Raw genomic sequence first — 55,993 nt, 5'->3', positions numbered from 1 at the left:
ACCAGGAGCGCGAAGCCGACGCCGAGCGCGACGCGGGTCGGGGTGTCGGCGTCGGCGACGAGGAACATCACCACACCGGAGAGCACGCCGGCCAGCGGCAGGCTCAGCCGAGACGCCACCGCCGCGTCGGCGCGCAGCAGCCGCAGCGTCGCGTCGTCCAGCTCACCGTCGCCCTGGGCGGCTGCGCGCAGGCCACCGCGGTGGGTGCCGAGCAGGCCGAGCTGGCCGATCGCGGCGCTGACGGTGACGACGACGACGAACAGGCCGTAGCTCTCCTTGCCGAACCATCGTCCGGCCACCGCGTTGGCCGCGGCGTAGCCGACCACCGCCAGGCCGTAGGACACCACGAACCACGCCAGCGCCCGGACCAGGGACGTCCCCCGGGGCCGTCCGGGAACGGCCTCCATCGCCTCCTCGGTCATCGCACCCCCGCCGTGGCGGGTGTGGGCTCCGCGGCCGCCGTCTCCTCGGCCCGGGAGCTGCGGCGGTAGGCCAGCAGTCCGACCACGATCGCGATGGTCATCCAGCTGACCGGCGGCACCAGCCCACCCCCTGCGGTCACGAAGCGGACCAGCGGCAGCGCCAGCATCGCCGTGGTCGGCACCATCCAGACCGGCTCGCGGTGCAGCCTCATCGTCTGCGACAGGAACCAGTAGCCGACGACCACCAGCACGACGGCGGCGGCGCCGGCGGCCACCACCCCGGCGCGCAGCCAGGTGTCGATGACGAAGTTGTGGGAGCTGGCCGAGGCGGTCTGCACGCCACCGGAGAACGCGGCGTGGGTCAGGTTGGCGAACGCGTCGGAGAGCAGCTGGTCGCGCTTGTCATAGGACGAGGTGTCCTGGGTGAAGCGCACCCACAGCACCTGGGCGAGCCCCAGCGCGAGCAGCGCCGAGACGACCGCGACCCCGCCCGCCAGGATGAGCGCGAAGTTGCGGCTCACCCGACCGGCCTGGAGCGCGCGCACCTGGAGCAGCAGCGGCCAGATCACCGCGGCGATCATCACCGAGCGGCTCATCGACAGCACGATCAGGCCGGCGCCCAGCACCAGCGAGCCGCGGTAGAGCCAGCGCTGGACGGCCGTGGCCGGCGGGCGGAGATGGACCGCGACGGAGGCGAGCGTCATGGCCAGCAGCAGCGCTCCGAACACCTCGTGCCGGATGTTGCCGCGCACCGTGCTCTCGTCGAACCCGAACCCGACGAACGCCGACTTGAACAGCTCCTTCTGCAGGATCTCGGGGTCTCCCGCGGCCAGGGTCTTGCCGAAGACCACCGCGGGGTTCACCCCGTTGACGATCATGGAGTAGCTCAGGGCCGAGACCAGCACCACCGCGGAAGCCAGGCCCGACCAGCGCAACAGCCGCGCCGCGCGGTCCAGGTCGCGCGAGAAGGTCGCATGCACGCCGGCGGCCACGGCCACGAACGAGAAGAGGAAGGCCCCCTGCTGGGCCACGGGTCGAAGCCCCAGCCCGTGATAGAGCGTGGTCGCGGTCCAGATCGCCACGATCATCGCGTTGGCCACGATGAAGGGGGCGCCGATCTTCACCACCCGGCGGAGGTCGTCCTCGGTGACCAGCAGGGCCATCCCGATCCCGACCAGCAGGATCACGACGATGTGCAGTCGCAGGCCGGCACCGACCACGAACCACTGCAGCGGCAGCAGCGTGACGCCGCCGAACAGCAGCATCCTGCGCATGCTCACCCCCGACCCGACCTGACGTTGACTGTCCCGAGACCGACCTCGCCGACCCTGCCCCGAGCCCGACGCCCCGGCATCTCGGCACAGCCGCGGCGGCGGGCCGGACTGCGCGAGATCGGACGACTTGGCAAGTTCTCAGCGGCGGCCCCGTAGCATTGGGCCCGCGGTGGCCAATTCTTGCACGCACCGGGCCGCCATCACCGCGTCCGCCGAAAAGGAACCATGGACTCCGACGTCACCAACCTCGCCGACCACGCCGCCATCCTGCGGCGTCGGTGGCGCATCCTCACCGCCGCCCTGGTCATCGGGGTCGCCGTGGGTGCGCTCGTGAGCCTCAACCAGCCGACCCGCTACACCGCCGTCTCCCGCCTGCTGCTGGAGCCGACCCACGACACCACCGGCAGCCAGATCATGAGTCCCGACGAGGTGGCGACGCAGGCCGACGTGGTCGCCTCGAGTGCCGTGGCCCGCCAGGTCGTCAAGTCGCTCGCGCTCGACACCAAGGTCAAGGAGCTCCTGAAGACGGTCACCGTCCAGGAGATCGACCAGACCCGCGTCGTCGAGATCGAGGCCGTCCGGCCGACCGCCCAGGAGGCGGCCGATGTCGCCAACGCCTTCGCGGAGTCCTACATCCAGCTCGGCGACGAGAGCGCCAGCCAGGCCGCGGTCAACACGACCAAGGCCTACTCCGACGAGCTGGCTCGCGTCGAGGAGGCCCTGCGCACCGCCCGCGCCGAGCTGGCCAACCCGAAGGCCGACACCGACAGCGCCGCGCTCCGGGCCCAGGTCCGCAGCCTGCTGACCCGCCAGGGCGAGCTCAACACCTCGCTCGCGGTGGCCGGTACGACGGCCGCCCCCTCGCCCGGCCTGGTGCTGCGCGAGGCCGATGTCCCTGCTCAGGCGTCCCAGCCGCGGCTCTACCGCAACCTGGTGCTCGGCGCCTTCCTCGGTCTGCTGCTGGGCCTCGTGGCCGCCTACGCCCGCGACCGCGTGGACGATCGGATCCGCGACGAGTCACGGCTGCGCCGCACGGTCGGGTCGGTGCCGATCGTCGGCCGCATCCCGGTCGACACCCGCTCCAACCGGACCCGTCCGGCGGCGCTCGCCGCGACCCGGTCGCCGGTCAGCGAGGCGTTCCGCACGCTCAACACCAACATCCGCTTCCTGGTCGACGCGAAGCCGACGACCGTCCCCCACCGCAAGGCCAAGGGCACCGTGCTCCTGGTCACCTCCTCCGAGCCCGAGGAGGCCAAGACCACCGTCAGCTGCAACCTGGCCGTGGCCGCCGCGCGCGTCGGGCTCAAGGTGCTGCTGATCGACGCGGACCTCCGTCACCCCCGGGTGAGCGAGAAGTTCGGTCTGGAGACCCCGCGCGGGCTGGCCCACGTCCTGGCCGGGCAGTCGACCATCGACCAGGTCATCATCGAGACGGGCGTCGACAACCTGCAGCTCATGGGCGGCGGGGTGATCCCGCCCAACCCGGCCGAGCTGCTCGCCTCCTCGCGGGCGCACGACCTGTGGCGCACGATCCGCTCCCGGGCCGACCTGATCATCATCGACGCGGCGCCGGTGCTGCGGGTGGCCGACCCGCTCGAGATCGCGCCCTACGCCGACGACGTGCTGCTCGCCACCCGCCACCGCGTGTCCCGGGTGCACCAGGTGGAGGCCACCCTGGAGCGCCTCACGCAGGTCGGTGCCGACGTGGCCGGCGTGGTCTGGTCGGGCATCCCCGGCAAGACCGAGTCCTACAGCTACGGGGCGCCCGCCGCCGACCCCGACGACGACTCCGAGGCGGGTGTGTCCGAGGCGGACGCTCCCGGAGACGACGACGGGCCCCAGAGCAGCGACGCGATCCGCTCGGTGTCGTAGACCAGCTGGTCCAGCAGCCGGCGCATCCCCCGGGTCCGGCGTACCCCCGCAGGGTCGGGAGTGTCGTCGTCGCCGGGGTCGACCAGCGGCCGCAGCCGGTGCAGCGAGCGCACCACCGCGTCGACCCGGGCCTGCCCGGACGCGTCGGCGCCGCCCGCGGTGGCGGGCGGGCGCGACCGCGGCACGGCAGCGCTCTCCCAGGCCGGTGAGGACGACAGCCGCACCAGCTCGCGCAGCGTGAACAGCCGGTCGACGACGCTCGGCTCGAGCGAGGCGAGGTCGCGCTTGAGGGCGGCCTCGAAGGTGACCAGAAGCGCGACCGCGTCGGGCTCGTCGAGGGTCAGCGAGGTGGCCTCGTGGTCGGCCATCTCGAGCCCCCAGGGACGCACCAGGTCGTCGAGCCGGGCGATCGGGCGGTGCCCCGCGTCGACGTAGAGGCCCGCGTCGCGGATCGGGACCTCGACCCCGCGTCGGGCCGCCTCGCGCCGGAGCAGGAAGGCGGCGGCGGGGCTGCGACCGCGGTTGGCCCGGCAGACCACGAGGATCTCGCGGGGGCGGGGCGCAGCAGCCGGCAGCGGCTCGCCCTGCTCGGCGAGGCTCTCGTCGGCCTGTTCCTCGGTCTGCTCCGCGATCACCAGCCCCAGTCCTCCCCGAGCAGGTTCTGCAGCCGCTCGTTGTGGGTCCGGTAGTAGTCGCGCAGCCGGTCCTTGGTCTCCGGCAGCAGCGGCGGCTTGTTCTCGCGTGCGTTGCGGGCGGTCAGGTCGACCGCATGATGGTCCAGACCCAGGTGATCCTCGACGCGGCGGAAGGACCCCTCGGGGTCGCGGTGCAGCGCGTCGAGGGGCAGCACCAGCAGCTGCTCGCGCGGGAAGTGCGCGAAGTAGCGCTCCAGCTGCTCGGCGTAGCGTCCGCGGGCGAGGTAGGAGTGGTGGTCGTGGTCGAAGTCGTAGTGGCCGGGGACGCGCAGCCAGTCGTCGGTCGCCCGGGCCAGCCGCTGCTCCTCGGCGTCGAGGGCGTCCTCGAAGGTGGGCAGCGTCTCGTTGCCGGTCGCGACGCGGTCCCAGAAGTTGGAGTAGGCGCGGCTCACCGGCTCGCGCAGGATGGCGACCAGCCGCGCCTGTGGCACCTGGTCGTGGATCCGCTCCGGAGCGGCCGGATGGAACAGGTAGTAGGGCGAGGCCTCACCGGTGCGGGCCGCGCCGAAGCGGCGCTCGTGGACCCTTCTTGCCGGCTTGCTCGGGAAGTGCGAGAGGTACCACGAAAGCCCGCGGTCGAAGTTGATGTCGAAGTAGTGGGGGCTCTTGTGCCGCTGCATCCGCGGGAAGAGCGGCATCACCTGGGGATGCTCCACCAGCCAGTTGACCACCGAGGTGGTGCCGCCCTTCTTGGCGCCGATCACCAGGTAGTCGGGCAGGTCGCGGACCCGCGAGGTCGCCTGGCCGTAGACCCGGAACGCCGACCGGCCGGCCTGCTTCAGGCTCTCCGGCGTGCGCGGCGCCACGCGCTGCATCCAGCCCGACCGGGCCATGCCGCCGATCGGTCGGTCCTTGGCGGCCTGTCGGACCTGGTCGAGGTCCGTGTCGCCGTCACCGGCGGTCATGCCGCCTCCCCCAGGGCAGGCATCAGCCCACGCTCCACTCCAGCATCCATCTGACTGCAGACCCCCCACTGGTCTGAACTAGAATCAGTCCTGCACGATCCAGGATGCCATCGAGGGTAGCGCTCCGGGGCCAGCGCTCTATACCACCCGCCTGGATCATTGATCATCCGAGCGAATCCGAGTATTCACCTTGTTGGTGGGGGGAAACACAGTCATGAGCACGGTTGGTCCTGACATCGCGCTCGTCGGTTCAGCGCGCTCCGGAACCTCGTTCCTGGCAGCGGCGCTGTCCGAGCATCCCCAGGTGGATGCCGGGGCCGTCAAGGAGCCCAACTACTTCAGCCGGGAGCTCGAGCGCGGCGAGGGCTGGTACGACGACCTGTTCGGCCCCCGCACGGCCGGTCGCCGCCGCCTGGACGCCTCGATGTCCTACACGTTCCGGCACTTCCCCGAGGCTCTCACCCGACTCGCCGAGGCCTCGCCGGACGCCCTGGTCGTCTATGTGGTGCGGCACCCCTTCGACCGGCTGGTCTCCCACTTCCAGCTGCACCGCGACTACTTCCACAACGACGCGTCCGCCACCCTCGGCGAGGCACTGGCCGGCCCCAGCGGCCACATCTACCTCGGCGCGGGCGACTACGACCACTGGCTGACCGCGATCGACGCGCTGTTCCCCCGCGAGCGGGTGCTGGTGATCCCGTTCCCGGCGGTCACCCGCGACGACAGCGGGCTCCGGGCGGTCGCGATGCTCGCCGGGCTCGACGAATCGCCGCTCGCCGCCGCCCGCTCGAAGGCGGCGGCCCACCAGAACAACGTCGTGTCCTTCCGCCACCCCGCCTTCCAGTGGCTGCGCCGCACCGTCCGGCAGCGCGGGTGGTACCCCCGGGTCCGCCGGATGGTCGGCGGCGCCAACCTGCGCCGGCTGCGCGGGGTGATGACCCAGGCGACCCCCAAGGACTCGGTGGCCGAGGCGCTGGCCACCTGCTCCCCGGAGCAGCTGGCCGAGCTGGAGGCCTGCTACGAGCGAGCCCGGGTCGCCGTCACCGCTCGGCTGCGCGAGCAGGACGAGCGTCGTGGCACCGACTGGGCGACCCTGTGGGAGGCGGAGGCACCGCCGCTGGAGGTCCCCGAGGACGGTCCCCGACCGACGCCCGCGGGGGACACCGGATGAGCCCGGGACCCGACCGCGCAGAAGCGACCGCCGAGACCTCGGCGAGCGCCTCGCTGCTGCGCCGGCTGAGGCCGCTGTGGAAGGACGAGGCCGACCTGAGCGTCTCTCGTCGCCCCGGCGGACCCGGCGGGGCCGGCGACTTCCTCGTGCTGCCCCGGCTGGCCAACCCGATCCTGCTGGTGCCCGCGCAGCGTTCCCCCGCCGCCGACTCGATCCGCGCCTCGGCGCCGGGCGTCCGCGGCCGCGCCCTCGCCACGGCGTACCGCACCGGCGTGCTGCGCCGGCTGCCCTTCGCCCGGGTGCACGTGCCCGTCGACACCCCCTCACCGGTGCTGGCCGAGCTCGAGGAGATGGTGCCCGGCACCCGCCACCTGGTGATCCGGCTCGGCCGCGACCGGCCCGGCCGCGCGGTGGTCGTCGCCTGCCTGGGCGTCCAGGGCGACGCGCTCGGGATCGGCAAGCTGGGCGTCGGCCCCGGCGTGCCGTCGGTCGTGGCAGAGCACCGCAACCTGGTGCGCGTCCACGACCTGCCGCTGACCCTGGTGGAGGCACCCGAGGCCCTCGGCTTCGCCCGTGCGGGTGACTGCGCGCTGCTCGCGATGACCGCCCTCGACGGCGCCGAGGCGTCCCTGGACCCCGACGACCCGCTGCTGCACGCCGCCATGACCGAGCTGGCCCGCAGCGGCGGCACCGCGGAGACCCGTCTCGCCGACGCGGCCCAGGTGCACGCCCTGCGCGAGCTGCTCGCCTCGCTGCCCGCTGACGAGTCGTCGGCCTGGATCGGACCCGAGCTGGAGCGGATGCTGGCCCGGCTCGGCGACACCGTGGTCGAGGTCGGCCTCTGGCACGGCGACTGGGTGGCCTGGAACCACCGTCGCTCGGGCACCGGCCTCGCGTTGTGGGACTGGGAGCACCTCGCCGACGGCGTCCCGGTCGGCATGGACTACCTCCACTACGCCGCCCAGCACCTGCGTCGCCTGCAGGGCACCGAGCCCGCGCAGGAGCAGCGATGGCTCGAGCTGGTGCGCAGCGGCCTCGCACGGCGGTGGGGCGGGTCCCCGGCCCAGATCGAGGCGACCCTGTTGCTCTACCTGCTGACCGTCAACGCCCGCTACGCCGACGAGCGTGCCGAGGCTCCCGACGCCCCCGCCCGCCAGGGCTGGACCCGATCACTCGTGCAGGAGCTGAACCACGGATGAGTAGTGCCCCCGACCGGCTCACGATCCTGCACGTGAGCGAGGTCCACTGGGGTGGCGTCATCACCCTCCTGGACCACTTCACCCGGCAGCAGGTCGCGGCCGGGCACCAGGTCCACGTGCTGGCGCCCGAGCCGGTGGGCGACGCCCTGGCCGACGGGGTGGACTTCCATCGGTGGGCGGTCCGTCGGGGCCGGCCCCACGGCTACCCGCGGGCGGTCTCCCAGCTGCGTCGCCTGGTGGCCGAGCTGCGTCCCGACGTCATCCACCTGCACTCGTTCTTCGCGGGGCTGTTGGGCCGGCTGCCCGGGGCACTCGGCCCGGAGCCGCCGCCCGTCGTCTACCAGCCGCACGCGTGGTCGGACCACCTGTTCCGGCAGGAGCCGCTCAACGCGCTGGTACGCCGGCTGGAGCGCCGTGGCGCGCGGCGTACCGACGTGCTGGTCACCAACTGCCGCGACGAGATCGACCGCGGTGCCGGCTTCGGTGTCCGGCTGCCGTCGTTCCCGCTGGGTGTGACGGTCGACGGCGACCGCTTCCGCCCGCCCACCGCCGAGGAGCGGGCCGCCGCGCGCGCCGAGCTGGGGCTGAACGACGAGCGGATGCTGCTGGTGCTGGGCCGGCTGGCCTGGCAGAAGGGCCAGGACCTGCTGCTGCCGGTGTGGGAGCGACGGCACCCCGAGGGCGCCGTACTCGCGCTCGTGGGGCCCGGGGAGACCGAGGAGCTGGCACCCCTGGCGCCCACCCAGTGGGGTCACAGCGTGCGGGCTCCCGGAGGCGTGGCCGACGTGCTGCCCTGGCTGTGGGCCAGTGACCTGCTGGTGCTGAGCTCTCGCTACGAGACGGTAGGTCTGGTGGTCGCCGAGGCGATGGCGACCGGCCTCCCGGTGGTCGCGACCGAGGTCGACGGGGTGCGCGAGGTCGTCGAGGACCCGCCCGGCGACGCCGCCGGCGCGGTCGTCGGCGCCGAGGACGTCGAGGCCCTGCTCGACGCCGCTGTGACCCGGCTGAACGACCCCGCCCTGGTCGAGGGGGAGCGCGCGGCAGCGCTGTCCCGGGCCCGTACCCTGTTCGCACCGCCGGTCGTCGCCGCCCGGCTCGAGGAGGCCTACCGCGCCGCCCGCGACCTCCGGGCCCACCCACACTCGACGGCGCAGCCCACGACGACGGAGGAGAACCCGTGACGACCATCCCCACCTTCCTGGTCGTGGGCGCGGCCCGGTGCGGCACCACCGGGCTGGTCGAGGGGCTGCGCTCACACCCCCGGGTCTTCGTGACCGACCCGAAGGAGCCGCACTACTTCGCCCTGCACCGGATCGGGGCGCACTTCACCGCCCCGGGCGACGAGCACACCATCAACAAGGTGGCCGTCACCGACCGCGACGCCTACCTCGCGCTCTACCCCCAGGAGCACGACTTCCTGGCGCTGGGTGACGGATCGGTCTCGACGATCTACTACCACCAGGAGTCCATCCCCGAGATCAAGGCGATCAACCCCGACATGCGACTGGTGGTGATGCTGCGCGAGCCGGTCGAGCGGGCCTACTCCAGCCATCAGTACATGACGGCGCGCGGGCTGGAGCCGGTCGCCGACTTCCTGGAGGCCGTCGGCCTCGAGGAGCAGCGCATCGCCGACGGCTGGCACCACATCTGGCACTACACCGCCCAGAGCCGCTACGCCGACCAGGTGGGGGCCTTCCTGGACGCCTTCCCGGCCGAGCAGGTGGGCGTGTTCTTCTACGACGACCTCAACCGCGACTACGAGGGCACCGTGAGCCGCATCCTGCGCTTCCTGGATGTCCCTCCTGCGCCCGGCGAGGGCGAGGGGGTGCCGCGGGTCAACGTGTCGGGACAGCCCCGCTTCGCGCTCGCCCATCGCGCGATCGCCTGGGCCACCGGGCATGCCCGGCTCCGACAGTGGGTCAAGGACCACACCAGCTATCGGCTGCGCGAGCGGGTGCGCCGCAGCATCCTGCGCCAGGACACCGTCAGCGCGCAGGCCCGAGCCGCGCTGACCCCGCTGTTCGCCGACGACCTGCGCCGACTCGCGGAGATGCTGGAGGGCCGGCTGGAGACCGAGGCTCCGGCCTGGCTGACCGAGGCCGGCAGGGGGGCCGCCCGATGAGGGTCCTCCAGCTGCACAACCACCACGCGGCACTCGGCGGAGCGATGGAGGTGCTCGCCCACGAGGGCGAGCTGCTTCGCGGCGCCGGCCATGACGTCACCGAGTACACCCTCCCCGCGGCGGAGACACTCGGGCTGCCCGCCTGGCGCGCCGGAGCGAAGGCCGTGTGGAACCTCGAGGCGCAGCGCGAGGTGAGCCGGCGGATCGCCAGGTTCAAGCCCGACGTGGTGCACGTGCACACGCCCTTCCCGTTGATGTCGCCCTCGGTGTTCCAGGCCGCTCACCGGGCCGGCGTACCGGCCGTGACGACGCTGCACAGCTATCGCTACTCCTGCGTGGTCGGCACCTGCGTGCGCGACGACCGCATCTGCGAGGACTGCGTCGGCTCCAAGCTCAAGCTCGCGGGCATCCGGCACCAGTGCTACCACGACAGCACCGGCGCCACGGCGGCGCTGACCCTCGGGCTGGCCGTGCACCGGGCGGTCGGGACCTTCCACCACGCGGTGACCCGCTATCTCACGCTGACCGACTTCTCGCGCCGGCTGCTGATCCGAGACGGCTTCCCGGCCGAGAAGATCGTGGTGAAGCCCAACTCCGTCCCCGACCCGGGACCCGAACTCGTCCGCGTGCAGGGACGAAGCCCGAGTCCCGACGAGGGGAGCACGGCGAGCCAGGACCACCCCGAGCGCACCGTGCTGTTCGTGGGGCGGCTGATCGACCTCAAGGGCGTGCGGACCCTGCTCGACGCGTGGCAGCGCACGCCGGCCGGCATGCGCCTGGTGATCGCCGGCGACGGCGACCTGCGACCGTTGGTCGAGGAGCGGGCTGCCGCCGACCCGTCGATCACGTTCCTGGGATGGGTCGGCGAGGACGAGGTGACCCGGCTGATGCGCGACGCCGAGGTCGTGGTGGTCCCGTCGCAGTGGTACGAAGGGCTGCCGCTGGTGATCCTGCGCAGCCTGTCGGTGGGCACACCGCTGATCGTGTCGGACCTCGAGAACTTCGCCGAGGACGTCGTCGCCGACGGTGTCGGCCTCACCTTCCGGATGGGTGACGCGGCGGACCTGGCCGATCGGCTGGCCCGGGTGGTCCGCGAGGAGTCGCTGATGAACGGCCTGCGCGAGGCGGCCCGAGCGAGCTACGACGCTCGCTACTCGCCGTCGGCTGACCTGAAGAGACTAGTCACGATCTATACCGAGATAGCCCGTTAGGACTATCCTGGATGGCCACCTAGACAGCCAACGGCCAATTCGCCACCACCCCCACGGTTCCTCAGTAGTTTCCGGGAGTACCCGCCCCACCTGAGGAGACGCGAGCCCCCATGACGATCTCTCGGACCCTCTTCGCGCACGATGAGCCGACCTTCGGCCGCCGCCGCTTCATGCTGGGAACGGCCGCCGTCGCCGGCGTCGCCGCCTCGGGGCTGGCGCTGCCGTCGGGCGCCGTGGCCGGAGGTCTGTCGACGGTCCGGCCGGCGATGGCCGACACCCTGCTCGACTCGTTCGGCGTCGTGATCCACCCGTCGTGGAAGGAGACCGAGTACGCCGACCACGACGCGATCCTGGCGTGGCTGCTCAAGCTCCGGATCCGGCACGTGCGCACCCGGCTCACTCCCCAGAAGCCGGTGCTGGCGTTCTTCAAGAAGCTCGGTGCCAACGGGATCAAGGTCAACGCCGTCTGCGGCGCCCTGGGCGACCCCCAGACGATGGACAGCCTGATGAAGGCGGTCGCCGACAACTTCCCGGAGCCGACCGCCGTGTTCTCGGCGTTCGAGGGGATCAACGAGCCCAACAACGACGGCGTGCCGTGGATCGACGAGACCCGGGCCAAGACCCAGGCGCTCTACGAGGCCCGCCAGAAGTACGGCCTCACCGCGATCCCGATCATCGCCCCGGCCCTGGCCCGGGTCAGCGGCGGCGGCGTGGAGGGCAACGACACTTTCACCCAGGCCCAGAACCTCGGCGACATGAGCGAGTGGCTCGACGGCGGCACGATGCACGTCTACCCGCGCGCCCTCCCGCCGAGCAACGGCATCGACTACTTCACCAGCTGCGCCCGGCAGGTCGCGGGCAGCAAGCCGATCACCGTCACCGAGGGCGGCTACTTCACGGCCAAGAACTACTCCGGCGGCGCCCGCCGGGTGTCCAGCGGCGTCGCGGCGGCCTACGGCCCCCAGAAGCTGCTGGAGCACCTGCGGGCCGGCAACACCCGCTACTTCCGCTACGAGCTCCTGGAGAAGCCCACGGGCCGCTCCTGGGACCGGCTGGCGACCTTCGGCATGCTTCGCACCGACTCCTCGACGTGGCGCCCGAAGCCGGAGTTCGACTCCACCCGGCGGCTGCTCGCGAGGTTCCGCGACCCGGGTCCGGCCTTCACGCCCGCGCCGCTGACCTTCGGCCTCTCGGGGGGGCCGAGCTCGCTGCGCTCGATGGTGTTCGCCAAGCGCGACGGCACCCACCTGGTGGCGCTCTGGCTCGACAAGCCGATCTGGGACCCGGACCGCGAGCGGTTGACGGTCAGTGGCATCGCGGACCGTCTGGCCACCGTGACGCTCGACCTGGGCAGCGCCCGGGACGGCGTGGTGAGCCACGTCGTCACCGGCTCGAAGCGCAAGGTCTTCGGTCGCACGACGTCGGTGAACGTGCCGCTGACCGCCGGCGTCACCGTCGTCCGACTGCGCCCCTGAGCGACGGCCGGCACGAGCGGCCTCCGAACGCGCCGCGGTGCCGGGGTCGGGCCCGCCGCGGACCCGACCCCGACACCGGGACGATCAGGGCAGCGGTGCGAAGCGGATGCCGCGGTGGTACTTGCCGCCCCACCGGGCACCATCGGTGGCGAACCAGACGCCGGTCGCGGTGGGCAGGATCTGGTAGCCACCACGCTGCTGCGGCATGTTCGGGTTCCACGCCAGCGCCATGCCCGTGGTCGGGTCGACGGCTCCGCCGCCCATCCGGTCGACGGCGCCGGGACCCTTGGAGTCCTGGCCGTAGGGGTTGTCGAGCCAGCGGCTGTGACCCTGGACGTAGACCGCCGCGCCGGTGACGGCCACGGACTTCAGCGAGTCACCACCGGTGTAGTTGATCCAGGTCGGCCGGAAGGGGTCGAGGTCGGCGGTCTCGAAGCGGGACACCGAGTCGCAGATCATGTTGCCGCGGTAGCCGGACTGGTACATGTAGCCGAACGAGGCGAGCGCGAACCAGCTGCTGTCGGGTGAGAACGCGACGTCCTGGACGTAGGCCTGGGCGTTGCGTCGGTTGGACGTGCACTTCAGGGCCAGCGAGTCGTAGTTCCACGACGTGAGGCTGCTGCCGTTGTCGTCGAGGTCCATCATGAACACCCGCGGGTGGTCGGCGCCGTTGACGGTGAGGAAGTTGCCCACCGCCACCAGGTGCTGCCCGTCGGGGCTGATGTCGAACTTGAAGACCGCCGGGTTGTCGCTGTTGGCCAGCCGGCCGCCGACCACCGGGCGGAGGTACTGGGTCGGCTTGCCGGTCACCGGGTTGAGCGAGATCAGCTTGGGGGTCACGGTGCCGGAGACGATCAGCTGGTCGCCGCGCATCTCCATGTCGGAGATCCGCTTGCCGGTGAAGGTCGGGTTGAAGTTGGGGTCGAGCTGGCCGGTGGCCAGGTCGAGCTTGGCCAGCGCCGCCCGGGGCGTGCCGTTGACGTTCTTGAACTCACCCCCGATGTAGACCGAGGTGCCGTCGGAGAGCACCGACCAGACATCCCCGTCGACGACGGGCTTGAAGTTGGGGTCGATGGCGCCGGTGGTGGCGTCGAAGGCGAAGACGTTGCTGCGGTTGTAGGGCAGCGTGCGCTTGGAGTTCTCCACCTGGGTGAACCGGCCGCCGACGACCATCTCGCTGCCGGCCTCGGCGATCGCGAAGGCGATCGGCTTGGGCTGACCGGAGACGTTGACCAGGTGGGGCGTGAAGGTTGCGGCCACCTCGCTCACGACGGTGGGGTGGACATAGTCGGCCTGGGCCGGGACGGTGGTCCCGGCCAGGGCGACGGCGGCCGCGCTGGCGGCCAGAAGGGTGCGGCGGATCATTTCAGTTGCTCCTTGATGTGCGGCGGAGTGCGAGGTGGTTGGACGGTCAGTAGGCGCCGCGCGAGCGGACGACGGCGTCGACGGTGCGGACCCCGATGCCGAGGTCGTCGACGAGCCGCCAGTTGTCGGCGTAGCGCAAGTCGAGCTCGACCGACTCCTCCCACGAGAGGTTGGAGCGGCCACTCACCTGCCACAGTCCGGTCATGCCGGGACGGACGGCGAGGCGGCGACGCTCGAGGTCGGAGTACTGCTCGACCTCCTGGGGAAGAGCCGGGCGCGGCCCGACCAGCGACATCTCCCCGCGAACCACGTTGACCAGCTGGGGCAGCTCGTCGAGGGAGGTCTTGCGCAGCAGTCGACCGACGCGGGTGATGCGCGGGTCGTTGCGGATCTTGAACAGCACGCCGTTGCCCTCGTCGAGCCTCTGCAGCTCGGCCAGCCGGCGCTCCGCGTCGGTGTGCATGGTGCGCAGCTTGAAGATCGTGAACGGCTTGCCGTCCTGGCCGACGCGGGTCTGGGTGAACCACGCCTTGCCGGAGGAGTCGAGCCGGACCAGCACCGTGAGCACCGCGAGAAGCGGTGCCGCCACGACGAGGAGCAGACCACCGAGCACCCGGTCGGCCGCGGCCTTGATCGAGCGCACGAACAGCGACGGGCGGCTGCTGCGGATGTGGAGCAGCGTGCCACCGGCGAGCGTGGAGGCGTCGATGCGGTGCGGCGCGACCCGGTCGACCACGCCCATCACCGCGAGCGAGGCGGAGGTGCCCTCGAGCGCCCAGGACAGGCGCCGCACGCTCTCGGCATCGGGCGCCCCGACCATGGCGACGACGTCGGACTCCCACCGGGTCACCCAGTGGGCGACGTCGTCGGAGCCGAGGACCACGTCCACGCCGAAGGAGTCGGACAGCGACAGCGCGTCGCGGCGTCCGCCGTCGACCAGCACCGCGCCGACGACCTTGGCGCGCCGGTCTCCGGCCCAGCGGGCGGCGGCCAGGGCGGCCGACTCCGGGTTGCCGACGACGACCAGGCGCAGCTGACCCTCGACCGCGCGGCGCACCACGGTGCCCAGGAGCGCGGTGCCGGCCACGACGGCCACGATCACCAGCGCCTCGGTCAGCCGGGCGGGCTGCAGCACGTGGGCGGCCACGCCGATGGTGACCAGCAGCATCGGCAGTGCAGCGTCGCGCACGATGCGCCCCAGGTGGGGCAGGCCGGGCCGGATGGTCTCCAGGCCCATGTGGTAGTTGGTCACCATCGCGACCACCACCAGCGGCAACGCGAACAGCAGCGGTGACTGCATCACCAGCGCTGCGGTGCTGCCGAACAGGGCCGCAGACACGGCCTCGGCGGGCAAGAACCACCGCCGCATCCGATGCCGCGTGCTGACCGGCACGACCGACGGCACGGGAGGAGCGAGGACGCCCTCCACCACCGTCTGGTGTGCCGCACGCGGCGCGGGTACGACGAGGTCAGGCGCCGACCTCAACTGACTCATTTCCCCCCGGCCCCCTCAGGCTTGGTGTTGTGATCACCGTGAGGAGGGGCACCAAGGCGTCACCACTGGTGACACCTTCATTCCCCATGCGATCTCGGGGAGGTAGAGCCTGATCTCTGACCGCTGATACCTCTCAGCGGGGGTGTGGCGGCGCCAACGAGGGAATCGTTCTTCCCAACTCCGTCCGAGCACGGAACCGGTCTGTGGTGAATCCCCCGAGGAAATGCGCCGCCAAGAGATCTTGACCTCCTCGGGACCCGTTTGAGACCCCACGACTCAAACGTGGGACCAGTCTCTCCCGGGGCCTAGCACGAGTCAACTCGGCAAGATGGGGGATTGCGGAAAGCCTGCGATTTCATGTAGGTGGTCCAGACCATGGTGCGACGGCGGGCAAAGAGTGCTGCACAAAACTGCAGCCGGAACCGGCGCTCGACCGGGCCCCGACCGCCGGCGCCGCGGCCGCTCAGGAGTTGAAGCGCTGCTGGGTCTGCGCCAGGCCGTCGGTCACCAGGGACTCCACCGCGTCCGCGGCAGCGAAGACCTGGAACGGGACCTCCTTGCGCTCGGCCGCGGAGTAGTTCGACAGCACGAAGTCGGAGACCTCCTGGCGTCCGGGCGGACGGCCGATGCCGATCCGCACCCGGTGGAAGTCGCCGGTGCCCAGGGAGGACCGCAACGAGCGCAGCCCGTTGTGACCGTTGTCGCCGCCACCGAGCTTGACGCGCTGGCTGCCGAACGGCAGGTCGAGCTCGTCGTGGACCGCGACGATGTGGTCCGGGGGGACCTTGTAGAACGTCGCGAGCGCCTTCACCGGACCGCCCGACTCGTTCATGTAGCAGCGAGCCCGGACCAGCACCACCCGCGGGGCGTCGGTGCCGGGCGCCCCCAACCGGCCCTCGACCACGTCGGCGCGACCGGACTTGTGGGCGCGCAGCGGCGAGCCCATCCGCTCGGCCAGCTCGTCGACGACGAGGTAGCCGACGTTGTGCCGGTGGCCGGCGTACGACGGCCCGGGGTTGCCCAGCCCGACGACCAGCCAGACCTCCGCAGCCTCGTGGGTGGCCATCTGTGTTGCCGACTCGGTGTCGTGGCCCCGGCCCAGCACCCTGGCGACCAGGGTGCCGAGCCGGGCCAAGATCACTCCGCGTCGCCCTCGGCGTCGGCCGGGGCCTCGTCGGAGGACTCCTCGGCCACGTCGGCCGGACCCTCACCGGCCTCGCCCTCGACGTCGAGGTCGGCCTCGAGCTGCTCCTCGGTCGGGGCGTTGGTGACGTTGACGACCAGCGTCTCCGGGTCGGTGAGCAGCGTGGTGCCCTCGGGCAGCCGCAGGTCGGAGGCGTGGATCTGGGTGCCGACCTCGGCGCCCTCGATGTCGACCTCGATCGACTCGGGGATGTGGGTGGCCTCGGCCTCGACCTGCACCGTGGCCTGCTCGGTGACGACCAGCGTCTCGCGAGCGGCCTCGCCCACCAGGTGGACGGGCACGTCGACGGTGACCTTCTCGCCGCGGCGGACCGAGACGAAGTCGATGTGCTCCAGCACCCGGCGGATCGGGTCGACCTGGACCTGCTTGGTCAGCGCCAGCTGCTCCTCCCCGTCGACCTCGAGCTCGAGCAGCGCGTTGGCGCCGCCGTGCTTGAGCGCCATCATCGTGTCGTGGCCCGGCAGGGTCAGGTGCAGCGGGTCGTTGCCGTGTCCGTAGACGACGGCGGGGACCTTGTCGGCCCGGCGGATGCGCCGCGCGGCGCCCTTGCCGAACTCGGTGCGGAGCTCGGCCTTGATCTTCTCGGCAGCCATGAGGTGTCTTCTCTCCCAGTCGTGACGTGCGTGGTCGGGGGCTCCCGACAGGTCGTGGGTGTCGCCGGCGAGAAGGAGAACGCCGCGCGATCGAGTCAGCGCGGCGTGAGCCGGCCCAGTCGATCACGGAGCGCCGCTGGGCGGCCTCCCTCGCCGAGGCAACCGCACCAGTGTACGGCGGGGTGCGCGGCCACCACCAATCGGCATCCCGTGGTCGCCGACTCCGGGGCGGCGGGCGACCAGTGACCGCCCGGGTCCGGCGTCAGGCGTGGCCGCCGAACATGCTGGTCACCGACCCGTCCTCGAACACCTCGCGGATCGCCCGGGCCAGCAGCGGGGCGATCGAGAGCGTCGTCAGGTTGTCGAACAGCTTGTCGTCGGTCAACGGCAGGGTGTTGGTGACCACGACCTCGGCGATGGAGCCGTTCTTGAGCCGGTCGACCGCGTCGCCCGACAGGATCGGGTGGGTCGCGGCCACCACGACGCCGGCGGCGCCGTCGGCCATCAGCGCCTCCGCCGCCTTCACGATGGTGCCGCCGGTGTCGATCATGTCGTCGACCAGCACGCAGGTGCGGCCCTGGACCTCGCCGACCACGCGGTTGGCCACCGTCTCGTTGGGACGGTCGGTGCGCCGGGTCTTGTGGATGAACGCCAGGGGTGCGCCGCCGAGGCTGGCCGACCAGCGCTCCGCCACCTTGATCCGGCCGGCGTCCGGGGAGACGACGGCCAGCGACTGGTCGGCGTACTTGTCACGGACGTAGTCGGCGAGGATGGGCAGCGCCATCAGGTGGTCGACGGGGCCGTCGAAGAAGCCCTGGATCTGGTCGGCGTGGAGGTCGACGCAGATCAGCCGGTCGGCGCCGGCGGACTTGAACAGGTCGGCCATCAGCCGGGCCGAGATCGGCTCGCGGCCGCGGTGCTTCTTGTCCTGCCGGGCGTAGCCGTAGAACGGCGCCACCACGGTGATCCGCTTGGCCGAGGCGCGCTTGAGCGCGTCGACCATGATCAGGTGCTCCATGATCCACTCGTTGATCGGCGCGGTGTGGCTCTGCAGCACGAACGCGTCGCTGCCGCGCACCGACTCCTCGTAGCGGACGTAGGTCTCGGAGTTGGCGAACTGGTAGGCCGAGGTCGGCACCAGCCCGGTGCCGAGCATGCCGACGACCTCCTCGGCGAGCTCGGGGTGGGCCCGGCCACTGAAGACCATGAGCTTCTTCTTGGTGGTCTTCTTCATCCCGCTCACGACGCCCGCTCCCTGCTCGCCCAACGTGGCCTTCGCCGATTCTCGCGCATCGGTGGTTGCGCCCGGACCTCGGGCCCGACGCCGGCTCAGGGCCCCGGGGCGTCGTCGGTGTCCTCGGCGTCCTGGGCCGACGCGGCCGCCGCGGCCTCCGCCTGCGGGGTGCCCGCGCGGCGCCGCGCCGCCCACCCCTCGATGTTGCGCTGCGGTCCGGTCGACACCGCCAGCGCGCCGGGCGGCACGTTGCGGCGTACGACGGTGCCGGCGCCGGTCGCCGCGCCGTCGCCGATCTCGACCGGGGCCACGAAGGTGTTGTTGGACGCCGTCCTGGCGTGTCGGCCGACCGTGGTGCGGTGCTTCTGAACGCCGTCGTAGTTGGCGAAGATCGTGCCCGCGCCGATGTTGGTGCCCTCGCCGATCTCGGCGTCGCCGACGTAGGAGAGATGCGGCACCTTGGCGCCGTCGCCGATGACGGCGTTCTTGGTCTCCACGAAGGCGCCGATCTTGCCGCCCGCGCCGAGCTGGGTGCCGGGCCGGAGGTAGGACCATGGTCCGACCGTGGCGCCACCGCCGATCACGGCCAGCTCGCCGTGGGTGCGGACCACCCGGGCGCCGGCGCCGATCTCGCAGTCCTTGAGCGTGCAGTCGGGTCCGATGACGGCGTCCTCGGCGACCACCGTCGCCCCGAGCAGCTGGGTGCCGGGCAGGATCGTGACGTCTTCGGCGAGCACCACGTCGGCGTCGATCCAGGTGGTCGCCGGGTCCATCACGGTGACGCCGTCGCGCATCCACCGGGTCACGATCCGCCGGTTGAGCTCGGCGCCGAGGGCGGCCAGCTGGGCGCGGTCGTTGGCTCCCTCGGTCTGCTTGACGTCGTCGATCACGTGGGCACCGACGGTCAGACCGTCCTCGCGCGCCAGCCCGACGACGTCGGTGAGGTAGTACTCGCCCTTGGCGTTGTCGTTGGTGAGCCGGCCCAGGGCCTGGCCGAGGAACTCGCCGTCGAAGGCGAGGATCCCGCTGTTGATCTCGTGGATCTCGCGCTGGGCCGGGGTCGCGTCCTTCTCCTCGACGATCCCCTCGACGTCGCCGTCGTCGTTGCGGAGTATCCGGCCGTAGCCGAACGGGTCGTCGACGACGCCGGTCAGGATGCTGACGGCCCGCTCCGCGGCCTCGTGCTCGTGGGCGAACCGGAGCAGGGTGTCGCCGTCGAGCAGCGGGGTGTCGCCGGCCGCCACGAGCACCGTGCCGGACACCGGGCCGGTGGCCTCGAGCGCCACGCGCACCGCTCCCCCGGTGCCGTCGAGGTTCTCCTGCACCGCCAGCAGGCAGTCGGGCACCAGCTGCTGGACGTGCGCGGTGACCTCCTCGCGCTGGTGGCCGACCACGGCGACGATGCGCGTGGGCTGGGTCGCCTGCACCGCCGCCAGCACGTGGCCGACCATGCTGCGGCCGCCGACCTCGTGGAGGACCTTCATCCGCTTGGACTTCATCCGGGTGCCGCCACCGGCGGCGAGGACGACGACGGTCAGGTCGTGCGGCATGGGTGCCTCTCTCTCCAGGGCGCGCCTTCCGGCCCCGCGTGCGGGACACCACGGAAGCCTAGACTCCCTCCGCCCGAGCGGCACCGCGGGCGCGGCCCGCCGGCACCGTCAGGCGAGTGCCTCCTTGACCGCCTGCTCCAGACCGGTGGCCGACCGGCCCAGCAGCGACTCGAGGTCGTCGACGGGCACCAGCAGCTCGCCCTCCGCGATGCCTCGGTCGACGTCGGCGAAGATCGCGTCCAGGGGAGCCGGCAGGCCCGCTCCCGCGAGCACCTGCTGGAGCTCGGCCACGGGCAGGTCGGTGTAGCCGATCTGCTGCCCGGTCACCGCCGAGATCGCGGCCGCGACCTCCGGCAGCGTCACCGCCGGCCCGCCGAGCTCGTAGCGGCGACCCTGGCGGCTCTCGTCGAGGAGCACGGCCGCCGCGGCCTCGGCGTACTCACGTCGCGGAGCGACGGAGACCCGGCCGCTGCCGGCCGCGCCCACCATGCCGTGGGCGAGGTAGGTCTCGACCTGGGCGGTGTAGTTCTCGACGTACCACGCGTTGCGCAGGACGGTCGTGGTCAGCGGCGCGGCGGCCAGCAGCTCCTCGGTCGCGGCGTGGTCGGCCATCAGCAGGAGGCGCGACGTCGACGCGTAGGGGCCCGAGGTGTAGGCCAGGTGGCGGACGCCGGCCGCGACCGCGGCGTCGATGACGGTGCCGTGCTGGGTCACCCGCTGCGGGTCCATGCCCGAGACGAGGAGCACCTGCTCGGCCCCGGCCACCGCGCCGGCGACGGCGTCGGGGTCGTCCAGGTCGACCCGCTGCACGCGTACGCCGCGCTCGGCGAGGTCGTCCAGCCGCTCGACGGCCCGGCCGGTGGCGGTGATGGCGGCGGGGTCGACGCCGCGATCGAGCAGGCTCTCGACGACGTGACGGCCGAGGTGGCCGGTGGCTCCGATGACGGTGATGGACATGGTGGTTCCTCTCCTCGCGGGGTGTGGTCATCGGTCGGAACAGTGGGCGCGCGTCGCTACTTCCCATTCGGAAGTAGTGACCTTGAAGTGCTGTAGTTACCTCTGAGATAGTGAGCCGGTGGCCACCACCCAGCCCCTCGCTCCCGCGCCGTCGCCGTTCGTCGCCGACTGCCCCACCCGTCAGGTGCTCGACCGGATCGGCGACCGCTGGACGATGCTGGTGCTGCTGCTGCTCGACCGGCGTACCCATCGGTTCGGCGAGCTGGCCCGCGAGATCGACGGCATCAGCCCGAAGGTGCTCACCCAGGCCCTGCGCGCGCTCGAGCGCGACGGGCTGGTCGTCCGCGAGGTGTTCGCCGAGGTGCCGCCGCGCACGGAGTACTCCCTCACCGACCTGGGCCGGACCCTGGTCGGCGCGGTCAGTGCCGTCGCCGACTGGGCGACCGCGCACATCGACGAGATCCAGCTGCACCGGGCCGCCTTCGACGCCCGCTGACGGCGCCCGCGCCGCACTCGCTCGAGCTCCCCGGGTAGGAGTCGAACCTACGTCGCTAGTCCTGATTCAAAGTCAGGCGGGCCCTGCCGGCAGACCAACCGGGGATCGACCACCCAGCCTAGGGCCCGCCCCGACGACATGCGCCTGATGGTCGCGCGACATGCGGCCTATGGTCGCACCACGTGCACACGATGGTCGGGCGAGGGCCGCGCGTGGAGCAGCCTCGGTGCCAGGAAGCCGACCCACTCACCTCGCGGCACCATTTCGCGCATCTCGCGGCACCATTTCGCGCATCTCGCGGCGCCATTTCGCGCATCTCGCGGCACCATTTCGCGCATCTCGCGGGGGTGGGGGCGGGCGGGGCTAGGCTCCCGGGAATGGACCTGCCCGTGATGCCGCCGGTGCTGCCGATGCTGGCCAAGTCGGTGAAGGGGATCCCCGACCCGGCGAAGTACTCCACCGGTGACGTGCCGGGGCTCAGCTTCGAGCCGAAGTGGGACGGGTTCCGGTGCCTGGTCTTCAAGGACGGCGACGAGGTGGAGCTCGCCTCGCGCAACACCAAGCCGCTGACCCGCTACTTCCCCGAGGTGGTGACGGCGGCGCGCGAGCAGCTGCCGGATCGCTGCGTGCTCGACGGCGAGCTCTTCGTGGCGGTCGGCGACCGGCTGGAGTTCGAGGTGCTCCAGAACCGCATCCACCCCGCCGCCTCGCGGATCAACCTGCTGGCGGAGGAGACGCCGGCCTCCTTCGTGGCCTTCGACCTGCTCGCCCTCGGCGACCACTCCCACGCCGACGCGCCCTTCGCCGACCGGCGCGCCGCGCTCGAGGAGGCGCTGGGTGGGCTCGGCGGGCCGTGCTACCTCACGCGGACGACGACCGACCCCGACGAGGCGCGCGAGTGGTTCGCCCGGTTCGAGGGCGCCGGGCTCGACGGGGTGGTCGCCAAGCCCCTCGGGGCGCCGTACCTTCCCAACTCCCGGGCGATGCTCAAGATCAAGCACGAGCGCACCGCCGACGTGGTGCTCGTGGGCTACCGCGAGCACAAGACCTCGACGCCCGAGCAGCCGCTGATCGGCAGCCTGCTGCTGGGGCTCTACACCGACCAGGGGCTGCAGCACGTCGGCGTGTCGGCGTCGTTCACCGCCGCCCGCCGGGCCGAGCTCCACGCCGAGCTCCAGCCGCTCGTGTGCGAGCTCTCCGAGCACCCGTGGGCCGCGTGGGAGCAGTGGGCGATCGCCAACCCCGACCGGGTGCCCGGCACCCAGAGTCGCTGGAGCCAGGGCAAGGACCTCAGCTTCACGCCGCTGCGCCCCGAGCGGGTGCTCGAGGTGGCCTACGACCACATGGAGGGCCACCGGTTCCGGCACACCGCGCAGTTCCGGCGCTGGCGGCCCGACCGCGACCCCGAGTCGTGCGGATACGACCAGCTCGACGAGCCGGTGAGCTACGACCTGGCCGAGGTCCTCGGCACGGCCTGAGCGGCCGGGCGCGACCGGCGTGACTAGGCTGGTGGCGGCGGGTGAGGTCCACCCGACCGCGACAGCCCAGGGAGCGGCCATGAGCGACACCTACGACGTCGTGCTCCTCATCGAGCAGGAGCTCACCGAAGCCGATGCCGCCCAGGTGCGGTCGCTGCACGAGGCGATCGAGGACCCCGTGGTCTACCACGTGCTCCTGCCTCTCGAGGACGCCGCGGCCCGGATCGAGGCGGCGATGGGCAGCCTGGCCGCCGGCGAGGTGATGGCCTCCCCTGCGATGGTGATGAGCGACGTCGACCTCGACGCCGTACGCCGGGACTGCGAGGAGCGCTCCGACGACGAGCTGGCGCACACCCTGTCCGCGCTGGCGGCCGCGGGCGCCACGGCCACCGGTCAGGTGGTCAGCGACCCGCCGATCGACGCGCTGGCCGCCAAGGTGACCGAGGTCGACGGTCGCGAGGCGATCATCCTGACCCGGCCGCACGTGGTCGCGGAGTTCTTCCACGTGGACTGGACCTCACGGGCGCGGCGCAGCATCGGCGTGCCGGTGCTCCACCTGCTCGAGCACGAGACCTTCGACGAGCAGGCCGGTGCCGGGGAGGGCGTGACCGGGGTCTGAGCCCGGCGCCTCCGTCAGCTGTTGGCGTCGAAGAGCGCCAGCCGGGCGGGGGTGGGGTTGCCACCCCACGACGTGACGTGGCCGCCGGCGGCCAGCGTGCCCGACTTCGGCAGGTAGTCGAGGACCCGGACACCCCAGACGGAGTTGCCCGAAGGGTTCCAGCCCTTCATGGTCCCGTTGTTGATGCCGATCGCCGCGGCGCGCTTGCGGTCCAGCCAGGTGCCCTGATGGCAGTTGCCGGTGCGGCCGGAGTTGCGATCGCTGCAGATCCGGTTGAAGTGGCCGCCGACGTAGAGCGTGTTGCCGACCAGCTCGACGGCCTGGGAGTCGCCGTCGGTCCAGTGGCTCCACACGGTGTGGCCGGTGGTGGCGTTCATGGCGAAGACGTGCCCACCGGGGCCGGCCTCGGCGGCGTAGATCCGGTTGTCGCGCACCACGATGTCGAAGACCTCGTAGTTGAGGTCGAACGGCTTGAAGCCGGTGACCAGCTTGCCCTTGTCCTTGGTGACCAGGGTGAGCCGGTGCCGCTGCGAGTTGTTGCCCACCTTGCGGAAGCGACCGGCGATGTAGATGCCGCGCTTGGTGCTGTGGACCTCGTCGACGCCGCCGTTGACCGTCTTGGGCGCCCAGGAGGTGAGCTTGTAGGGAGCGGTGGAGCTGAGCGCGGCGGAGTTCCACCGCTTCTTGCCGACCGCCTTGCTGAAGTTGCCGCCCAGGTAGATCCGGCCGTGACCCAGGTCGATCGTCCGCACCCGGCCGTTGGTGCCACGCTTGAAGGAGGCGCTCAGCGTGCCCGCGCCCTTCAGGGACACCCGGGCCAGGTTGTGCCGGGTCTGGCCGCGCACGGTGCCGAACGCGCCGCCGACGTAGACGCCCTTGCTGGTGGGCCGGAGCGCATAGACCGGGCCGTCGACGTTGGGGTCCCAGGGCAGCACCTCGCCGGAGACCGCGTCGAACGCCGCTGCGCCGTGCCGCACGAAGGTGGCGCCGTGCCAGTCGGTCACCTGGTTGAACTCCCCGCCGACATAGACGGTGTTGCCCCAGTGAGCCACCGCCCACACCGTGTTGTCGAAGCCCGGCGACGTGGCCGACGGCGTGCTCGACACGGCGGCCTGCGCGCTGGCGGGCAGGGCGGCCAGCATGACGGCGGCGATGATGGCCGCGAAGAAACCTCGGAAGGACACGTCGCTCCCCATGTGCGTTGCTGTCTAGACCAGCTGCCGACATCGACTTCCCGAGCGGTGCGACGTCGACGTGCTGACTAGGCGGCGTGAATGCGTTCCAGCGGCACACGGTACGCGTGCTTGACACAAACTCCCAATTTGTCACCTCACCAGGTCGGTGACACGCGGGCAGGTGGACCAGACCAGCCGGCCCTGGGTGGCGGAGCTCACGGCTCAGTCGGTCGGCCCTTCGGCCGCCAGCTCCACCACGACGTCGAGGTGGCCCGCGTGTCGGGCGTACTCCGCCAGCACGTGGAAGCAGATCCACTCCAGCGTGGGCGGATCGTCGCCGAAACGCCCGCCGGGAGCGGCCGGCGTGTGGATCGGATGGGCCAGCAGGATCTCACGCGTACGCCGACCGGTCGCCGCCAGCCGCTCCGCGAGCTGCTCGGCGCTGGTGCCCTCGGGCACCTGCCATCGTGCTCCGGGGCGAGTGTCGCCGTCGACGTCGGACGTCCACGGCTCCTCGACGGTCCAGTCCCCCCAGGGTTGCCCGATGCGCTCGCCCAGGAAGCCCCACACGAACCATCGCTGCTCCATGTGGAGCACGTGGGACAGCAGCTCGAGCGGTGTCCACCCGGACGCGAGCCGGGAGGTGCTCTGCTCCTCCGGGCTGAGCGCGAGCACGGCGCCGGCGAGGTCGGCGCGCAGCCAGTCGAGGTAGTCGGCGAAGCGGCGGGCGCCGTACTCCCCGGTCGCCGGAGGCTCGACGATCGGCTCGGCGGCCCGCTGCTCCTCGCTCACCTGCCCTCGATCCGGTTGCCCTGCTCGTCCCAGTGGGCCGCGACCTTCTTGCTGGGCTGCACCCGAGGCGGCTCCCCCGGCATCTTGGGATAGTCGGGCGGGTAGTTGAGCTCGACGGCGCCCTGTTCGTCCCAGAGCGCCAGCAGGGGCTCCAGCGAGTGGTGGACGTCGTCGATCTCCGCCCATGGGTCGCCGCCGACGACCCGCTCGGGGACCGTGAACAGGTTGAGCGTGCCGGGGTCCGTGGTCTCGGCGAGCTCGCTCCAGGTGAGCGGGGTGGACACGGGCGCGCCGGGGATCGGGCGCAGGGAGTAGGCCGAGGCGATGGTGCGGTCGCGGCAGTTCTGGTTGAAGTCGACGAAGATCCGCTCCCCGCGCTCCTCCTTCCACCAGGCCGTGGTGACCTGGTCGTCGCGGCGCTCCAGCTCGCGGCCGAACGCGATCGCGGCATGCCGCACGTCGACGAACTCCCAGCGCGGCTCGATCCGGACGAAGACGTGCACCCCCCGGTTGCCGGAGGTCTTGGCGAAGCCCCTCATGCCGAGGTCGGCGAGCAGCTCGCGGGCCACCCCCGCCACCCGGACCGCGTCGCCGAACGTCGTACCGGGCTGCGGGTCGAGATCGATGCGCAGCTCGTCGGGCCTGTCGACGTCGTCGCGACGCACCGGCCACGGGTGGAAGGTGAGCGTGCCCATGTGGGCGCACCAGACCGGGACGGCCGGCTCCGTCGGGCACACCTCGTGGGCCGTGCGACCGGAGGGGAAGGTGATCTCGACGGTCTCGAGGTAGTCAGGAGCGCCCTTGGGCACGCGCTTCTGGTAGAACGCGTCGGCGTTCTTGTCCATCGGACCGGTCGCCAGCCGCATCCCCTCGCGCACCCCGCTCGGCCAGCGCTCCATCGCCGTCGGCCGGTTGCGCAGGGCCCGCATCAGGCCGTCGGCGACCGCAGCGAAGTACTCCGCCACCTGAAGCTTGGTGACCTCCGGGGTGTGATCGGTCGCCTCGTAGATCACCCGGTCGGGGCTGCTGACCCGGACCGCGCGATCTCCCGCGATCACCTCGGCGGCGGGGGTCGGCATGTCGGCCAGGCTAGCGGGCGGCGTCGGCCTTACGGGTCGGTGACGGTCGCCGCCGGGGCTGGGGTGGCGGCCGTGCCGCGGCTACGGTTGCGACCATGGCCTACCCGATGGAGAAGTCCGACGAGCAGTGGCGTGCCGAGCTCACGCCCGAGGAGTACGCCGTGCTGCGCCAGGCCGGCACCGAGCGGGCATTCACCGGTGAGTACACCGACACCGAGACCCCAGGGGTCTACGTGTGTCGCGCCTGCCAGGCCGAGCTGTTCGAGTCGGACACGAAGTTCCACTCCGGCTGCGGCTGGCCGAGCTTCTACCAGCCGAAGACCGACACCATCGAGTACCTCGAGGACACGTCCCACGGGATGAAGCGGGTCGAGGTGCGGTGCGCCAACTGCGGCTCACACCTCGGGCACGTCTTCCCCGACGGCTACGGCACGCCCACCGGCGACCGTTACTGCATCAACTCGATCAGCCTGCGGCTCAAGGAGGAGTGACCCGGCGCTCATCCGGTGTCGGCGCGGGGTGCGCCCACCCCGCGATTGTGCGGAAAGTGCAGCCGGGCGGCGGAGATTGTTGACGTTTGTGCCGAAACGTCAACACCTCACGGCAGCCGCGCCACCAGGTCGGCCGGCGACACCCGGGGCCCGGTGAAGAACGGGATCTCCTCGCGCACGTGCAGCCGCGCCTCGGAGGCGCGCAGGTCGCGCATCAGGTCGACGATCCGGTGCAGCTCGTCGGCCTCGAACGCCAGGATCCACTCGTAGTCGCCGAGCGCGAAGGACGACACCGTGTTGGCCCGCACGTCGGCATAGCCGCGCGCCATCTGACCGTGCTCGGCGAGCATCCGGCGACGGTCGGCCTCGTCCATGACGTACCAGTCGTAGGACCGCACGAAGGGGTAGACGCAGACGTAGCCGCGCGCCTCCTCGTCGGCGAGGAACGCCGGCACGTGGGAGCGGTTGAACTCGGCCGGCCGGTGCAGGGCGAGCTGGCTCCACACCGGGTCGAGGCGGCGACCGATCGCCGTACGCCGCAGCTGCTGGTAGGCCGACTGCAGCTGCTCGGCGGTCGCGGCGTGCCACCAGACCATCAGGTCGGCGTCGGCTCGGATCCCGGACAGCTCGTAGAGGCCGCGCACCACGACGCCGTCGGCGGCGAGCTTGTCGAGGAGCTCGCCCAGCTCGGCCGCCTCCCCGTCACGGGCGGAGTCGGCCTCGGCATAGGGCGTGGCCAACCGGAACACCGACCACATGGTGTAGCGGATCGTCTCGTTGATCTCGCGCAGCCGGGCCGCGTTGGTCTGGTTGTCCTTCTCCTCGCTCATGCGCCCATTGTGCCGCGCGCGCTGCAACGCTCAGCGCTCACCCAGGCCCGCGAGCGCGCGCTCGGCCGACCCGATGACGGCCGGGATGCCGACGCCGTCGTACGCCGCCCCGCAGACCGCGAGACCCGGGACCGACGCCACGGACTCCCGGACCCGGGCGATGCGGTCGAGATGTCCGAGGGCGTACTGCGGCAGGCCGCCGCCCCAGCGTTGCACGTGGACGTCGACCGGCGTCGCACGCAGGCCGACCGCTTCGGCGAGCTCGGCCAGCGAGACCCGGACCAGCTCCTCGTCGGGCACCTGCAGGGTGGCCTCCTCGCGGTGTCTGCCGAGGGAGGTGCGCAGGAAGAGCAGGTCGGCACCGCTCGGCCCCCGGCCCACCCCCGCGGCCCGGGTCCAGGCCCACTTCGCGAAGGAGAACGTGGACGCCTTGATCGCCCGCCCCTCCGAGGGCGGCACCAGGAACCCCGAGCCGGGGAGCTCATCCACCTGCGCCGCGCTGAACGCGAACGTCACGACCGCCACCGACGCGGACTCGACCGCCGCCAGCTCCCGAGCGGCCTCGGGCGCCAGGTCGGCCAGCAGCCGCGCGGTCGGTGCGGCCGGCGTCGCCAGGACCACCTGGTCGGCAGTCACGGTCTCGGGGTCGGCCGCCGAGCCGACGGTGAGACGGAAACGGCCGTCCGCACGGGCCAGCTCGCGAACCACCGCGCCGGTGCGCACCTCGAACCCGCCGGCGGCCACGACGGCGTCGGGGAGCAACCCCATGCCACCGGGGATGCCGGCGAAGACCGGGGCGTCGTAGGTCGTCGGGATCGAGGCCGCGTGCTCGAGCACCGAGCCCCGGGTGGCGTAGTCGACCAGCTGCGGCAGGGCGGCGCGCGCCGAGATCAGGTCGGCATGGCCGGCGTAGACGCCGCCGAGCAGCGGCTCGACGAGCAGATCGACCACGGCGCGTCCGAAGCGCTCCTCGACCAGCTCCCCCACCGAGACGTCGCCCTCGACGACCGACGCCGGCAGGTCCGGCTCGGCGCGGATCCGGGCCACGTCGTCGGCCCTGAGCGGCCCGAAGCCGCCGAGAGCGTCGGGGTCGAGCGGCACTCCCATCAGGGTGCGCGGCAGGCGGTGCAGGCCCCCGGCGGCCCAGACGTTGCTCTCGGCGACGGCCGGGTGCACGACCTCGAGCCCGACGGCCCGGGCCAGGTCGACCCCCTCCGGGCGTCGGTTGAGCATCGCCTCGGCGCCGACGTCGACCGGTACGCCGGCCACCTCCGCCAGCCGCAGCTTGCCCCCGACCCGGTCGATGGCCTCGAGGAGCAGCACCTCGCGGGACCCGTCGCGCGCTGCGGCGTACGCCGTGGCGAGGCCGGCGATGCCACCACCGACGACCACCAGCCGTGGCCGCCCGGAGACCTGCCCGGGCTCCGGTCCAGACGTCACTCCCCCAGCCTGCCAGCCACCGGGAACCGAACCGACCCCGCCCTCGTCGGACCCCCATGAGCACCGAGCCCGCGACCTCCGTGACCACCGACCGCCCGCCGGTCGCCGACCCCACCGTCCCCGGGGCCTCCGCCGGGCCCCGCCGCCGCCTCTCGTGGCGTCTCGTGGCCGGCGCAGTCGCCGCGATGGCGGTGCTGGCCGTCGCCTCGTGCGCCGCGGGGAGCAACGACAGCGCCAGCAGCGGCGACGCCGGTGGCAGCACGGCGGAGGCCGCGATGCCCGCAGATGAGCCCGCCGACGGCCTGGACTTCAGCGCCGCCTCGGAGGCGGACGCCAACAGCGCCGGCGGCTCCGCCCGCGACCTCGCCGCGACGTCGGACGTCAAGCAGGCGAACGCACCGACCGCGGTCACCCAGCGCGCGGTGATCTCGACCGGCAACGTCGCCCTGCACGCCGACGACGTCGCCGAGCTGCGCTTCGATGTCCGCCAGGTGGTCGACGAGCACCAGGGTCAGATCACCGACGAGCAGACCGAGAGCGACAGCGACGGCCTGGTCTCCCGGTCGCGACTCGTGGTGCGGGTGCCGGCGAAGGAGTTCGACGACACGATGAACGCGCTCGAGGACGTCGGCGACGTCGACTCCTCGAAGCGCACCTCGGAGGACGTCACCATCCAGGTCATCGACACCGACGTCCGGGTCCGCGCCCAGGAGGCCAGCCTGCGGCGGATCGAGGCCCTGCTCGCCCGGGCCCAGAACCTCCGCGACATCGTCGCCATCGAGTCCCAGCTCACCCGACGGCAGGCCGACCTCGACTCGCTCAAGCAGCAGCAGGCCTGGCTCGCCGACCAGACGTCCATGAGCACGATCACCGTCCAGCTGCGGCACACCCCGAAGGCAGCGGCCAAGCCGAAGGCCGAGGAGCACGGCTTCCTCGCCGGTTTGGCCGCCGGCTGGGACGGCCTCAAGAGCGCCACCACGGGCACCCTCACGGTGGTCGGGGCGTTGCTGCCCTTCGCGATCGTGCTGCTGGTGCTCGGCCTGCCGCTGTGGGCGGTCGGCCGCCGCCTGCAGCGCCGGCGGCAGCCGGGCGGCGCGGTCGACGGCGAGCCGGCGATCTGAGCCACGGCTCCCGGGCGGAGGGGCCGTGCTGCCGGTGCCCTAGGGTCGGACGGTGACCACGCTTCCGGAGAACGCCCGGCTCGCCGTCCTGATCGACGCCGACAACACCTCGCCCAAGCGGGCCGACGCCATCCTCGACGAGGTCACCCGGCTCGGGACGGCGACGGTTCGGCGGGCCTACGCCGACTGGACCAACGAGCGGTCCGGCGGCTGGCGCCGCCAGCTCAACCGGCACGCGATCCAGCCGATCCAGCAGTTCGCCTACACCACCGGCAAGAACTCCACCGACTTCGCGCTGGTGATCGACGCGATGGACCTGCTCTACGCCGGCAACCTGGACGGCTTCGTGATCGTGTCCAGCGACAGCGACTTCACCAGGCTCGCGACCAGGCTCCGCGAGTCGGGCACGCAGGTGGTCGGGATGGGCGAGCGCAAGACGCCGGCGGCGTTCGTCACCGCCTGCGACCGCTACATCTACCTCGACCTGCTGCGCGAGCCGAAGGACGAGCCCGAGGAGGCGACCGCCGAGGAGGCCACCACGAAGCCGCCGCCGCTGCGCCGCATCCTGACCGCGGCGATCGACGACACCAGCCAGGACGACTCCTGGTCCTCGCTGAGCGCGGTCGGCAACCAGCTGCAGAAGAGCCACCCCTCGTTCGACGTCCGCGACTACGACCACACCAAGCTGAGCAACCTGGTCAAGGCGCAGAGCTACGTCGAGGTGGGCGAGTCGGGGTCGGGGACCCTGAGGGTGCGCCTCAAGCAGGCCGGCCAACAGGCTGCCAAGAAGAAGTCGCCGGCCCGCAAGCGCACCACCAAGGCGGCCGCCGCGCCGGTCGACGACACCCCGCCGGCGCAGAGCCCGGCCGAGCCGGCCGAGCCGGCCAAGCCGAAGGTCACCCAGCGGACCCGTAGCTCTGCACGAACTCGGTGAGCCTGGCCAGCTGGTCGGGGTCGGTCGACGGGATCACTCCGTGCCCGAGGTTGAAGATGTGCCCGCGGGCCGCGCGGCCGGCCTCGATCACCTGAGCAGCGCGCGCGGTCATCACCTCGGTGGGCGCGAAGACCAGCGTCGGGTCGAGGTTGCCCTGCACCGCCCGGTCACCGACCAGAGGCACCGCCCGGTCCAGCGGCGTCCGCCAGTCGACGCCGACCACGTCGGCGCCTGCCTCGGCCATGTCGGTGAGCAGGTTGGCGGTGCCGACCCCGAAGTGGATCCGCGGCACGCCCAGGGCCCCCGCCCGCTCCAGGACGGCCGCGGAGTGGGGCAGGACCTGCGCGCGGTAGTCCTCCGGGGTGAGCGCCCCCGCCCAGGAGTCGAACAGCTGGACGGCGGAGGCGCCGGCCGCGACCTGCACCTCCAGGTAGGTCGCGGCGGTCCGCGCGATCTTGGCGAGCAGCGCGGCGAACACGTCGGGCGCGCCGAACATCATCGCCTTGGTGGCGGCGTGCTCCTTCGACGGCCCGCCCTCGACGAGATACGAGGCCACCGTGAAGGGCGCTCCGGCGAACCCGATCAGCGGCGTCGCGCCGAGCTCGCCGACCAGCGCCCGGACCGCCTCGGCGATGAACGGCACCTGGCCGGGGTCGAGCTCGGGCAGCGCCTCGACGTCGGCCATCGTGCGCACCGGCGAGGCGACGACGGGACCGATGCCCGGCTTGATGTCCAGGTCGACGCCGGCGGCCTTGAGCGGCAGCACGATGTCGGAGAAGAAGATCGCCGCGTCGACGCCGTACCTGCGAACCGGTTGCAGGGTGATCTCCACGACCAGCTCGGGATCCATGCACGACTCGAGCATGCCCACGCCGGCGCGGACCCGGCGGTACTCCGGCAGCGAGCGGCCGGCCTGCCGCATGAACCAGACCGGCGTGTGGTCGGGTCGCTCGCCGCGTGCGGCCCGCAGAAACGCGCTCTCCCGGAGCGGGTCCCTCGCCGCTGCGTCGCCTGGTTGCTCGGGCATGGCGCGATCCTCGCAGGTCAGGCGGCGTGTTGGCACATCGCCGACGTGACCGGAGACCGTACTGTGGGCGTCATGGTGGTCGGGCAGGAGTCGCACGGCGCCGCGGCGGAGCCCGCCTCGTTCCGGGAGGCCGTCGCCGGCCTTCACGAGGCCGTGCTGCGCCCGGAGGTCTTCTGTGAGGAGATGCCCGCACCGCAGCGGATCGCCCCCTACGCCGCTGCGCTGAGCGCCGATGTGACCGTGGAGGGCGCCGAGGTCGGCACCGGTCGGCTGATCCTGCTGCATGACCCGGCCGGCAACGACGCCTGGCAGGGCACCTTCCGATGCGTCGCCTACGTGCGGGCCGACCTCGACCCCGACCTGATCACCGACCCGATGCTGGCCGAGGTCGGCTGGACCTGGCTGACCGAGGCACTCGAGGCCCACGGTGCGCGGCACGCCGCCGCCTCGGGCACGGTGACCCGGGTGGCCACCGAGAGCTTCGGCTCGATGGCCGACGAGGGTGCCACCGCCCAGATCGAGATCCGTGCCTCCTGGACCCCCGCCGACGGCGCGGGGGAGACCTACGACGTGGTGCCCGAGGTCGGCGCCCACGCCGAGGCGTGGGGTGAGCTGCTGTGCACCGCGGCGGGGCTGCCCCCGGTGCCCGAGGGGATCACCGCGATGCCGAGCCGCCGTGGGCAGCGCGGCACACGCTGATGACCGACGACCCAGCCACGACCGACGAGGAGCAGCAGGAGCCGCCGGCACCCCTGCTCGAGCTGCGCGACGGGCTGCCCGACGTCGTGGAGACGCCGTCGGCACTGCAGGCCGTGGCCGACCGTCTCGGCGCCGCGACCGGGCCGGTGGCCATCGACGCCGAGCGGGCCTCGGGCTACCGCTACACCAACCGCGCCTACCTGATCCAGCTGCGCCGCGAAGGGGCCGGCACGCTGCTGGTCGACCCGGTCGCGGTCGGCGACCTCGCCCCGCTGGCGGAGGCGCTCGACGGCACCGAGTGGATCCTGCACGCCGCCACCCAGGACCTTCCCTGTCTGGCCGACGTGGGCCTGCACCCGGCCAGCCTCTTCGACACCGAGCTCGCTGGGCGTCTGCTCGGCTTCCCTCGCGTGGGGCTGGCCACCCTGGTCGAGGAGGTGCTCGGCTTCCGGCTGCGCAAGGAGCACTCGGCCGTCGACTGGTCGACGCGACCGCTGCCCACTCCCTGGCTGGAGTACGCCGCGCTCGATGTCGAGGTGTTGATCGAGCTGCGGGCCGCCATGGTCGACCAGCTGGCCGCCGCGGACAAGCAGCAGTGGGCAGCCGAGGAGTTCGAGAACCTGCTCGGCTTCGAACCCGCCGTGCGGGCCGAGCCGTGGCGGCGTACCTCCGGAGCCCATCGGGTCCGCGGGCGGCGCGGCCAGGCCGTCGTACGCTCGCTGTGGGAGACGCGCGACCGGATCGCGCGGGAGCGCGACGTCGCGCCGGGCCGGCTGATCCCCGACTCCGCGATCGTGGCCGCGGCGCAGGCGCAACCCACCAGCCCGCAGACCTTGCTCGGCACCTCGGGCTTCCACGGGCGCGGCGCCCGGCGCTACGCCAAGCAGTGGGTCGCCGCGATCGACGAGGCGCGACGACTTCCCGAGAAGGCGCTGCCCGGCCGGGCCCCGCGACCCGACGGCCCGCCGCAGCCGCGCTCCTGGGCCGACAAGGACCCCGTCGCCGCCCGCCGACTGACCCTCGCCCGCGAGGCCGTGACGCAGCTGGCCGAGCGGCGGCGCCTGCCCGTCGAGAACCTGCTCACCCCCGATCACCTGCGGCGGGTGCTCTGGGCCCCGCCGGGCTCCCGCGACCCTCGGGTGCTGGCCGACCGAGTGGCCGACCAGCTGCGCGGCTACGGCGCCCGGCCATGGCAGATCGAGCTCACCACCGAGGCGCTGGCGGGCGCGATCATCGATGCCGACGCACAGCCCGAGCCGGTGCCCGATGCCGGTGACGCGACGCCCTAGGAACCGGAGGCCGACGGGCTGTCCGAGGGAGTGCCGGACGGGCTGTCGGAGGGCGACTCCTCGGGCGGGCTCAGCACGGTCTGGGAGTCCAGGTCGATCTGCTCGGTGAGGCGGTTCATCGTCTCCTCGTCGAGCACCGGCACGGTCACCAGCTGGCGCAGGCTGTCGGCCACCGCGTTCTCGAGGTCGCTCCAGGAGTCGAGCAACGGTGGGATCTCGATCCGCCGGACGCTGGTGCGGAACACCGCGGCGTTGGCGGGCTCGCGCCCGGGCTGGAGGAAGTCGTCGGAGGAGGCGACCTTGACGTTGGCGGGCACGGTGTAGCCCTGGCGCACCACCTGGGCGACGGACTCGTCGGACAGCACGGAGACCAGGAAGTTGGCGGCGGCCGAGACCTCTTCGGTGTCGGCCGACATGCACAGCCCGGTGACGTCGCCGACGGTGGCGGTGCGCTTGATCGACGGCATCGGCATCACGTCGAAGTGCAGGCCGGGCGCCGCGCGCAACCGGGGCACCAGGCTGCGGTAGCCCGCGATCATCCCGAGCTTGCCCTCCTCGAAGAGGGTCGTCGCGTCGGTGCCGGCGAGCTGCTTGGCGGTCGGGGTGACCTGGGCGTCGCGGAGCAGCGGCAGCGTGGTCTCCAGTGCGGAGCGGGTGCTGTCGTCGGAGAAGGCGAGCGAGGTGGGGTCGGCCTTGTCGTCGAACACCTTGCCGCCGCCGGCGTAGATGAAGGGCGAGAGGCCGGCCAGCGTCGAGTCGATGTAGACGCCGCGGGTGTCGCGGCGTGGCCGGGTCGCGAACTCGGCGGCCGCCGTGAACTGGTCGAAGTTCCAGCCGGTGGGCAGCTCGCCCTCCGGCGGCTCCGGGGCGTCCAGGCCGCGCTCGACCATCGTCGGGAAGTCGATCAGGTCGGTGTTGTAGTAGATGACCATCGGGGACACGGCGTACGGGATGCAGGTGAGTGAGTTGTCGACCGCGAAGGCCTCGAGGGCGTCACGGGAGTAGGTGTCGCCGAAGGACACGCCACGCTCGTCGAGCAGTTCGTCGACCGGTCGCAACAGCTTGCCGGCAGTCATCGGCGCGAGGTCGCGCTGGCTGAGCAGGAAGACGTCGGGTGGCCCACCGGCGCGGTAGGCGCGCGCGGCCGCCTCGCTCGAGGAGTAGGACACGACGTCGACGGAGACGTCGTTGGCGGAGGCGTACTGGTCGGCCACCTCGGTGAACGCCGCCACCTCCGCCTCGGGCCCGAAGACGCCGAAGGTCAGCTCGGGCTTCTTGGTCGGCGTCGCGCTGGGGCTGGGCTTGGGCGGCTCCGGGTCGCCGGAGCAGGCGGCCAGACCCGTCAGGAGCGCACCGGCCAGCATCGCCGCCAATGCCCTCCCGAGGCAGCAACGCCGACGCGCCACCAGACTCCCTCTCTCCCAGCTCGACGGTCCCCCCACCGGAGCCCGGCCCTCGCCGCAGCCTAGCGACACCAGCAAGGCGGTGCGCCACCGGATAAGCCGGGTCAGCCCAGGTCGTGGAACCGACGGGCCGCGGCGACGACCTGGCGGAACAGCCGCTCGTCCAGCGCCGCCCCCTCGCGCCGGACGCCACGCGGGTTCAGGAGCAGCAGCCGGTCCAGGCGCACCTCGCTCGGGCGGCGGGCCCGGTCCCAGGCTCCCGTCCCGACGTCCATCCAGTAGCGGCCGTAGCGCGCCTCGTCGGCGGCGTCGTGGTCGTGGTCCTTGCTGGTGAGCATCAGCCCGGCGAACTGGCGGCCCTGACGCCCCAGCAGCAGCACCGGACGGTCCTTGCCCTGCGTCGGATCGTCCTCGAACGGCACCCAGGCCCAGACGACCTCACCCGGGTCGGGACGACCGTCGCGGCGCGGCGCGTAGGCAACGGTGGGCCGAGTGGCCGGGCGGCGACGCAGCCGCAGCCGGTCGAGGAGCCGCACGGTGGCCTCCCGGGGCTGCTGGCGGGTCGAGGTCGAGGAGTACGCCGGACCGGGAGCGCCTCACGGCGCGTGGCCGCTCGCGGCGGCTGATTTTGGGACCCGGGGCTGCCGCGGCCCGGCGTACTCCGACTGTCGAGTCTAGGGGGTCACCCCAGGCCGTGGGTCAATTCGACGTGCCCGGCGCTCTCGAGCTGCTCGGCGAGGGCCAGCACCCGCCCCACGTCGTGGCCGGGACCGGTGGGCTCGGGGCCGTCGGGGGCCAGCACGGCGCGACCCGTCGCGACCACGCGCGCGAAGGCGGCCGCGCGGAACAGCACGTCGGCGAAGTCGCCGGTGACGATGCCGCGCAGCACCTGGTCGATCATCGCCCGCAGCTCGTCGGGGCCGGGTGGGTCGGCGACGCCGGCCACCACGCGGGCGACCGGTGCACCGGAGCGGCCGGCCTCGAACTGGGCGGCCACGCCGGCCGGGTCGGCGTACACCCAGGAGCGCAGCAGGTAGAGCCGCCACAGGCACCCGGCCACGGTGTCGACGGGCGCGCCGGCCCACAGCTCGGCCAGGGTCTCCAGCCCCTCGGTCTCGGCCAGGTGCACCAGCCGCTCGGCCACCGCGGCGTCGGCGGAGTCGTGTGCGCCGCGCACCAGCAGCCGGGCGGCCAGCTCGGCCCGCTCCCGCACCGCGGCCGGGTCGGACCCCTCGTCGGTGACGGCCTCGAAGAACCCGTCGCCCGGCGTCATCGGCCGGTGGTGCTGTCGTCCGCTCACCCGGTCAGCCTAGGTGCCCCGTCCGCACCACATGCCGGAAATGGTCACGCGACATGCGCGATCCGGCGGCGCGACATGCGGGATCCGTCGGCGCGACATGCGGGATCCGGCGGCGCGAGATGGCAACACAAGCCGCCGAGAGAAGAGCACGGGTCGCTCGGCGGCACGAGCCCGACGAGGGGGACGCTCAGCGGACCATTTCCGGCATCTCGGGGGACCATCTCCCGCATCTCGGGGGACCATTTCCCGCATCTCGGGGGACCATTCCCGGCATCTCGGGGGACCATTTCCGGCATCTCGCGGTCAGGGGGAGAGGGCCTTGCGGATCCGCTGGTCGCTGACCGAGCCGTCGGTGCCGAGCTGCTGGGCCCAGAGGGAGACGCGGTACTCCTCCAGCAGCCAGCGGACCCGGCGCAGGTGCTCGGGCGGCGGCTGCCCCTCGGGGAGGGCGGCGACCTGGTGGTCGAAGGCGGCCTGCAGGTCGGCCACCCGGGCGCTCAGGTCGCGGTCGCGGGGCACGTCGTCAGCGAGCCGGGAACGACGCTGCTCGAGCGCGGCGAGGTAGCGGCGGTAGTGGCGCAGCCGCGCCACCCCGACCTCGCCGACGAAGCCGGGATGCACCAGCCGCGCGAGCTGGGCGGCCATCTCGGTGCGCGCGGGGAGCTCGGCCAGCTCGGCGCGGCCGGTGAGCAGCCGGTCGAGCGCACGCCAGCGGGTGAGCACCTCGCCGACCTCCGCCACGGCGAGCGCGAGGCGGTCCGCCCGGTCCGACCGGGCCTCGGCGAGCAGCGACTCGAACGCCGCCTCGGTCCGGACGACGGGGCGCGCGTCGACCAGGTCGAGGACCAGGCCGGCCTCCACGTCGGCGACCAACCCCGCCGCCCCGTCGTACGGCGGCCCGGACAGCGCCAACCGGCCGGCGTTGTCGAGCCCGTCGAGGACCGCGCGCAGCGGGGCGGGCCCGAGTCGGCAGAGCACCAGCCGGCGCACTCCCGCGCGGTGCTGCGCGGCCGCCTCCTTGGCCCCACCGAGCACCGCGAATCCGACTCCGTCGCCCTCGTCGACCAGCGCCGGGAAGGCCACGACCTGGTGCCCGGCCCGGGTCTGCACCAGCTCCTCGGTGACCTCACCGAACGTCCAGGACGTCTGCCCGGTGGCGGTCAGGCCGGCGTCGCCCGCGACCTCGGCCAGCGCGTCGGCGAACTGCGGCCGCAGCGGCTCCTTGAGCTGCTCGAGGTCCTTGCCGCGCGCGGCCTCCCCACCGGACTCGTCGACGACCCGGAAGGTCGGCCGCAGGTGCTCGGGGACCTTGGCCCAGTCCCAGGCCTCACGCGGGACCACCAAGCCCGTCGTCGAGCGCAGGTGCCGCTCGAGGGCCTCCAGGAGCGGCTCCTCCCCCGCGGGCACCTCCGCGAGGAAGGACCGCGCGGTGTTGGGCGCCGGCACGAAGTGGACCCGCAGCTGCTTGGGCAGCGACCGGATCAGCCCGGTGACCAGCTCCTCGCGAAGCCCCGGAACCAGCCACGAGAAGTCCTCGTCGGAGACCCGGTTGAGAGTGCCGACGGGCACGTCGATGGTGAGCCCGTCGTCCGCCGCCCCGGGCTCGAAGTGGTAGCTGATCGGGAAGGTCAGCCCACCGTCGTCCCACTGCGTCGGGAAGTCGGCCTCGCGCACCGGCTCGGCAGTGTCGTGGGTGAGCATCTCGAGGTCGAAGGTCAGCAGGTCGGGCTGCCGGCGTCGCGCCTGCTTCCACCACTGGTCGAAGTGGGCCCCACTCACGACCTCCTCGCCGACCCGGGCGTCGTAGAAGTCGAACAGGGTGTGCTCGTCGACCACGATGCCGCGTCGGCGCGCGCGGTGCTCGAGCTCCTCCGCCTCCTCCAGCAACCGGCGGTTCTCGGCGTAGAAGCGGTGCTGGGTGCGCCACTCCCCCTGGACCAGCGCGTGCCGGATGAACAGCTCGCGCGACACCTCGCGGTCGACCCTGCCGTAGGTCACCAGCCGGTCGGCCACCAGAGGTACGCCGAAGAGGGTGACCCGCTCGTAGGCCATCACGGCCGCGCGCTTGGCCGACCAGTGCGGCTCGGAGTAGGTCCGCTTCACCAGGTGGGCGCCGAGCCGCTCGGCCCACTCGGGTTGGATCGCCGCGTTCTGCCGGGCCCACAGCCGCGAGGTCTCCACCAGCTCCCCTGCCATCAGGAACGCCGGGTTCTTCCCGCGCAGCGCGCTGCCGGGGAAGATCGCGAAGCGGGTGCCGCGGGCGCCGAGGTACTCCCGCGGGCCGCGCGGACCCTGACGGCCCGGACCCGACGACTCGCGCTCCTGGAGCGCCCCGACGTGCGACAGCAGCCCGGAGAGCAGCGCCTGGTGGATGCCGTCGGCGTCCGGGGTGTCGGCCGGCCTGCCGACCTGGACTCTCATCTCCTTGCAGACCTGGCGCAGCTGGGACTCGAAGTCCTGCCACTCCCGGACCCGGAGGTAGTTGAGGTACTCCCGGCGGCACATCCGCCGGAACGCGCTGGACGACAGCTCCCGTTGCTGGGTGCGGAGGTAGCGCCACAGGTTGAGCCAGGTCAGGAAGTCGGAGGTGTCGTCCTTGAACCGCGCGTGCTGCTGGTCGGCCTGCGCCTGCTGCTCGGCCGGCCGCTCGCGCGGGTCCTGCAGCGACAGCGCCGCCGCGATCACGACCACCTCGCGCACGCAGCCCAGCCGCTCCGCCTCGAGGATCATCCGGCCCAGCCGAGGGTCGATCGGCAGCCGAGCCAGCCGTCGGCCCAGCTGGGTCAGCCGCGGCCCGCGGTCCCCCTCGCGGGCGGGAGCCAGCGCCCCGAGCTCCTCGAGCAGCTGCACACCGGCGGTCACGTGCCTGCGGTCCGGTGGCTCGACGAACGGGAAGCGGGCCAGGTCGCCGAGCCGCAGCGAGGCCATCTGCAGGATCACCGAGGCCAGGTTGGTGCGCAGGATCTCGGGGTCGGTGAACTCGGGCCGACCGTCGAAGTCCTCCTCGGAGTAGAGCCGGATCGCCACGCCGGGCGCCACCCGGCCGCACCGACCCGAACGCTGGCTGGCCGACGCCTGGCTGACCGGCTCGATCGGCAGCCGCTGCACCTTGGTGCGCGCGGAGTAGCGGCTGATCCGGGCCACCCCGGTGTCGACGACGTAGCGGATGCCCGGCACGGTCAGCGACGTCTCCGCGACGTTGGTGGCCAGCACGACACGGCGTCCGCCGTGCGGCTCGAAGACCCGGTGCTGCTCGGCGGCGGAGAGCCGGGAGTAGAGCGGCACCACCTCGAGCGGCTGCCGCGACGGCGTACCTCCCGCCAGGTCGGCCAGCGCGTCGGCGGTGTCGCGGATCTCCCGCTCGCCGGGGAGGAACACGAGTACGTCGCCCGGGGCCTCGCGGCCCAGCTCGGCGACCGCGTCCAGGACCGCCTCGGTCTGGTCACGGACCACGGCCTCGCCCTCGTCGTCGTGCTCGGGCCGCTCGACCAGCGGGCGGTAGCGCACCTCGACGGGGTAGGTACGCCCCGAGACCTCGACCACCGGCGCCGGCCTCCCGGCCCGGTCGGCGAAGTGGGCAGCGAACCGGTCGGGGTCGATCGTCGCCGAGGTGATGACGACCTTGAGGTCGGGGCGTCGCGGCAGCAGCCGCTTGAGATAGCCCAGCAGGAAGTCGATGTTGAGGCTGCGCTCGTGGGCCTCGTCGATGATGATCGTGTCGTAGCGCCGCAGGTCGCGGTCGCGCTGCAGCTCGGCGAGCAGGATGCCGTCGGTCATCACCTTGACCCGGGTGGTCGGCGAGGTCTTGTCGGTGAACCGCACCTGGTAGCCGACCAGGTCGTCCGCACCGCCGAGGCGCCCGCTGCCCAGCCCGTCGCCACCGAGCTCCTCCGCGATCCGCTCGGCCACCGACCGAGCGGCGATCCGCCGCGGCTGGGTGTGCCCGATCAGGCCGGCGGTCCCGCGGCCGAGCTCCAGACAGATCTTCGGCAGCTGGGTGGTCTTGCCCGACCCGGTCTCACCGGCGACCACCACGACCTGGTGGTCGCGGATCGCCGCGGCGAGGTCGTCGCGCCGCTGGCTGACCGGGAGCTCCGCCGGATAGCTGATCGTGCCCGGCGGGATCGGCTCGTGGGTCACCCGCGGTGCCCGGGGCTCACGCCGCTCTCGATCCTCCCGGCGGGGTCTCCTCCTGCGGTCGGCCATGGCGCCGCCCATGGTGTCACCCGGGCGGGCCGGACCGCGAGGTGGTTACGGCAGGTAGGTGCGTGGGTCGAGCGCGGGCGCCGACGCGACCGGCTCCGAGGTCCCGGCCGCGCCTCCGGTCGCCGGCCACTCGATGCTGCCATCGGGGTTGCGGAGGACCTGTCGCTCGACCGTGATCTTGAACTTCTTCACGTCGTAGCGAGAGCCCTGCGCGAGTCCCGTGACCCAGGAGAGGTAGGGCCGTCCCGAGGCCTTGCGCACGACCTCCGGTCCGTAGACCGGCTGGCCGCGGTGCCAACCCAGGGACGCGGAGAGCTGCTCGCTGCCATAGACCCGGCCGCGCTTGTCGAGGTTCGTCAGGATCATGTACGCCGACCTGGCGCCCTTGGCCTTGCCGCCGTACAGCCACACGGTGAGGTAGTGGTAGTCGTCGTGCACCGCCCGCGGCAGCCAGATCGCGTGCTGCCCCAGCACCACGTCGGCGTGGTTGGCGCTGCTGGCGCAGCGCGACCGGGAGTAGTAGCCCTGGGAGCCCCGCCAACCGTGCGAGGACGGGGTCCTCAGGGAGGAGCAGCGGCCGACGGACCGGCCGACGATCGTCTTCGTCGGAAGCCTGGTGACCGTCTTGTCACCGAACCGGAGCTTGGCCCGGGACAGCACCACGGTCATGTCCGCCGTCGCGACGGACCCCGCGGGGTCCGTCGCCGTCGCGCTGACGACGTAGCGTCCCGCCGGCGCCTGCCCGGCTCCGGGGAGACCCCCGCCCCAGGTGAGGGTTCTCGACGCGCCAGCCGTGAGGAAGACACTCGCCACCATGAACACCTCGCTGCCGGACGCCTCCCGGACGGTGACCTGGACCCTGGCGCGCCCGGTCGAGGTGACCCGGTAGCGCAGCGAGTCCTGGAAGTTGTCGTGGTAGGGGAAGAACTTGCGGATCTTGGTCGAGACCGAGACGGTCGGTGGGCTGAGCACCACGACGTCGATGATCCCCGAGGTGCCGGTGGCCGGGCCGGTGCCGGGCACGTCGTCACTGGCCACGACCTCGAGACCATAGGTCCCCTCACCCAGCTCGGTCGGGGTGTCGAACGTCAGCGACACCACCCCGTCCACATCGGGGGTGACGTCAGCACTCCCGGAGCGGACGACCGGATCGGTCTCCAGCGTGCCGGACCGCACCGTCCAGTCCAGGTGCACCGGCTCACCCCCCGGGTCGGGGTCGATCGTGAAGGAGGCCGTCGGCGACGCGCCCACCGCCACCGGACCGATCGCCGCGGTGGGCGTCACCGTCAGCACCGCCTCCGCCGACGCCGGAGAGACCAGCGACATCGCCAGCGGCAGCGTCAACAACGCCACCAGGACAGCACGAACAGCAGCAGAGACACGCAGCACGAGAACCCCGTCAGATCGCCAGCAGGTCCCGGCACCCTACGTCACCGGGGCGGGATCTCGGGTGACGACGCGAGATCAGCCGGTGGGGCCGCGTCCGTTGCCACCGGTCGGGTCCTGACCCTGCTCGGGCGTCTGACCCTGTCCCCAGCCGCGACCACCAGGGCCACCCGGAGGCCCGACCTGGCCCCGGGGACCGAACTGGCCGCCGAACTGGCCGCCGGGACCGCCGTGCCAACCCGGACCGCCCTGCCGCCAGTCGCCCCGGTCGTGGTGGACCACCCGGCCGAGCGCGAAGCCGCCCAGCCCGCCGACCAGCAGGGCGCCGACCGCGACCGCCGCCACGCCCTTGGCGCCCAGCACCCGCTCCCGCCACGGGGTCGCCGGCGGCCCGGCGTACGACGGCGCCGCGGGCGCGACCGGCTGCTCGACCGTCGCGTCGGCGGTCTGGCCGGCGGTCTGGTCGGTCGGCTGGTCGGTCGGCTGGTCGGTCGGCTGGTCGACGGAGTCTCCGGTGGGTGTCGAGCCCTCCGGCTCGGACTGCTGGTCGCTCATAGCACCAGGATGCGCCTCGTCGCTGTGTTGAGGCTGTGAAACCGCCGGGAAACTCACCCACCGACACCACAGAGCACTCACAGACAACGCACAGGTCCAGACGAGAGGGTGAGCCCATGGAGATGACCCGGGCAGACGGCACCCCCCTGCGCGTCCTCGTCGTCGACGACGAGGAGAACATCGCCGAGCTGATCGGCATGGCGCTGCGCTACGAGGGCTGGGAGGTGCACCAGGCCCACACCGGGACCAAGGCGGTCTCCGCCGCCCGGGAGTTCAAGCCCGACGCCGTCGTGCTCGACATGATGCTGCCCGACTTCGACGGCATGGAGGTGCTGCGCCGGATGCGCGCCTTCGACCCCGGCGTCCCCGTCGTGTTCCTCACCGCCCGCGACTCGGTCGAGGACCGCGTCGCGGGACTCACCGCGGGCGGCGACGACTACGTCACCAAGCCGTTCTCGCTCGAGGAGCTGGTGGCGCGGCTGCGCGCGCTGGTGCGCCGCGCCGGCGCCCAGGCCGTCGTCCACGAGCACGTGCTGACGGTCGGCGACCTGACCCTCGACGAGGACTCCCATGAGGTGTTCCGTGGCGGCGACGAGGTCTCCCTCACCGCCACGGAGTTCGAGCTGCTGCGCTTCCTGATGCGCAACCCGCGACGGGTGCTGAGCAAGGCGCAGATCCTCGACCGCGTGTGGAACTACGACTTCGGTGGCCAGGCCAACGTCGTGGAGCTCTACATCTCCTACCTCCGGAAGAAGATCGACGCCGGCCACGAGCCGATGATCCACACGATGCGGGGCGCGGGCTATGTCCTCAAGCCCGCCAACGGTGACGCCGAGGACGGCGAGTGAGGTCACTCACCGGTCGCCTGGTCGCCACCGCCGTCGCGTTGGTGGCCCTGGTCAGCCTGATGGTCGTCGGGCTGACGACCTACGCCATGAGCAGCTATCTCTCCGCCCGACTCGACGAACGGGTGCTGCTGACCCGGCCCGGCCCTCCGCCCGCGGGCGACTTCCACGGCGCCGACCACGACCACGACGACGACCGGGCCGGCGCGCCCGGCACCCTGACCGCGGCCCTGCCGGCCACCGGCACGACCGGCGGCTACGGCACCATCAACGACGCCGACCAGGACCACTCGACGTCCGACCTCACCACCGCCGACCTGGCCGCGCTCGACGACGTCCCCTCCGACCAGGCCGTCCACGTCGTCGACCTGCCCGACGCCGGCGAGTACCACGTCGTGGTCCGGCCGGCCCAGGCCACGACCGGCGCCGACGCCCGGATCGTCATCGGGCTGCCCAGCAGCGACGTCACCCGGGTGCTCTCGAGCCTGCTGACCCGCGGGCTGGCCCTGGCCGCGGCCGGCGTACTCCTGGCCGGCGCCGCCGGCTTCGCCCTCGTACGCCGGCAGCTCAGGCCGCTGCGCGAGGTGGCCGCGACCGCCCACGAGGTGGCCGACCTGCCGCTGGCCACCGGCGACATCAACCTGACCACCCGGGTGCCGGCGCACCTCACCGACGAGCGCACCGAGGTCGGGCAGGTCGGCTCGGCGCTCAACATGATGCTCGCCCACGTCGAGTCCTCCCTCGAGGCACGGCACCGCAGCGAGCAGCAGGTGCGCCAGTTCGTCGCCGACGCCTCCCACGAGCTGCGGACGCCGCTGTCCACGATCACCGGCTACACCGAGCTGGCCCGCAAGCGCCCCGAGGACACCGGCATCCGGGAGACCGCCCTGTCGAAGATCGAGGCCGAGTCGGATCGGATGACCAGCCTGGTCGAGGACCTCTTGCTGCTGGCCCGGCTCGACGCGGGCCGCCCCCTCGAGCGCGAGCAGGTCGACGTGTCACGCATCCTGGTCGAGGCGGTCTCCGACGCCCGCGTGCTCGCCGGCGACCACCAGTGGCGGCTCGAGCTGCCCGACCAGGCCCTCGAGATCCAGGGCGACGAGCTGCGGCTGCACCAGGTCGCCACCAACCTGCTCACCAACGCGCGGCGCTACACCCCCGCCGGCACCACGGTGACCGTCCGGGCCCGACGCGGCGAGATCTCCGTGCACGACGACGGGCCGGGCTTCCCCCCTGACCTGGTGGCGTCGGCGTTCGAGCGGTTCGCGCGCGGCGACGTCTCGCGCACCCGCGCCGGCGAGGGTGGAGTGGGCCTCGGCCTCTCCCTCGTCAAGGCGATCGCGGTCGCGCACGGCGGCTCGGTCCGGCTCGAGAGCACCCCCGGCGACACCACCATCACCGTCGCGCTGCCCGGCCTCATCGAAGCCACAGCAGGCTGACAGGTTCACCCCACCGGCGCGACAGATCCGCGAGCCACGGTGGGATCGTGACCCAGACGACGCTCCCCGACTCCTCGGCGCCGACCACTGCTCCGACGCCCCCGCCCTCCTCCCCCGGCCGCGGCGCTCCGACCGCCGCACCCGCCAGGCCGAGTCGGCCACCGTCGGTCCAGCCGACGGGCTCGCCGGACCGGGCACGGTGGGAGCGCCCGGCCCTCGGCGGCCTGCTCGTCGCCACCGCGGTGCTCTACCTGTGGGGGCTCGGCGAGTCCGGCTGGGCCAACTCGTTCTACTCCGCGGCCGTGCAGGCGGGCTCGGAGTCGTGGAAGGCGTTCTTCTTCGGCTCCTCCGACGCGGCGAGCTCGATCACCGTCGACAAGACCCCGCTGTCGCTGTGGCCGATGGCGCTGTCGGTGCGGGTCTTCGGGCTGTCCTCGTGGAGCATCCTGGTCCCCCAGGCGATCTTCGGCGTCGCCTCGGTATGGCTGTTGCACCGCACCGTCCGGCGCACGACGGGCTCGGCGGCGGCCGGGCTGATCGCGGGCGCCGTGCTGGCGCTGACCCCCGTGGCGGTGCTGATGTTCCGCTTCAACAACCCCGACGCGCTGCTCACCCTGCTGCTGATCGGGTCGGCGGCGGCCACCCTGCGCGCCGTCGACGAGACCCGCCGCACCGACGGGCACGCGCTGCGCTGGGTCACCCTGGGTGGCGCGCTGGTCGGCCTGGCCTTCCTCGCCAAGATGCTCCAGGCCTTCCTGGTGCTCCCGGCACTCGCGCTGGTCTACCTGCTCTTCGCGGCGGTGCCGCTCGGCAGGCGGATCGGTCACCTGCTCGCGGCGTTCGGTGCGATGATCGCGGCCGCCGGGTGGTGGGTCGCCATCGTGTCGCTGTGGCCGGCCGACTCCCGGCCCTACATCGGCGGCTCGCAGGACAACTCGATCCTCGAGCTGACCCTCGGCTACAACGGCTTCGGTCGGCTCACCGGCGACGAGACCGGCTCGGTCGGCGGTGGTGGCGGGTGGGGTGCGACCGGGATCACCCGGCTGTTCAACGCCGAGATCGGCGGTCAGATCGCCTGGCTGCTGCCGGCGGCCCTGATCCTCGGCCTCGCGGCGCTCGTGGTCGCGCGGCGACAGCGGCCGGTGCTGGCCGGGCTGACCGTCTGGCTCGGCTGGCTGCTCGTCACCGGGCTCACGTTCAGCCTGATGGCCGGCATCTTCCACGCCTACTACACCGTCGCCCTCGCCCCGGCCATCGCCGCGCTCGTCGGGATCGGCGCCGTGGTGCTCTGGCGCCGGCGCGACTCGCTGCTCGCCAGCAGCGTGCTCGCCCTCGCGATGGCCGCGACCACGGTGACCTCCTTCATCCTGCTCGACCGGGCGACCGACTGGCACCCCTGGCTCAAGTACGCCGTCGCGACGGTCGGACTCGCCTCCGCGCTGATGCTGCTCGGCGTCCGTCATCTGCCGGCCCGGGTCGGCGCCGTCGTGGCAGCCGCCGCGCTGATGGCCGGGCTGGCCGGCCCGGCGGCGTACTCCCTGTCCACTGCGGCCACCCCGCACACCGGCTCGATCCCCAGCGCCGGCCCGACCGTCGCCGGGAGCTTCGGTCCCGGCGGCGGAGGCCCCGGCGGGGGTGGCTTCGGAGGCCCCGGCGGGACGCCCCCGGGCGGGACCACCGGCGGGACCACCGGCGGGACCACCGGCGGGACCACCGGCGGGACCACCGGCGGGACCACGACGACGCCCCCGACGACCGGCGGCACGACGGGAGGCACCACGTCCCGTGGCGGCAGCGGCGCGGGTGGGCTGCTCACCGGCAGCACGCCGGGTGCCGAGATCACCGCGATGCTGGAGGCCGACGCCGACTCCTACACCTGGGTCGCGGCCGCGGTGGGCTCCAACAGCGCCTCGGGCTACCAGCTGGCCACCGAGGAGCCGGTGATGGCCATCGGCGGGTTCAACGGCAGCGACCCGAGCCCCACGCTCGAGCAGTTCCAGGCGTGGGTGGCCGCCGGCGAGATCCACTACTTCATCGGTGGCGGCAACGGCGGCGGTCCCGGTGGCGGGTTCGGGCCCGGCGGCAACACGTCGTCGGAGATCTCCACCTGGGTGCAGGAGAACTTCACCGCCCAGACCGTCGACGGCATCACCGTCTACGACCTGAGCACGGGGGCGAGCGGATGAGCGCCGCCCTCCCGCTGCCCGCGCCGACCGCGGTCGAGGTGGTGGTCCCGGTCTACAACGAGGAGGCCGCGCTGCCCCGGGCGATCGAGGAGCTGACCCGGCAGCTCGCCGCACTGCCCTGGACCTGGCTGGTGACGATCGCCGACAACGCCTCGACCGACGCCACCCCGCTGGTGGCGAGGCGGCTCGCCCACGAGCACGAGCACGTCCGGGTGGTCACCCTGCCCGAGAAGGGCCGCGGCCGGGCACTGAAGCAGGTGTGGTCGGCATCCGAGGCCGAGGTGCTCGCCTACCTCGACGTCGACCTGTCCACCGACCTCAACGCGCTGCTGCCGTTGGTGGCACCCCTGCTGTCCGGTCACTCCGACCTCGCGATCGGCAGCCGGCTGACGCGCGGTGCCCGGGTCTCCCGCGGTCCCACGCGGGAGCTCATCTCCCGTTGCTACAACACCCTCCTGAAGGGCACCCTTCGAGCGCGCTTCAGCGACGCCCAGTGTGGCTTCAAGGCGATCCGCCGCGACGTCGCCCGGGCGCTTCTCCCGCTGGTCCAGGACGACTCGTGGTTCTTCGACACCGAGCTGCTGGTGCTCGCGGAGCGCTCCGGGCTGCGCATCCACGAGGTGCCGGTGGACTGGGACGACGACCCCGACTCACGGGTCGACCTCACCCGCACCATCCTCGACGACCTCGCCGGGATCCGCCGGCTCGGCTGGGCACTGCTGACCGGGCGGCTGCCTCTGGACGACGTGCGCGAGCAGCTCGGGCGCGGCCGACGCGAGGGGCGCACCGGCAGCCAGGTCGTCTTCTTCGCGGCCATCGGGCTGGCCAGCACCGCGGCGTACGCCCTGCTGTTCCTGCTGTTCCGTCAGCTCTGGCCGGCCCAGCTCGCCAACGTGATGGCGCTGCTGCTCACCGCGGTCGCCAACACCGCCGCCAACCGTCGGCTGACCTTCGACGTCCGCGGCGCGGGCGCCGTGAGACACCACCTGCAGGGACTGTTCGTGTTCGGTCTCGGTCTGGCCCTGACCAGTGGCGCCCTGGTCGTGCTGCATGCGGTGGCCAGTGCTCCGCACCCCGTGGTCGAGGTGACGGTGCTGACCGCCGCCAACCTGCTGGTCACCGTGCTCCGGTTCAGTGCGATGAAGTGGTGGATCTTCCGGCCCTCCCCGGCCTCCGCGGGCTGAGTCGGCACCCGGCTCACCCCGCTGAGGCGTCGCAGACGGGGACGTGAGGCGTCGCAGACGGGGCCCCGTCAGTAGGGTCGCCTCATGCGGACCCTGGACGGCAAGGTGGTGGTGGTCACCGGGGCGGCCTCGGGGATCGGTCGGGCGCTGGCGGTGGCCGCGGCGCGGCGGGGCTCGTTGCTCGCGATCTCCGACGTCGACGAGGTCGGGCTCGCGGAGACCGCGCGGCTGGCAGCGGCCGCGGGCGCCCGGGAGGTCCGCGCCGACCGGCTCGACGTGCGCGACCGGGCGGCGTACACCGACTATGCCGAGGCCGTCGCCGCCCATTTCGGCCGCGTCGAGGTCCTCGTCAACAACGCGGGCGTGGCGCTCTCCGGGGACCTGCTGGACCTGGAGTACGACGACCTCGAGTGGATCGTCGCCACAAACTTCTGGGGCGTGGTGCACGGCACCAAGGAGTTCCTGCCGCACCTCATCGCCAGTGGCGAGGGGCATCTGGTGACGATGTCGTCGATCTTCGGCCTGATGTCGATGCCGGGGCAGAGCGCCTACAACGCCACGAAGTACGCCGTCCGCGGCCTGTCCGAGGCGCTGCGCGCAGAGCTGCTCGCCGCCGGGCATCCCGTCGGTGTCACCGTGGTGCACCCCGGCGGGATCAAGACGGCCATCGCCCGCAACGCCCGGAGCGCGGCCGGCGTCGACCACGACGAGGCGGCCCGGGCCTTCGACGAGGATCTGGCGCGGATGGAGCCGGAGCGGGCCGCCGAGATCATCCTGCGCGGCGTGCTCGCCGGCAAGGCGCGGGTGCTGGTCGGCGCCGACGCCCACCTGCTGCACCACGCGGCCAAGCTGCTCGGCTCGCGCTACCAGGACGTCCTGGCCCGTCGGGCCCGCCGGTTGCGGGCGCGGGGGTCCGGTGTCGGGACCTCGAGATAGCCCGGCCCCCGGGCTCGACCCGGGTGCGGCGGTACGGATCGTGACGACCAAGTGGGGCCGGCGGCCTCACTGGGAGTTCGACGGGCTCTTCCTCGGCGGCGACGGTCACGGTCACTGGGTGGGGTTCCGCGAGGGCACGCGCTTCTCCCGACCGGGCGCGACGTTCGTCGCCGAGCACGACCACGTGACGCTGGTGCCGGAGCACGGGAGCTTCCTCGCAACGTTCTTCCCGGACCAGCCGTCCCGCCACGGATTCCGCGTCTACGTCGACGTCACCGACCGACCGCGCTGGGAGGGTACGACGCTGCACGCGGTCGACCTCGACCTGGACGTCGTGCGCCTGGACGACGGCACGGTCTGCGTCGACGACGAGGACGAGTTCGCCGAGCACCGGGTGGACCTCGGCTATCCGCCCGAGGTCGTCGCCGGAGCGGAGGCGACCTGCGCGGCCGTGCTGGCCGGCGTACGCCGCGGCGCGGCGCCCTTCGACGCCACCACCCCGGCCTCCTGGCTGGCCGTCCTCCGCTCCCTCTGACTCTCGATAGTCCGGCGCGAAAAGCACCCCGCCCGAGCCCTGACAGGTGCTATTCGCGCCGGACTATCGCTCAGGGGGCGTCATCTCGAGGCGGACGCCGAGCAGCCGGACGGGCCGGACGCGGTCGGGGACCAGCTCGGGGACCAGCTCGGACACCCGGGCGAGCAGCGAGACGGCCGCGTCGGCGAGGACGTCGGGGTCGCGCGAGGGCTCCGGCAGGGTGAGACTGCGCGACCGCGTGACGAACGGTCGCAGCCGCACCTTGATCGCGACGCGGGCCGCCGGCCGGCCCTCACGGTCGATGTCGGCGAGCGCGGCGACGGCCAGCCGACGCACGGCGGCCTCGACCTCGGCACGCGACTCCAGGTCGATCTGGAAGGTCTCCTCGCGACCATGCGCCCGCGGCACCCACGGGGTGGGGTCGACGGTGTCGTCGCCGACCCCACGACCGAGACGGCGGTACCACGGCCCCATCGTCGGGCCCAGCTCCGCCGCCAGCACCCGGGCGTCAGCGGCGGCCAGCTCGGAGACCGTCGAGACGCCGAGCGCCTCCAGCTTGCGCGCCGTCTTGGCTCCGACGCCCCACAGAGCGGTCGTCGGCCGCTCCCCCATCACCTCGAACCAGGTCTCGCCGGTGAGCACGAAGATCCCGCGCGGCTTGCCGAAGTCGGTCGCGATCTTGGCGCGGAGCTTGTTGTCGCCGACACCGACCGAGCAGTGCAGCCCCGTCTCCGCCAGCACCGCGGCCCGCAGTTCCTCGGCGAAGCCGACCGGGTCGAGGGCCGCCTGATCGACGCCGGGCGCGGGGCCCACGAACGCCTCGTCCCAGCCCAGCACCTCGACGAGCACCGGCACCCCGCCCCACGCGAGGTCGCGCAGCGTCGCCATCACCCGCACCGACGCCGCGTCGTACGCCGGCTTGTCGACGGCCAGGAACACCGCGTCCGGACACCGTTTGAGGGCGGTGCGCAGCGGCATGCCCGAGCGGACGCCGTGCTCGCGGGCGGCGTACGACGCGGTCGAGACCACCCCGCGCTCGGTGGGGTCACCGCGACCCCCGACGACGACGGGCAGCCCCTCGAGCTCGGGCCGGCGCAGCATCTCGACCGCCGCGATGAACTGGTCCAGGTCGACGTGCAGGACCCAGCGCCGCGAGGCACCGCCACGGGGTGCGGGTTGCGGCGCCGGCCTTGTCATGTGTCGATCCTGCCGCGAGGATCGGGCCGTGGCGACTCCCCTGGACCCGACGGCGCTCGGCTTCCTGCTGGCCGACTCGCGTCGGGTGCCGATGCATGTCGGCGGTCTGCAGCTCTACAAGAAGCCGCCGGACGCGGGTCGGAGCTACACCCGCGACCTGTTCGACCAGATGCGCGAGGTCGACGACATCGCGCCACTGTTCAAGAAGCATCCCTACCGCTCGGTGAAGACGGGCGGGCAGTACGTCTGGGTCGAGGACGACGACTTCGACATCGAGTACCACGTGCGGCACAGCGCGCTGCCCAAGCCGGGTCGGGTCCGTGAGCTGCTGGAGCTGGTGTCGCGGCTGCACAGCACCCGGATGGCCACCGAACGCCCGCTGTGGGAGTGGACCCTGATCGAGGGCCTTCGCGACGGCCGGATCGCGATGTACGCCAAGATGCACCACGCGCTGGTCGACGGCGTCTCCGCCAACCGGCTGCTGCAGAGCATCCTCACCACCGACCCGGACGCCCGCGACCTGCCGCCGCCGTGGGCCGCCCGCCCGCGCGCCAGGACGGCGCGCGCCCAGGAGGAGGCCGAGAGCAGCCTGGAGCAGGTGTCGGTGTCGATCGCCGCCAAGGCCCTCGAGATCAGCGCCGACGCCGCCGGTCTGCCCAAGGCGCTGTGGACCACCCTCAGCCGGAGCCTGCGCAACGAGACCTCGCCGCTCTCCCTGTATGCCCCCAAGAGCATCCTGAACCAGCCCATCACCGGCTCCCGGCGGTTCGCCGCCCAGAGCTGGCCGATGGAGCGCCTGCGCGGAGTCGCCCGGGAGAGTGGGACGACGCTCAACGACGTGGTCCTCGCGATGTGCAGCGGCGCGCTGCGCACCTACCTCGAGGAACAGGCCGCGCTGCCGCAGCAGACGCTGGTCGCGATGGTGCCGATCGGGCTCAAGGCCAAGCAGTCGGGCTCGGCGTCCGCCGAGGGCGGCAACGCGGTCGGGTCGGTGATGGTCAAGCTCGGCACCGACCTTGCCGACCCCGCCGCGCGGCTGCAGTCGGTGCACGAGTCGATGCGCGACGGCAAACGCGCGCTGGCGCAGATGACTCCCCTGCAGATCCAGGCGATGAGCGCGATCGGTCAGGTGCCGGCGGTCCTGCCGTCGATGCTCAAGCTCGGCGGCGTCGGGCGGCCGGCGTACAACCTGGTGATCTCCAACGTGCCCGGGCCCCGCGTGCCGCACTTCTTCAACGGTGCCGAGATGGTCGGCAACTACCCGCTGTCGATCCCGATCGACGGGATGGCCCTCAACATCACCTGCACGTCGTACGCCGGCCACATGGACTTCGGGCTGACCGGCTGCCGACGCACGCTCCCCAGCCTGCAGCGGATCCTGACCCACCTCGACCACGAGCTGACCGCACTCGAGCAGGCCGCCGGGGTCTGAGGCCCTGCCGCGTCGAGCGAGGTCCCGGGTCAGCCCAGTTCGTCGAGGGAGCGTTCCTCGAAGCCGCCGCCGACGGTGGCGGCCACGGCGCGCAGCCGGGCGCGGGTGAGGTCGGCGACGGTGGCGTAGCCCGCGAGCCGGGCGTTGGAGCCCTCGCGGGTGGGCTCGGCCCAGTTGACCGACCAGCACTGACGGGTCCCGCCGTCGGCGGCGTTGGTGAGGGCCGTGGCGTGCCCGGTGGTGCCGCTACCGGCGAAGAAGTCGAGCACCAGCGCGTCGTCGGGCATGGTCTCGATGACGCGGCGCAGCAGCCCGGTGGGCTTGGGCGACTCGAAGACGTGTCCGACCAGCGCCTTCAGCTCCGCCACCGCGCTGTCCGTGGAGCCGACCTCCTCGGCCAGCCAGATCGTGCGCAGCTTCTTGCGGCGTCCCTCGTGCAGCCAGTCCTTCTGCACGATGTCGACCCGGTCGCCGGCGCGCCCCCGGATCACCTTGCACAACAGGTCGTCGGCCCGCTCGTCGACCAGCGGCGCGGACCACCGCCACACCGCGGGCGACCCGTCGCCGAACACCGGCAGCACCTCCACCGCCGACGGGAACGGCCTGCTGGCCACCCGGCCGCTCGAGGGGTCGCCCCACAGCGGGTAGTGCAGGGTCGCGGACGTCGCGGGGTTGAACTTCTTGTTGGTGTTGCGCAGCGGCAGGTGCCGCAGCCGGCGTCCGTCGGGCTCGGTGAGGGGGAAGTCGCTGGGGTTGACCAGCGCTGCGCTGGAGGCCTCGAGGGCGCAGTGCGCCGGGTCGCGGGCGTAGACCAGGAGGTACTCGTGGCTGGTCGCGAACCCCGACCCGAGCTGGCGACCCTTGGGGTTGAGGTTGACCACGACCTGGGCCAGGAACGCGTCCTCGCCGAACACCTCGTCCAGCAGCAGCCGCAGGTGGGCCACCTCGTGGTCGTCGATGCTGACGTAGAGCGCCGCGCGGGGGCTCATCACCTCACGCGCCGACACCAGCCGCGGCCGCATCATCGCGACCCACGCGGCGTGCCGCCCACCCTCGCCACGGAAGTCGTCGCGATAGGCGAAGTCGTTGCCGGTGTTGTAGGGCGGATCCAGATAGACCAGGTCGTACGCCGACCGCGGCAGCCCGGCCAGCACGTCCAGGTTGTCGCCCTCGACGAAGACGTTCCACGGCGCGACCGGGCGCTCCTCGACGCCGGTCCGTCCGGTCATCGCGCCGGTCCGCCGGTGCCGCGACGTCAGGCGGCACCGCCCCCGGAGATCGACCTCGGCGCCGGCGTCGATTCCTCACCGTCGGCCTCGGACGGGGAGGCGGCGCGACGCGGGAGGCGGACGCGTCGCTTCGCGTCCTCGGGCCGGATCCGCTTGTCCAGGTCGGCGTGCGCGAGGAGCACGGGGTAGGCCACGTCCTGGGCGGGGTAGCTCGCGATGGGCTGGTCCCCGGCGAACACGACGTAGACGGTCGAGCCGGTCGGCGCGATCTTCAGGATCGAGCCGTCCTTGACGCCCGCGGCGTGCGCGAGCGCCTTGCGCCGCGAGTTGAGCGACATCGCGCGCTTGGCCGCGGCCTGCGTGGCCTGCTTGCCGCCCTTGTCCCACACGATCTTCGCCTGCGGGCCGTACTTCACGGCGAGCACCGCCGCGGCGGTGGCGGCCTTGGTGACGCGACCCTTCGATGCCATCGGTTCTCCTCATCACGCATCCGGCGGCCGGCGCCGGCCAGGGATGGGTCCATCACATCAAACCCGACCCAGAAATCCGACCCGCCCGGCCGGTGGGGACTGGGCTAGACCACCTGCTCGCGGTTCCCCCGGTTTCACCTCGCGGCACCGAGGGACCTCGCCATGATGGCCGGATGAGCATCAACCCCGCGGCCGAGACGGCTCGGGCCGACGACGGGACCGACCGGGTTCTCCCCCGGCGCGCCCGCGGGTTGCTGCTGGTGCTCGCCGTGGTCGCGGTGATCGCGCTGTCCCTGGGGGTGGCCGTCACCGTCAACGCCACGGTCGGCATCCGGGTCGACACCCCCGCCGGTCGATGACCCAGGGGTCGGGTCAACCGACCGAGCCGTCGGCGAGCAGCGCGTCGGACATGTCCACGAGCCCGACCGACGTCATCGGCGCGAAGCACTCGACGGGTGTCGGGGACTCGGGCATCACCGGGGTGACCTCCATGCGTCCCGGCGGCCCGAGCACCGCGAGCTCGGTGGGCACCTGACAGCCGATCGACACCACGCTGCCCACCAGGGTCCGGCCCTCGCCGACGTCGGTGCGGGCCACCCGGCGTTCGATCCGCGCCGCGAACCGCCGGTTGTCGAACTGACCCACGAACGCCGCCACGGCGGCCGGCGTGTCCAGCGGCACCGGGGTCAGGTCGACCTCGCCGCCCGCGGCGGTGCCGGTGAGGATCGCCACGGGCACGGCGCTCGCTCCTCCCGGGGGCGAGGCGGTGTCGTCCGGCGCGGGCGACGACTCCCTCGCGCGACCACAGCCGACGGCACCTGCCAGCAGCGCGGCGAGCAGCAGCCCGACCAGGGCGGCCCGGCCCGGCGGGCGGCGTCGTGGTCTCATGAGGCTGTGACGGACCCGACCGAGCAGCGGTTCCCCGGCGGGTCCGCGCCCGGGCGGCGTCGCAGCTTCAGCCGTGCCGAGCTGGAGTCGTTCCGCGGCGCCGAGGTCCCGGACCTGGTCGGCGACGGCGTACGGCTGCTGTTCGTCGGCATCAACCCGGGGCTGTGGACCGCGGCCACCCAGACCCACTTCGCCCATCCGGGCAACCGGTTCTATCCCGCGCTGCTGCGCGCGGGCATCCTCGAGCACGCCGTGGACCCGGCCGCCGGGCTGACCGAGGCCGAGCGCGACGAGCTGCGGGCCCGCGGGATCGGGATCACCAACCTGGTCCGCCGGGCGACGGCGACCGCGGCGGAGCTCGGCGCCGAGGAGCTGCGCGAGGGCGGCACCCGGCTGGTGGACACGGTCCGCCGGCTCCGCCCGCGGGTCGTCGCGGTCGCCGGCATCACGGCCTACCGCACCGCCTTCGGGCAGCGGCGGGCGGTCCCCGGTCGTCAGCCGGAGCCGTTGGCCGGCGCCGAGCTGTGGGTGGTGCCCAACCCGAGTGGCCTCAACGCGCACGAGACGGTCGCCTCGCTCGCGGAGGCG

The 55,993-nt window shown here is 72.7% G+C and carries 51 protein-coding genes and 1 tRNA gene (2 of these 52 cut by a window edge); 24 read left to right on the top strand and 28 right to left on the bottom strand.

Annotated features, from left to right (window positions below):
• Together R2740_RS04245 and R2740_RS04240 are read right to left on the bottom strand one after the other, a co-directional pair.
• A protein-coding gene (locus tag R2740_RS04245; protein ID WP_371301447.1) for a lipopolysaccharide biosynthesis protein crosses the window boundary here: on the bottom strand, positions 1-422 show its 5' portion. The gene continues 949 nt to the left of window position 1, outside the view; 422 of the gene's 1,371 nt are visible here — the first part of the coding sequence; it begins with the start codon at positions 420-422; its stop codon lies off the left edge, out of view.
• The gene (locus tag R2740_RS04240; protein WP_371301446.1) at positions 419-1,687 is read right to left on the bottom strand and encodes a hypothetical protein; all 1,269 of its coding nucleotides are present in this window, start codon (positions 1,685-1,687) and stop codon (positions 419-421) included. Before R2740_RS04240 ends, R2740_RS04245 begins: the two co-directional genes overlap by 4 nt.
• Before the next feature lie 234 nt (positions 1,688-1,921).
• Here R2740_RS04240 and R2740_RS04235 point away from each other — a divergent pair, with 234 nt between their 5' ends.
• Entirely contained in the window at positions 1,922-3,568 is a 1,647-nt protein-coding gene (locus R2740_RS04235) for a polysaccharide biosynthesis tyrosine autokinase (protein WP_371301445.1), read from the top strand.
• On the opposite strand, the gene R2740_RS04230 is transcribed toward R2740_RS04235, so the two are convergent.
• Positions 3,451-4,203, bottom strand: coding sequence for a hypothetical protein (locus R2740_RS04230; protein WP_371301444.1), 753 nt, complete (start codon positions 4,201-4,203; stop codon positions 3,451-3,453). The genes R2740_RS04235 and R2740_RS04230 overlap by 118 nt on opposite strands.
• Entirely contained in the window at positions 4,200-5,168 is a 969-nt protein-coding gene (locus R2740_RS04225) for a sulfotransferase (RefSeq protein ID WP_371301443.1), read from the bottom strand. The genes R2740_RS04230 and R2740_RS04225 overlap by 4 nt, the downstream gene beginning before the upstream one ends.
• A 214-nt stretch (positions 5,169-5,382) precedes the next feature.
• Here R2740_RS04225 and R2740_RS04220 point away from each other — a divergent pair, with 214 nt between their 5' ends.
• The 6 genes from R2740_RS04220 (at position 5,383) to R2740_RS04195 (ending at position 12,346) form a co-directional block, all read left to right on the top strand.
• Complete coding sequence (locus R2740_RS04220) at positions 5,383-6,339, top strand: sulfotransferase (protein ID WP_371301442.1); 957 nt, start codon at positions 5,383-5,385, stop codon at positions 6,337-6,339.
• Complete coding sequence (locus R2740_RS04215) at positions 6,336-7,538, top strand: hypothetical protein (RefSeq protein WP_371301441.1); 1,203 nt, start codon at positions 6,336-6,338, stop codon at positions 7,536-7,538. The genes R2740_RS04220 and R2740_RS04215 overlap by 4 nt, the downstream gene beginning before the upstream one ends.
• Positions 7,535-8,719, top strand: coding sequence for a glycosyltransferase (locus R2740_RS04210; RefSeq protein WP_371301440.1), 1,185 nt, complete (start codon positions 7,535-7,537; stop codon positions 8,717-8,719). Before R2740_RS04215 ends, R2740_RS04210 begins: the two co-directional genes overlap by 4 nt.
• Entirely contained in the window at positions 8,716-9,660 is a 945-nt protein-coding gene (locus R2740_RS04205) for a sulfotransferase (protein WP_371301439.1), read from the top strand. The genes R2740_RS04210 and R2740_RS04205 overlap by 4 nt, the downstream gene beginning before the upstream one ends.
• Complete coding sequence (locus R2740_RS04200) at positions 9,657-10,871, top strand: glycosyltransferase family 4 protein (RefSeq protein WP_371301438.1); 1,215 nt, start codon at positions 9,657-9,659, stop codon at positions 10,869-10,871. Before R2740_RS04205 ends, R2740_RS04200 begins: the two co-directional genes overlap by 4 nt.
• 110 nt (positions 10,872-10,981) lie before the next feature.
• On the top strand, positions 10,982-12,346 hold the full coding sequence (locus R2740_RS04195; RefSeq protein WP_371301437.1) for a hypothetical protein: 1,365 nt from the start codon (positions 10,982-10,984) through the stop codon (positions 12,344-12,346).
• Between the two features lie 84 nt (positions 12,347-12,430).
• Here R2740_RS04195 and R2740_RS04190 read toward each other — a convergent pair whose 3' ends face one another.
• The 7 genes from R2740_RS04190 to R2740_RS04160 form a co-directional block, all read right to left on the bottom strand.
• Positions 12,431-13,711 carry a hypothetical protein gene (locus tag R2740_RS04190; protein ID WP_371301436.1) on the bottom strand — a complete coding sequence of 427 codons (1,281 nt, stop codon included), beginning with the start codon at positions 13,709-13,711 and terminating at the stop codon, positions 12,431-12,433.
• A 46-nt stretch (positions 13,712-13,757) separates the two neighbouring features.
• Positions 13,758-15,080, bottom strand: coding sequence for an exopolysaccharide biosynthesis polyprenyl glycosylphosphotransferase (locus R2740_RS04185; RefSeq protein WP_371301435.1), 1,323 nt, complete (start codon positions 15,078-15,080; stop codon positions 13,758-13,760).
• 589 nt (positions 15,081-15,669) lie between these two features.
• Entirely contained in the window at positions 15,670-16,272 is a 603-nt protein-coding gene (pth, locus tag R2740_RS04180) for an aminoacyl-tRNA hydrolase (RefSeq protein WP_371301650.1), read from the bottom strand.
• Positions 16,273-16,343: 71 nt separating this feature from the next.
• Positions 16,344-17,003 (bottom strand): 50S ribosomal protein L25/general stress protein Ctc, encoded by a 660-nt coding sequence (locus R2740_RS04175; protein WP_371301434.1) that lies wholly within the window; start codon positions 17,001-17,003, stop codon positions 16,344-16,346.
• Positions 17,004-17,265: 262 nt separating this feature from the next.
• Complete coding sequence (locus R2740_RS04170) at positions 17,266-18,237, bottom strand: ribose-phosphate diphosphokinase (RefSeq protein WP_371301649.1); 972 nt, start codon at positions 18,235-18,237, stop codon at positions 17,266-17,268.
• Between the two features lie 95 nt (positions 18,238-18,332).
• Positions 18,333-19,787 carry a bifunctional UDP-N-acetylglucosamine diphosphorylase/glucosamine-1-phosphate N-acetyltransferase GlmU gene (gene glmU, locus R2740_RS04165; RefSeq protein ID WP_371301433.1) on the bottom strand — a complete coding sequence of 485 codons (1,455 nt, stop codon included), beginning with the start codon at positions 19,785-19,787 and terminating at the stop codon, positions 18,333-18,335.
• A 108-nt stretch (positions 19,788-19,895) separates the two neighbouring features.
• Positions 19,896-20,744, bottom strand: a complete 849-nt coding sequence (locus R2740_RS04160; RefSeq protein ID WP_371301432.1) for an NmrA family NAD(P)-binding protein — start codon at positions 20,742-20,744, stop codon at positions 19,896-19,898.
• Positions 20,745-20,862: 118 nt separating this feature from the next.
• On the opposite strand from R2740_RS04160, the gene R2740_RS04155 reads away from it, so the two are divergent.
• A complete protein-coding gene (locus R2740_RS04155; protein ID WP_371301431.1) occupies positions 20,863-21,240 on the top strand; it encodes a winged helix-turn-helix transcriptional regulator in 378 nt (125 codons plus the stop codon).
• Positions 21,241-21,266: 26 nt separating this feature from the next.
• Here the strand turns inward: R2740_RS04155 and R2740_RS04150 are convergent.
• A tRNA-Gln gene (locus R2740_RS04150) sits at positions 21,267-21,345 on the bottom strand.
• A gap of 272 nt (positions 21,346-21,617) precedes the next feature.
• Between R2740_RS04150 and R2740_RS04145 the strand changes: the two genes are divergently transcribed.
• Together R2740_RS04145 and R2740_RS04140 are read left to right on the top strand one after the other, a co-directional pair.
• Positions 21,618-22,718 carry an ATP-dependent DNA ligase gene (locus R2740_RS04145; RefSeq protein WP_371301430.1) on the top strand — a complete coding sequence of 367 codons (1,101 nt, stop codon included), beginning with the start codon at positions 21,618-21,620 and terminating at the stop codon, positions 22,716-22,718.
• A gap of 79 nt (positions 22,719-22,797) precedes the next feature.
• The gene (locus tag R2740_RS04140; RefSeq protein ID WP_371301429.1) at positions 22,798-23,337 is read left to right on the top strand and encodes a hypothetical protein; all 540 of its coding nucleotides are present in this window, start codon (positions 22,798-22,800) and stop codon (positions 23,335-23,337) included.
• A 14-nt stretch (positions 23,338-23,351) separates the two neighbouring features.
• Here the strand turns inward: R2740_RS04140 and R2740_RS04135 are convergent, their stop codons facing one another.
• The 3 genes from R2740_RS04135 to R2740_RS04125 all read right to left on the bottom strand — a co-directional run bounded on the left by R2740_RS04135 (position 23,352) and on the right by R2740_RS04125 (position 26,383).
• Complete coding sequence (locus tag R2740_RS04135) at positions 23,352-24,533, bottom strand: hypothetical protein (RefSeq protein WP_371301428.1); 1,182 nt, start codon at positions 24,531-24,533, stop codon at positions 23,352-23,354.
• 201 nt (positions 24,534-24,734) lie between these two features.
• Positions 24,735-25,304 carry a DUF664 domain-containing protein gene (locus R2740_RS04130; RefSeq protein ID WP_371301427.1) on the bottom strand — a complete coding sequence of 190 codons (570 nt, stop codon included), beginning with the start codon at positions 25,302-25,304 and terminating at the stop codon, positions 24,735-24,737.
• On the bottom strand, positions 25,301-26,383 hold the full coding sequence (locus R2740_RS04125) for a DNA polymerase domain-containing protein (RefSeq protein WP_371301426.1): 1,083 nt from the start codon (positions 26,381-26,383) through the stop codon (positions 25,301-25,303). Before R2740_RS04125 ends, R2740_RS04130 begins: the two co-directional genes overlap by 4 nt.
• Positions 26,384-26,478: 95 nt before the next feature.
• On the opposite strand from R2740_RS04125, the gene msrB reads away from it, so the two are divergent.
• A complete protein-coding gene (msrB, locus tag R2740_RS04120) occupies positions 26,479-26,874 on the top strand; it encodes a peptide-methionine (R)-S-oxide reductase MsrB (protein ID WP_371301425.1) in 396 nt (131 codons plus the stop codon).
• A 107-nt stretch (positions 26,875-26,981) separates the two neighbouring features.
• On the opposite strand, the gene hemQ is transcribed toward msrB, so the two are convergent.
• Positions 26,982-27,704 (bottom strand): hydrogen peroxide-dependent heme synthase, encoded by a 723-nt coding sequence (gene hemQ / locus R2740_RS04115; RefSeq protein ID WP_371301424.1) that lies wholly within the window; start codon positions 27,702-27,704, stop codon positions 26,982-26,984.
• A gap of 30 nt (positions 27,705-27,734) precedes the next feature.
• Positions 27,735-29,144, bottom strand: a complete 1,410-nt coding sequence (gene hemG, locus R2740_RS04110; RefSeq protein WP_371301423.1) for a protoporphyrinogen oxidase — start codon at positions 29,142-29,144, stop codon at positions 27,735-27,737.
• A 56-nt stretch (positions 29,145-29,200) separates the two neighbouring features.
• Here hemG and R2740_RS04105 point away from each other — a divergent pair, with 56 nt between their 5' ends.
• Positions 29,201-30,265 (top strand): DUF4349 domain-containing protein, encoded by a 1,065-nt coding sequence (locus R2740_RS04105; protein WP_371301422.1) that lies wholly within the window; start codon positions 29,201-29,203, stop codon positions 30,263-30,265.
• 52 nt (positions 30,266-30,317) lie between these two features.
• The gene (locus R2740_RS04100) at positions 30,318-31,199 is read left to right on the top strand and encodes an NYN domain-containing protein (protein ID WP_371301421.1); all 882 of its coding nucleotides are present in this window, start codon (positions 30,318-30,320) and stop codon (positions 31,197-31,199) included.
• Here R2740_RS04100 and hemE read toward each other — a convergent pair.
• Complete coding sequence (gene hemE / locus R2740_RS04095; protein WP_371301420.1) at positions 31,162-32,226, bottom strand: uroporphyrinogen decarboxylase; 1,065 nt, start codon at positions 32,224-32,226, stop codon at positions 31,162-31,164. The genes R2740_RS04100 and hemE overlap by 38 nt on opposite strands.
• A gap of 72 nt (positions 32,227-32,298) precedes the next feature.
• Here hemE and R2740_RS04090 point away from each other — a divergent pair, with 72 nt between their 5' ends.
• Both R2740_RS04090 and R2740_RS04085 read left to right on the top strand, forming a co-directional pair.
• Positions 32,299-32,925, top strand: coding sequence for a DUF3000 domain-containing protein (locus tag R2740_RS04090; protein WP_371301419.1), 627 nt, complete (start codon positions 32,299-32,301; stop codon positions 32,923-32,925).
• The gene (locus tag R2740_RS04085) at positions 32,925-34,214 is read left to right on the top strand and encodes a ribonuclease D (protein WP_371301418.1); all 1,290 of its coding nucleotides are present in this window, start codon (positions 32,925-32,927) and stop codon (positions 34,212-34,214) included. Before R2740_RS04090 ends, R2740_RS04085 begins: the two co-directional genes overlap by 1 nt.
• Here R2740_RS04085 and R2740_RS04080 read toward each other — a convergent pair.
• The 6 genes from R2740_RS04080 to R2740_RS04055 form a co-directional block, all read right to left on the bottom strand.
• Positions 34,211-35,578: an ABC transporter substrate-binding protein gene (locus tag R2740_RS04080; RefSeq protein WP_371301417.1), complete on the bottom strand. Its 1,368-nt coding sequence runs from the start codon at positions 35,576-35,578 to the stop codon at positions 34,211-34,213. The genes R2740_RS04085 and R2740_RS04080 overlap by 4 nt on opposite strands.
• A gap of 143 nt (positions 35,579-35,721) precedes the next feature.
• Positions 35,722-36,153 carry a type II toxin-antitoxin system PemK/MazF family toxin gene (locus R2740_RS04075; protein ID WP_371301416.1) on the bottom strand — a complete coding sequence of 144 codons (432 nt, stop codon included), beginning with the start codon at positions 36,151-36,153 and terminating at the stop codon, positions 35,722-35,724.
• Positions 36,154-36,299: 146 nt separating this feature from the next.
• Positions 36,300-36,917: a hypothetical protein gene (locus R2740_RS04070; RefSeq protein WP_371301415.1), complete on the bottom strand. Its 618-nt coding sequence runs from the start codon at positions 36,915-36,917 to the stop codon at positions 36,300-36,302.
• Positions 36,918-37,220: 303 nt separating this feature from the next.
• Entirely contained in the window at positions 37,221-41,057 is a 3,837-nt protein-coding gene (gene hrpA / locus R2740_RS04065) for an ATP-dependent RNA helicase HrpA (protein ID WP_371301414.1), read from the bottom strand.
• Positions 41,058-41,168: 111 nt separating this feature from the next.
• On the bottom strand, positions 41,169-42,476 hold the full coding sequence (locus R2740_RS04060) for a hypothetical protein (protein WP_371301413.1): 1,308 nt from the start codon (positions 42,474-42,476) through the stop codon (positions 41,169-41,171).
• A gap of 111 nt (positions 42,477-42,587) precedes the next feature.
• The gene (locus tag R2740_RS04055) at positions 42,588-43,064 is read right to left on the bottom strand and encodes a hypothetical protein (RefSeq protein ID WP_371301412.1); all 477 of its coding nucleotides are present in this window, start codon (positions 43,062-43,064) and stop codon (positions 42,588-42,590) included.
• Positions 43,065-43,180: 116 nt separating this feature from the next.
• Between R2740_RS04055 and R2740_RS04050 the strand changes: the two genes are divergently transcribed.
• The 6 genes from R2740_RS04050 to R2740_RS04025 all read left to right on the top strand — a co-directional run bounded on the left by R2740_RS04050 (position 43,181) and on the right by R2740_RS04025 (position 50,189).
• Complete coding sequence (locus tag R2740_RS04050; protein WP_371301411.1) at positions 43,181-43,912, top strand: response regulator transcription factor; 732 nt, start codon at positions 43,181-43,183, stop codon at positions 43,910-43,912.
• Complete coding sequence (locus R2740_RS04045) at positions 43,909-45,348, top strand: ATP-binding protein (protein WP_371301410.1); 1,440 nt, start codon at positions 43,909-43,911, stop codon at positions 45,346-45,348. Before R2740_RS04050 ends, R2740_RS04045 begins: the two co-directional genes overlap by 4 nt.
• Positions 45,349-45,395: 47 nt before the next feature.
• Positions 45,396-47,534, top strand: a complete 2,139-nt coding sequence (locus R2740_RS04040; RefSeq protein ID WP_371301409.1) for an ArnT family glycosyltransferase — start codon at positions 45,396-45,398, stop codon at positions 47,532-47,534.
• Positions 47,531-48,718 (top strand): glycosyltransferase, encoded by a 1,188-nt coding sequence (locus R2740_RS04035; RefSeq protein WP_371301408.1) that lies wholly within the window; start codon positions 47,531-47,533, stop codon positions 48,716-48,718. Before R2740_RS04040 ends, R2740_RS04035 begins: the two co-directional genes overlap by 4 nt.
• A gap of 84 nt (positions 48,719-48,802) precedes the next feature.
• Positions 48,803-49,654: an SDR family NAD(P)-dependent oxidoreductase gene (locus R2740_RS04030; protein WP_371301407.1), complete on the top strand. Its 852-nt coding sequence runs from the start codon at positions 48,803-48,805 to the stop codon at positions 49,652-49,654.
• A gap of 40 nt (positions 49,655-49,694) precedes the next feature.
• Positions 49,695-50,189: a DUF402 domain-containing protein gene (locus R2740_RS04025; protein WP_371301406.1), complete on the top strand. Its 495-nt coding sequence runs from the start codon at positions 49,695-49,697 to the stop codon at positions 50,187-50,189.
• A gap of 63 nt (positions 50,190-50,252) precedes the next feature.
• Here R2740_RS04025 and R2740_RS04020 read toward each other — a convergent pair whose 3' ends face one another.
• Positions 50,253-51,386 carry a DNA polymerase IV gene (locus R2740_RS04020; RefSeq protein WP_371301405.1) on the bottom strand — a complete coding sequence of 378 codons (1,134 nt, stop codon included), beginning with the start codon at positions 51,384-51,386 and terminating at the stop codon, positions 50,253-50,255.
• Positions 51,387-51,414: 28 nt separating this feature from the next.
• On the opposite strand from R2740_RS04020, the gene R2740_RS04015 reads away from it, so the two are divergent.
• On the top strand, positions 51,415-52,818 hold the full coding sequence (locus tag R2740_RS04015) for a wax ester/triacylglycerol synthase family O-acyltransferase (protein WP_371301404.1): 1,404 nt from the start codon (positions 51,415-51,417) through the stop codon (positions 52,816-52,818).
• A 29-nt stretch (positions 52,819-52,847) separates the two neighbouring features.
• On the opposite strand, the gene R2740_RS04010 is transcribed toward R2740_RS04015, so the two are convergent.
• Together R2740_RS04010 and R2740_RS04005 are read right to left on the bottom strand one after the other, a co-directional pair.
• A complete protein-coding gene (locus tag R2740_RS04010) occupies positions 52,848-54,047 on the bottom strand; it encodes a site-specific DNA-methyltransferase (protein WP_371301403.1) in 1,200 nt (399 codons plus the stop codon).
• Between the two features lie 26 nt (positions 54,048-54,073).
• A complete protein-coding gene (locus tag R2740_RS04005) occupies positions 54,074-54,517 on the bottom strand; it encodes a hypothetical protein (RefSeq protein ID WP_371301402.1) in 444 nt (147 codons plus the stop codon).
• 173 nt (positions 54,518-54,690) lie between these two features.
• On the opposite strand from R2740_RS04005, the gene R2740_RS04000 reads away from it, so the two are divergent.
• Complete coding sequence (locus R2740_RS04000) at positions 54,691-54,876, top strand: hypothetical protein (protein WP_371301401.1); 186 nt, start codon at positions 54,691-54,693, stop codon at positions 54,874-54,876.
• A 13-nt stretch (positions 54,877-54,889) separates the two neighbouring features.
• Here the strand turns inward: R2740_RS04000 and R2740_RS03995 are convergent, their stop codons facing one another.
• On the bottom strand, positions 54,890-55,405 hold the full coding sequence (locus R2740_RS03995; protein ID WP_371301400.1) for a hypothetical protein: 516 nt from the start codon (positions 55,403-55,405) through the stop codon (positions 54,890-54,892).
• Between the two features lie 6 nt (positions 55,406-55,411).
• Between R2740_RS03995 and R2740_RS03990 the strand changes: the two genes are divergently transcribed.
• Positions 55,412-55,993: the 5' portion of a mismatch-specific DNA-glycosylase gene (locus tag R2740_RS03990; RefSeq protein ID WP_371301399.1), read on the top strand. The gene runs 39 nt beyond the window's last position; 582 of the gene's 621 nt are visible here — the first part of the coding sequence; its start codon is at positions 55,412-55,414; the stop codon falls past the right edge of the window.

Origin of the sequence: Nocardioides sp., from assembly GCF_041393715.1 — a bacterium.
Classification (GTDB): Bacteria; Actinomycetota; Actinomycetes; order Propionibacteriales; family Nocardioidaceae; genus Nocardioides.
This window is presented reverse-complemented; position numbering and strand designations above follow the sequence as displayed.

Coding starts and splice junctions, on each gene's coding strand:
- R2740_RS04000 (WP_371301401.1), top strand. CDS start 54,691: ATGAGCATCAACCCCGCGGCCGAGACGGCTCGGGCCGACGACGGGACC.
- R2740_RS04055 (WP_371301412.1), bottom strand. CDS start 43,064: ATGAGCGACCAGCAGTCCGAGCCGGAGGGCTCGACACCCACCGGAGAC.
- glmU (WP_371301433.1), bottom strand. CDS start 19,787: ATGCCGCACGACCTGACCGTCGTCGTCCTCGCCGCCGGTGGCGGCACC.
- R2740_RS04090 (WP_371301419.1), top strand. CDS start 32,299: ATGGTGGTCGGGCAGGAGTCGCACGGCGCCGCGGCGGAGCCCGCCTCG.
- R2740_RS04125 (WP_371301426.1), bottom strand. CDS start 26,383: ATGCCGACCCCCGCCGCCGAGGTGATCGCGGGAGATCGCGCGGTCCGG.
- R2740_RS04200 (WP_371301438.1), top strand. CDS start 9,657: ATGAGGGTCCTCCAGCTGCACAACCACCACGCGGCACTCGGCGGAGCG.
- R2740_RS04195 (WP_371301437.1), top strand. CDS start 10,982: ATGACGATCTCTCGGACCCTCTTCGCGCACGATGAGCCGACCTTCGGC.
- R2740_RS04050 (WP_371301411.1), top strand. CDS start 43,181: ATGGAGATGACCCGGGCAGACGGCACCCCCCTGCGCGTCCTCGTCGTC.
- R2740_RS04160 (WP_371301432.1), bottom strand. CDS start 20,744: ATGTCCATCACCGTCATCGGAGCCACCGGCCACCTCGGCCGTCACGTC.
- R2740_RS04010 (WP_371301403.1), bottom strand. CDS start 54,047: ATGACCGGACGGACCGGCGTCGAGGAGCGCCCGGTCGCGCCGTGGAAC.
- R2740_RS04005 (WP_371301402.1), bottom strand. CDS start 54,517: ATGGCATCGAAGGGTCGCGTCACCAAGGCCGCCACCGCCGCGGCGGTG.
- pth (WP_371301650.1), bottom strand. CDS start 16,272: ATGGCCACCCACGAGGCTGCGGAGGTCTGGCTGGTCGTCGGGCTGGGC.
- R2740_RS04190 (WP_371301436.1), bottom strand. CDS start 13,711: ATGATCCGCCGCACCCTTCTGGCCGCCAGCGCGGCCGCCGTCGCCCTG.
- R2740_RS04135 (WP_371301428.1), bottom strand. CDS start 24,533: ATGGGGAGCGACGTGTCCTTCCGAGGTTTCTTCGCGGCCATCATCGCC.
- R2740_RS04140 (WP_371301429.1), top strand. CDS start 22,798: ATGAGCGACACCTACGACGTCGTGCTCCTCATCGAGCAGGAGCTCACC.
- hemE (WP_371301420.1), bottom strand. CDS start 32,226: ATGCCCGAGCAACCAGGCGACGCAGCGGCGAGGGACCCGCTCCGGGAG.
- R2740_RS04080 (WP_371301417.1), bottom strand. CDS start 35,578: ATGCTGGCCGGTGCGCTCCTGACGGGTCTGGCCGCCTGCTCCGGCGAC.
- R2740_RS04145 (WP_371301430.1), top strand. CDS start 21,618: ATGGACCTGCCCGTGATGCCGCCGGTGCTGCCGATGCTGGCCAAGTCG.
- R2740_RS04215 (WP_371301441.1), top strand. CDS start 6,336: ATGAGCCCGGGACCCGACCGCGCAGAAGCGACCGCCGAGACCTCGGCG.
- R2740_RS03995 (WP_371301400.1), bottom strand. CDS start 55,405: ATGAGACCACGACGCCGCCCGCCGGGCCGGGCCGCCCTGGTCGGGCTG.
- R2740_RS04020 (WP_371301405.1), bottom strand. CDS start 51,386: ATGACAAGGCCGGCGCCGCAACCCGCACCCCGTGGCGGTGCCTCGCGG.
- R2740_RS04170 (WP_371301649.1), bottom strand. CDS start 18,237: ATGAAGAAGACCACCAAGAAGAAGCTCATGGTCTTCAGTGGCCGGGCC.
- R2740_RS04220 (WP_371301442.1), top strand. CDS start 5,383: ATGAGCACGGTTGGTCCTGACATCGCGCTCGTCGGTTCAGCGCGCTCC.
- R2740_RS04185 (WP_371301435.1), bottom strand. CDS start 15,080: ATGCGGCGGTGGTTCTTGCCCGCCGAGGCCGTGTCTGCGGCCCTGTTC.
- R2740_RS04225 (WP_371301443.1), bottom strand. CDS start 5,168: ATGACCGCCGGTGACGGCGACACGGACCTCGACCAGGTCCGACAGGCC.
- R2740_RS04235 (WP_371301445.1), top strand. CDS start 1,922: ATGGACTCCGACGTCACCAACCTCGCCGACCACGCCGCCATCCTGCGG.
- R2740_RS04030 (WP_371301407.1), top strand. CDS start 48,803: ATGCGGACCCTGGACGGCAAGGTGGTGGTGGTCACCGGGGCGGCCTCG.
- R2740_RS04035 (WP_371301408.1), top strand. CDS start 47,531: ATGAGCGCCGCCCTCCCGCTGCCCGCGCCGACCGCGGTCGAGGTGGTG.
- msrB (WP_371301425.1), top strand. CDS start 26,479: ATGGCCTACCCGATGGAGAAGTCCGACGAGCAGTGGCGTGCCGAGCTC.
- R2740_RS04175 (WP_371301434.1), bottom strand. CDS start 17,003: ATGGCTGCCGAGAAGATCAAGGCCGAGCTCCGCACCGAGTTCGGCAAG.
- hemQ (WP_371301424.1), bottom strand. CDS start 27,704: ATGAGCGAGGAGAAGGACAACCAGACCAACGCGGCCCGGCTGCGCGAG.
- R2740_RS04240 (WP_371301446.1), bottom strand. CDS start 1,687: ATGCTGCTGTTCGGCGGCGTCACGCTGCTGCCGCTGCAGTGGTTCGTG.
- R2740_RS04210 (WP_371301440.1), top strand. CDS start 7,535: ATGAGTAGTGCCCCCGACCGGCTCACGATCCTGCACGTGAGCGAGGTC.
- R2740_RS04085 (WP_371301418.1), top strand. CDS start 32,925: ATGACCGACGACCCAGCCACGACCGACGAGGAGCAGCAGGAGCCGCCG.
- R2740_RS04105 (WP_371301422.1), top strand. CDS start 29,201: ATGAGCACCGAGCCCGCGACCTCCGTGACCACCGACCGCCCGCCGGTC.